The following is a 56,582-nucleotide window of genomic DNA, read 5'->3' as shown; positions in this document are numbered from 1 at the left end:
GGTGCTCGCCGTCTCGGCCGTCGCCGTCGCGCCGCTTCGCCTCCGGCGGGCACAAGCCTCGGCGTCGGCGGTCTAGCGATCGGACGGCGGCGTCCACCCGCTCCTCGCGCCCGGAAATGCTCCTTGGCCGGTGCGCCTCCCTCCTCGTACTCGTAAAGGACTCCCATGCGCCAGAGCAGCCCTGAAACCGCTGAAACGCCCGGTATCCGGATCATCGAGCGGGTCGTGTTCGCATCGGAGGAGGTGTCCGTGGGCCAGGCCCGGCAGTGGGCGCGGAAGCTGCTGGATCGGCACCCGCGCCGGGACGACGCCGTGCTGCTGTTGTCGGAGATTTTCACGAACTCCGTCGTGCATACCAGGTCGGCGGCGATCGGAGTCGTCGTCCTCGTCGACGACGCGGACGGGGTGCAGATCGAGGTCGTGGACGAGGGGGCGGAGACGTCCCCGTGCGTCTGCGCGCACCGTACCGGCGACCTGGCGGAGTCGGGGAGAGGGATCCGGCTGCTGCGGGCGCTCTCCGACCAGTGGGGGTTCATCGAGGAGCCCCCACGCTGCGTGGTCTGGTTCACCCTGCGCGCGACGCCACCGACGACGGAGCCTCGCGGGTGAGGTCCAGAGAGGAAGTGGATACCTCTTACAGGTAATCCTTCTGAGGGAGGTCCTCATGAAGATCACATCGAAGGGACGGGTTCGCCCGCCGGGACAAAGCACGCCTGCGCGCCCAGCGCCTCAACGCCCACCTCGCCAGCCTCGATCTCGAGCCGACCCCCGAGACCCAGGCCGCCTCAGGCAACTTCGCCACCGAGGGTGAGGGCGTTCTTTGCAGAACATGACGAACAGGTTGACCGGCTCGGTCCAGGAGCCGCGGACGTTGACCACGGCGCGTCCCCCGGCGGCCGTGGACACAGTGAGGCCAGGCCGACGCAGCCGCCGCCGTACCACTAACCGGATCCTTCGCTCGCGGCATGCGACCTCGTGTCGCACCTTGTCATAGCGGGCGGCGCAGCCCGTCCAGCACGAGGGTGATGACATCGTCGGCCTCGGCCCGCCAATCGGGGCGGTCATGGGCCGCACTGATGCCGTGCAGCGCCATCATCACGGCACCGGCATCCACGTCGTCGCGAACGGCGCCGTCCCGCACGGCGGTGGCCACCAGGTCGGTGACCGCCTGCTCCAGCGCCCGGCTGCCCTCGGCGAGGGCACCCGAGCGGTCGGCCATGAGCGTGGCCAGCGTCCGGGCGAGGCCCTGATGGGCGTGAATGTGGTCGACCATGCCGCGTAGGAAGGCCGCCAACGCCTCCGCCGCGGGCAGCGTGGCCTGTAGCCGGCGGGCGCGGTCGCACAGCGTGGCGACCTCGCCGTGGTAGACCGCCTCGGCCAGTGCCTCCCGGGTGGGGAAGTGGCGGTACAGCGTGCCGGTGCCCACCCCGGCCAGGCGTGCGAAGTCATCGAAGCGTAGGTCGAAGAAGTCGCCGGCGTCGAAGACCTCTCGTGCCTTGGCGAGCAGGGCCTCGCGGTTGCGTTGGGCGTCGGCCCGCAGCGGCTTGTCGGCGGTCATGCGCTACCTCGCGTTTGACAAATGGAGATGACCTCCATATTTTGAAAAGTGGAGATGGCCTCCAAATCGATCGTACCCCACGAGGTGCAGCGTGAAGATCCTGATGTTCGGCCGAGGTGTGATCGCCACCGTCTACGGCTGGGCCCTGCAACAGGCGGGACATGACGTCGAGTTCTACGTCCGGCCGGGCCGCGCGGCGACGTACGGAGACGCAGTGGACCTCGACCTGATCGATACGCGGCGCCGGGTGTGGGGGCAGCGCGTCGTCGAAAGGTGGCCGGTGCGCTACCGCGAGGCGCTGGAGCCGGACCACGACTTCGACCTGATCGTGCTCAGCGTGCCGCACCACCGCCTCGCGGAGGCGGCGGCCTTCCTGGCCCCGCGTGTCGGCCAGGCCACGGTGCTGGTCTTCGGCAACATCTGGACCGAGCCGCCGGCCGCGATCGGCGCACTCCCTGTCGACCAGATCGCCTGGGGCTTTCCCCAGGCCGGTGGCGGTTTCGGCGCGGACGGCGTGCTCCGTGGGGCGCTGCTGCCGTCGGTCGTCTTCGGCACCCTCGGCCAGCCCCCGACCGACCGGGAGCGGGCCGTGCGCCAGGCGTTTCGCCAGGCCGGGCTCCGGCTCAAGGAGCAGCCTGACTTCCGCGGCTGGCTGTGGGTCCATTTCGTGTCGGATGCCGGCCTGTTCTCGCAGGGCCTGCGGCTGGGTTCCCTGTCCAAGCTGGCCGGGGCGACGGGCGACCTGCGCGAGGGGCTGCTGGCCGGCCGCGAGCTTCTGCCGCTCCTCGAGGCGCGCGGCGTTGACTTGCGACGTCACCGGGGCGGTGTGCAGCTGTTCCGTGCGCCCACCTGGCTGACCGCCCCCGCGCTCGCCTGGCTGACTGCTCATTTCGCGCCCGTGCGCGTGAATTTTGCGGCGCACTCCGACCCCGACGCCGAGGAGCCGCGTGAGGTCTGCCGGGACGCTCTGGCGGAAGCACGACGGTTGGGCATCTCGGTACCGCGACTGGAAGCGGCGGAACCGAACTTCGCCCGTGAGGGGACGAGTCGAGTCTGAATCCACCGATGTTGTCGGTCCCGGTGGTCCATTGCGGCTCCTTGGTCCGCCGCATCCCAGAGCCGAACCCGGTCGCACCGGTCGACCAACTGCCGTTCACACACGGCTTTTCGCTGTCCAGCCTCTATCGCCTGTTCGTGACGTCGTGGAAGGAAAAGTCATGACTACCGCCGAGAAGCACGAGTTCCCCATGGCCCGTACGTGCCCGTTCGCGCCGCCGCCGGCGTACGAAGAGATCCGCGAAGAAGAGCCGGTCTCGCGGGTTCGTCTGCCCGACGGCGGGTGGGCCTGGGTGGTCAGCCGCCACGAAGACGTGCGAACCGTGTTGAACGACCGGCGGTTCAGCGCCGACCGGCAGCATCCGGACTTCCCGCAGCTGGTCAAGGGCGAGGCGGCGTCCCGGCGGCCGGACGAGGAGCGCCTCCTGATCGCGATGGACGCGCCCGAGCACGGGCCGGCGCGCAAGGCCGTACTCGGCGAGTTCACGGTGCGCCGGTTGGAGGCGCTGCGGCCGCGGATCCAGGAGATCGTCGACGGGCAGATCGACGCGCTGCTGGCCGGGCCGCAGCCCGGTGACCTGGTGGACTCGCTGTCGCTGCCGGTCCCGTCACTGGTGATCTGCGAGATGCTGGGTGTGCCCTACGCCGACCATGAGTTCTTCCAGGAGCACACGGTGAAGGTGATCAAGCAGTCGACGCCGCCCGAGGAGCGGTGGGCGGCCACGGGGGCCATCCAGGGCTACATGACCGACCTCATCGCGGAGAAGGAAGAGAACCCGCCGGACGACCTGCTCGGGCGGCAGATCGTCAAGCTGCGCGCGAACGGCACCTATCGGCGGACGGCACTGGCCGGCATGGGCTTCCTGCTGCTCGTGGCCGGCCACGAGACGACGGCGAACATGATCTCGCTGTCGACCGTGGCGTTCCTGCGCAACCCGGAGCAGCTCGCGATGATCAAGGCCGACCCGGGCAAAACGCTCAACGCGGTCGAGGAGATGCTGCGGTACTTCACGATCATCGACGTGGCGACGGCCCGGCTGTGCGTCAAGGACATCGAGGTCGGCGGGCAGCTGATCCGCGCCGGCGAAGGAGTGCTGGCGCTCGGTTATTCGGCCAACCGGGACCCGCGGGCGTTCGAGAACCCGGACGAGCTCGACATCGAGCGCGGCGCGCGCCACCACGTTGCGTTCGGGTTCGGGCCGCACCAGTGTCTGGGCCAGAACTTGGCTCGGATGGAACTACAGATCGTGTTCGACACGCTGTTCCGCCGCGTCCCCACGCTGGAGCTGGCGATGGATATCGACGAGCTGCCGTTCAAGGACGACGCGAACATCTATGGCCTGTACCAGCTCCCGGTGACCTGGTAGCGGACGAACTGCCATCCCCGCCTCAGGAGGAGAGGACCATGAAAATCATCGCGGACACCGACAGGTGCGTCGGTGCCGGACAGTGCGTGCTCACTGAGCCCGAGCTGTTCGACCAGAGCGAGAACGACGCCACAGTCATCGTGCTGAACGAGACACCGGAGGGCGAGCTGGTCGAGAAGGCCCGCGAAGCGATGCACGTGTGCCCTAGCCAGGCCCTCTCCCTGGAGGAGTGAGTCAATTCGTGGATGGCCTTACAGCCTGAAAGGATCACGCTGATCGGTGTGGGACGCTGAACGGCGCGTCTTCGCTCAAACAGGGCGAACTCGCACGATGCCGTGGCCGCCTGCTCGGCAAGAAGATCACGCCTGATGCCGCGGAGGCGGCCATGGCGGACCTGCTGACCGTGGTGGTCGACAGCGTCGACGAAGACTGCTTGCTTCCTCGAATGTGGGAGCTGCGCGGCAACCTCACGTCGTACGACGCCGCCTACGTAGCGGCGGCTGAGGTGCTCGGCTGCTCGCTCGTCACCATGGACGTCAAGCTGAGCCGGGCGATCGGCCCTCGCTGTCAGATCAGAGTCGTGAACCCGTAGTTCGTCCGCTTTCTGGTGACCGGCCGAGCGGGCCATCCTCTTTCGCTCGGCTCGTGATCCATGGCGGATACCTCGTGAGTCAACCCATTGCCCGCATTCTGCTGGATATCGCATGGTGCTGGCGATTCGCCTTGCTCGGGGGACGTGGTTCTGGTGCTCTGGCCAGTGGGGGGATCGCGATGGTGCGTGTGATCGGGGCGGGGCTTGGGCGTACGGGGACGATGGCGCTCAAGCTGGCGCTGTGCCGGCTCGGGTTCGGGCCGTGTTACCACTTCACGGAGGTGTTCGCTCACCCTGAGCATCTGTACGCGTGGGCGGCCGCGGCGAACGGCGAGCCGGAGGCCTGGCGGGATCCGCTCAAAGAGTATGCGGCCACCACGGACTGGCCCGGGGTGGCGTTCTGGCGGGAACTGGTCGAGGCGTTTCCCGGCGCCAAGGTCATCTTGACCACGCGGGACGCCGGGCTGTGGTTCGAGTCGATGAACGAGACCGTGTTCGCGGCGATGGCCGGTCGTTTTCCCGACGCCGCCAAGCGGTATCGCACGTTCGAGGCGGCGGAGCAGCTGACGGAGTTCGGGCGGGCCGGGGTGGTGGGACGGACGTTCGGCGGGCGCATCGACGACCGCGACCACGTCATCGCGTGTTACGAGCGGCACAACGACGAGGTCCGCCGCACCGTCGCCCCGGGCCGCCTGCTGGACTTCCGGGTCAGCCAGGGCTGGGAACCGCTCTGCGCGTTCCTCGGTGTGCCGATCCCCGGCGAGCCGTTCCCCCGCGCGAACGAACGTGCGGGCTTCGCCGAGACGGTGCTCCGGGACCCGGGAGCCGGAGAACCATACCCGGCCGGCTCCTGATCGGGCCTCCGTGACGAGGACCGCGAGAGTATCCACCGGTAAGTGATCCCTGGTGTCGGAGGGGAATGCCGGACCTCCGCCGCCAAGGCCGTGAATGCGCCCGGCGGTCGGAGATCCGTGGGTCAGAGGATGTCGACGTCCGGGTGGGAATGGCCGCCGGAAAGGGTTTTGTAGCCGGGGCCTCGGTCGAACAAGCGAGAGGGGTTGGCGGCGCGGAGGGCGGCGCGGGTTTTCTCGGTGGCGGCCGCGTCGACTTCGGGCGCCTCCTGGGGGCCGCGCAGGATGACGCCGTAGTCGTCGCGGGCGGCTTCCCAGGACACCTTGCCGTCGCGGACGTCCGCCGCCACCAGGGACGGGTCGCGGTCGTACGGCGATCCCCAGCCACCGCCGCCCGTGGTACGGACGCGGATGATCTGGTCCTCCTTCACGGGGAAGTCGTCGACCAGGCCCTCCATCTCCTGACCGTCCACCGTGACGAGGAAGGGACGCCCGGCCCGCCCGCCGTTCACGCCCCAGCAGGACAGGATCGACCGGTCGGCGATGGACATGAACGAGGCGTCGCGCAGCATGCGGATGTGCTTGTCGTAGCCGAGGCCGCCCCGGTAGAGGCCGGGGCCGCCGGAGTCGCGGGCCAGGCCGAGCCGTTCGACGCGGAACGGCCAGCGCGACTCGGCGAACTCGACGGGAATGTTGCGGGAGTCGGGCACGACGTGGATGGTGTCCTCACCGTCGGCGTACCGGCGCCCGCCGGAGCCGCCGCCGAGCACCTCGCGCATGAGGTACGGACGCCCGTCGTGGTCCTCGCCATAGACGCCGGTGTACCGGATGGTCTCCTGGTCGGCGGGCATGCGCCCCCCGGTGGCCTTGGCGAGCACGCCGGCGAGCACGCCGAGCAGGCGCAGGATGACGAAGGTGCGCGCGTTGGTGGGCGCCGGGAAGATCGGGGAGAGCAGGGTGCCCTTCTCGGGGAAGCGCATCTCGATGAGCGGGACGACGCCCTCGTTGACGTCGAGCTCGGCCATGCGCTCGGGGGTGTCGGCGAGGTTGCGCAGGATGGGGGCGAGCCACTTCTTGAGGAAGACGCCGCCCGCGTAGTCGCCGGCGTGGTTGATCGGCCCCTTGGCCTGCGGGGACGTTCCCGTGAAGTCGATGATCAGCGGGGTGTCGGCGGAGTGGTCGACCGTGAGGGTGATGCGCTGGGCGTGCAGGCGGGGCTCGTCGACGCCGTCGTGCTCGGCGTAGTCCTCCCAGACGTGCACCCCTTCGGGGATCTTGGCGAGCAACTCGCGCCGGAAGGTCTCGGTGGTGCCCGCGATGATGGCGTCGAAGCACGCCTCGACCGCCGCCCTGCCGTACCGGGCGAACAGCTCACCGAGGCGCCGGGCGCCCATCAGGCAGGCGGAGCACTCGGCGTCCAGGTCTCCGGCGAGGGAGTCGGGCATACGGGAGTTTCGGGTCATGATGGTGAGGGCGGCCCGGTTGGGGACGCCGCGGTCCCAGAGCTTGATCGGCGGGACCATCAGCCCTTCCTCGAAGGCGCTGCGCGCGTGGGAGGGCATCGACCCGGGGACGGCGCCGCCGATGTCGTCGTGGTGGCCGAACGCCTGGACGAACGCGACGACCTCGCCGTCGTGGAAGACGGGGACGGTGACGCACAGGTCGGGCAGGTGGCCGATGCCGCCCTCGGACAGATAGACGTCGTTGTGGAAGAAGACGTCGCCCGGGTTCATCTCGGCGATGGGGAAGTCGCGCACGATGGGCTGCACGAGCGCGGAGTAGGAGCGGCCGGTGAGCTTGCGCATCCGGACGTCGTGGATTCCCGCCCGGAAGTCGTGGGCGTCGCGGATCATCGGCGAGCGGGCCGTACGGGCGATGGCGGTCTCGACCTCCATCTCCACGGAGGCGAGCGTGCCCTCGACGATCTCGACCAGTACCGGGTCGACCGTTGTCATTCGCCCGCTCCGTTCGTCAGATGTGCGGAAATGTCGGCGCGCCGGATGACGAGGTTGCCGTACGCGTCGGCCTCGGCGGTGAAGCCCGGGTGCAGGGGCAGCGTGGAGCCGTACTCCTCGATCACCGCGGGCCCGGTGAGGACGTCGCCGCGCCGCAGGTCGCCACGGCGGTACACGGGCGCCGTCCACCACCCGTCCTCCGAGCCCCCGACAGCGCCCGCGTCCCCCGAGTCCCGGACAGGCCCCGCGTCCCCCGGCTCCCGGGTCGTGTCACCACCGGCGCCTCCGGGCGCGAGCGCCTCCTCGAAGTACACCTGCCGTTCCCCCGCCGGGGCCGCCGGGCCGCCGTCGCGGGCGGGTAGTTCGGGGATGGCCGGGCGGGTGATGGGGCCGATGCCGGAGACGCGCAGGTTGACCCATTCGACGGCGTGCCGCGGGTCGTCGCGGTACCCGTACCCGTACAGCTTGTGGTGGGCCTCGTGAAACCGGTAGAGCACCTCGGCGCGCCACGCCTCGTCGATCGGCCCGGCGGGCGCGGGCACCCGCACCTCGTACGCCTGCCCGTAGTAGCGCAGGTCGGCGCTGCGCGCGTACACGTGCCGGTCAGGCGGGAACCCCTCGCGGTCGAGGGCGTCGGCCGCCTGGTCCGTCAGCTCGCCGAAGACGCGGGCCGCCGTGTCGAGGCTCAGGTCGCGGGTGACGTGGGTGCGGACGTAGTCGTTCTTGACGTCCACGGTGAGCAGCCCGAACGCGGACACGTTGCCCGGGTTGGGCGGCACGACGACCGCGGGGAGGCCGAGGATGTCGATCAGCCGGCAGACGAGCAGCGGCCCGGAGCCGCCGAAGGCGACCATTGGAAAGTCGCGGACGTCCAGGCCGCGCTTCACGGTGATCTGCCGGATCGCGTTCGACTGGTTGAAGGCGCTGATCTCCAGGATGCCGGCGGCGGTGCGCTCGGGCGTGAGGCCGAGTTTGCCGGCGAGCGCCTCGACGGCCGCGCGCGCCGCCCCGGCGTCCAGAGGGATCTCGCCGCCGAGCAGGTGGGGCGGGACGCGGCCGAGGAAGACGTGCGCGTCGGTGACCGTCACCTCGGTGCCGCCCTTGCCGTAGCACACGGGCCCGGGGTCGGCTCCGGCGGAGCGCGGCCCGACCTTGAGCGTGCCCTCGGGCGAGGTCCAGGCGATCGAGCCGCCGCCCGCGCCGACGGTCACGATGTCGATCATCGGGATCTTGCACGGGTACCGGCCGATGGAGCCCTCGGTGGTGAGGGACGGCTCGCCGTCGACCACGACCGCGACGTCGGTGGAGGTGCCGCCGCCGTCCAGCGTGATCACGGACGGGTGCCCGGCGGTGCCGGCGATCAGGGCGGCGCCGAGCGCCCCGGCGGCCGGGCCGGACAGCACGGTCGTGATCGGCTGGTGGACGACCTCGGCCGCCGACAGCACGCCGCCGTTGCTCTTCATGACCGAGAACGGCATGCCGAGGCGGGTGGCGAGGTTGTCGATGTAGCGGCGCATCGTGGGCTTGACGGCGGCGTCGACCAGCGTGGTGACCGAGCGCTCGTACTCGCGGTACTCGCGCAGTACGTCGCTGGACAGGGAAACGACGGCGCCGGGGTGCTCGCGTTCGAGGACGGCCCGCATGCGGTGCTCGTGCGCGGGGTCGACGTAGGAGTGCAGGAAGCAGACGCCGATGGCGGTGACGCCCTGGTCGCGGAACCAGCGGGCCACCCGCGCGGCGTCCTCCTCGTCGAAGGGCCGCACCTCCTCGCCGAGGTGGTCGAGGCGCCCGCCGACCGTCTTCACCCGGTGGACGGGGACGATGCGCGGCGGTTTGACCCAGAAGTAGGAGTTCCCGTAGCCGTCGGGGACGCTCTGCCGGGCGATCTCGAGGATGAACTCGAAGCCCTCGGTGGTGACGAACCCCAGGTCGAGGGGGCGGTCCTCCAGGAGCTGGTTGGTGGCCACGGTCGTGCCGTGCACGATGCCGCCGACGTCTTCGAGGCTCAGGCCGGACAGGACCTTGTGCACGCCGTTCATGAACCCGACGGCGGGGTCGGCGGGCGTGGAAGGGGTCTTGGTCGTGGTGATCTGACCGGTCTGCTCGTCCACCGCGACCACGTCGGTGAACGTGCCCCCGGTGTCGACGCCGATACGGACGCTGCGCATGCTCTCAGTGTTTACCGAAACGCTCCAGCCACGCGAATCAGCGACCTTCGCCAAGGAATCGTCCGGTCGTCGGCAGGTGTCCCCTGGCCTCCGAAGATCTCAGAATCGTTCCCCCGCGTCGGGAACCTCCCGGCTGCGGGGACGGTATGCAGAGGATGGAGCGACGCGACTTCCTCAGGTTCACGGGCGGTCCGGCGGGCACGGCACTGCTCACCGCCCGCACCCGGTCCCCCCCTCGTCCCGCGTGTCCCCGGGGTCCCCGAGGTCTCCGCGGCGAGCCCCACAGGGGCGGGCACGCCGCGGCCCATCGGGGACATCCTGTACGTCGGCGCGTCCACCCCACCCCGGTCACCCCCCTTGGATCAAGGACCTGCCCCCCGAACCGATGGCCGGGGTCCGGTGGTCAATCTGTATGCTGGCGGGCCGTGAATGAAACGCCCGCCCTCTCCAGCGCCCCCGCACACGCCCGCCGCGACGGCGTTCTGCGGTTCTTCCACGGTCCGATGGACTGCGGCAAGTCGACGCTGGCCCTGCAGATGAACTACAACCACAGCCGCCAGGGCAGGCGCGGGCTCGTGCTCACCAAACACGACCGGTCGGGCGGGGCCCAGGTCACCAGCCGCATAGGGCTCGGCCTGGACGCCATCGAGGTCGGCGAGGATCTCGACCTGGTGCGCCTGGTGGCCGCCGGTGACGGCATCGACTACCTGATCTGCGACGAGGCGTGCTTCTACACCGTCGAGCAGATCGAGCAGCTCGCCGACCTCGTCGACGACCACGGCGTCGACGTGTACGCCTTCGGCCTGGCCTCGGACTTCCGGTCCGAGATGTTCCCGGCGGCGCGGCGGCTGTTCGAGCTGGCCGACGAGGTGGCCCGGCTGCAGGTGGAGGTGCTGTGCTGGTGCGGCCGCCAGGGCAGGCTGAACGCCCGCGTCGTGGACGGGGTCATGGTGCGCACCGGCGAGCAGGTCGTGATCGCCGACACCGACGGCTCGCAGGTGCACTACCGCGTGCTGTGCCGCCGCCACTACCGCAACGGCGACCTCGGCACCTCCGAAGCCCAGCCCCGCCTGGCCGCCCCGGCCTGACCGAACCCGCCGGTCACGCGATCCCCGCGCCGACCGGCGAGGACCGGGCGGGGCGCCAGGTGCTCGGCGCGCGGAGGGTCAGGGGGCCGAGGCGATGTCGTCCATGCGCGCGGCGATCTGCACGGGGTCGCCGCCGACCAGGGCCGAGGCCGCGCGCCACCAGGCGAACCACTCGCCGCTGCGCCACATCCAGTCGGCGCGCTCGACGGCGGCGATCACGTCCCCCTTGGCCTGCCACCACGGGCCGATCTGCTCGAGCGTGGCGCCGTGGCGTAACGCCCATCGGCGCAGCGTCTCGGCCACGCGCTGGTCGACCGTGACCGCGTACGGGTCGGGGTCCTCGCCGGGGAGGGGGTGGGGGCCGAGCCCCGCGGCCACACCCCAGCTCCACTGGGCCTCCGCGGGCCCGGCGTACCTGAGGGAGGAGAAGTCGAGGTTGGAGCCGAGCGAGCCGTCCGGGCGCTCGACCACGACGGCGTCCACGCGGCCACCCGCGTCGAAGGCGGCGACGATGCGCGTGCCGGCGGTGGCGTCGAGGGGCGGTTCCACGCGGTCCTCTGCCTGCCACGAGTTGAGGTCGACCGAGCCGACCGGCGGGCCCCAGGCGGCGTCGGCGGCGTCGTCGGCGATCCACGCGGCGAGCATCTCCAGGACGGTGAGGTCGGTCCACGGCTCGATGGCGGTGCCGGATGCGAGCACCTCGTCCGGTGCGGGGATCTTCCCGCCGCGCCCGGACGACCACCAGCCCGCGCCGAGCACGCCGGTGCCGACGAGCAGGCCCGCGATGGCCGCGAGCTCGGAGGACCTGCGGGTGAGCGGGGCACCCTGGGCGAGCCCGGCGCAGCGTGCCGCCCGGTCGTCGCCGAGCGCGTCCCTGGCCGCGGCCAGCAGCGACGCGGCGGCCGGGTGGTCTTCGCCGAGCAGGTCGTGGATGAGCCGCCGGGCCTGCGTCCGGGCGTCCTCCGCACGGAACTCTCGCATGCCCACCACGTTACGCCGGGAGATCCTTCTCCGCGAGGCTCCATAAAAAGATCGGGATCTACCCCCGTACGTGTGACGGTCACGCTCGGGCCGACGCGTCCGGGCGCTCGTCCGCAGGCCGGTAAAGCGTCTCTGATCGGCTTAGCGATCCTGTGCGTTACACAGAATCAAGGCACAACGAGCTGCCCGGTATTCACCGATCGTCTTCGTGCCCTGGTGCCGGCAACTGGAACCGCCGGCCCGTCGAGCACGTCCCTCCGGACGCCGACCGGCCAGGCGTGCACAGCCCGACCGGGGAGAGTGCCCGACGTCGCCTGGGCGCCGGGCGTGCCGGTAACAACATGCCACGACATGACTACGATTCGCTAATCGAATCAGAAAGCCTCCGGCCAGGCCGACGTTCCCCCCACGCGAGAACGTCGCCGGCAGAGTTGGAAAGATCTAACGAACCGGCTCCGACGCCCGCCCGCGGCCCCGATCCCTACGGATCAGACCGAGCGAACCCACCGGCCAGGCGGGTGGAGGGTTGGGTCAGCGGCGGGTGGGGCGGCCGAGGAGCCAGCCGATCACGGCGCTGCCGAGTGCGATGCCCGCGCCCATGCCGAACGCCGTCAGCACCGGCCACACGGGGGTGCCGGACGTCCCGCGCCGGGCGGGTGGCCGTTCGAAGACCTGCCCCACGGTGGCGGGGGCGGCGGTCGTGACGGGGACCGCTGGGCTCGCGGCAGGCGCCACGGGGCCGGTGGCGGTGGCGCTGGTACCGGGGACCGCCGGGGTCGTGGCAGGCGCGACCGCGACGGCAGCGGGGCCCTGCGACAGGGCGGCGGAGGGCTGCGACGGGGCGGCGGCGGTCTGCGACGGGGCGGCGGCGGTCTGCGACAGAGCGGCAGGGGTCTGTGGCGGGGTGGCTGCGACGGGGAAGGGTTCGGCTGCGGGGATGGGTTCGCGGAGGTGGTGTTCCACGGCGGTGAAGAACTCACCGGCGGTCTTCTTGGCCACCGAGCCGAGCATGCGCTGGCCCACGCCGCCGATCATGCCTCCGACGACGGCCTCGGCGTCGTAATCGACCCGGGTGGAGCCGCCGTCGACCTCGCTGAGGCGGATGCGCACCGTGGCGTCGACCGTGCCGGGGGCTCCGGCGCCCCGGGCGCGGAGGGTGAACCCCTCGGGCTCCTCGGGGTCGGACAGCACGACCTCGCCCTCGTAGACGCCCTTGATCGAGGCGACGCCCGCGGTGACCGTCATGCGGTAGGTGTCCGCGCCGGTCGCCTCCAGCCGCTTGCAGCCGGGGATGGTGCGCACCAGCACCGCCGGGTCCTGCAGGGCGGCCCAGACCCGGCCTCGATCGACCCCGACCACGGCACTGCCGACGACCTTCATGGACACCTCCGATGCCGAGAGACTAGAGACTCGCCCGCGACGGCCGTAAGGGCAACGACTGCCCGCCGGTGTCGCCGGGGCTCGTCAGGTCTCGCCGGGCCCCAGGACGCCCTTCCCACCGGACGCCACGGTAACACCACGCCGCGACCCTGCGTGCGCGTCCCACCGCTCCCGCAGGTCACCGGCGGAGACGCGCCAGCAGCGCCGTCCAGCGGCGAGCCAGGAGGGACGCGAGGTCGCCGAGCCCGTGGCGGCCGCCGCGCAGGATCCGGCGGATCGCGTTGATGCCGGCCGTGCGCCGGCGGGCGACGCGTCTGTAACGTTCCACGGCCCGGACGAGATCGTCGAGCCCCTCCTGGACCTCACCGGGCTCGTGCCCCCGTGGGCCGGGGCTTGGGGGGCGGTGAGGTTTCTCCGGTCTTCGGTCGTCGTGCGGTATTCCGTTCATGCCGGGGCCGTCTCAGTTCCGTTCATGCCGGGACCGTCTCAGTACTCGTCGATGCTGACGACCGGGCCGAGGCGGGCGGGCCGGCGGTTCGGGGTGCCGAGGACGCGGCCGTGCCGGAAGCTTCGCCGGTTCCCGTCGTCGACGTCCGGGACGCTGATCCACGCCTCGGAGAGCGGGCCCGGAGCGTCGGCGGGGAGCCGCCGGAAGGCCCGCCTCCTGAGGTCGCGGTGCTCGTGCTCGATCACGTCCTCGAACAGCTGTGCCGAGATGGCGACCGCCAGGGCGGCGTCGGGGTTGCGGCGCAGGGCGTCCTTGAGCGCCTCGCTGTCCCGCAGCAGGCAGACGGCGTCCACCGCCTTGCCGGCGAACCCGCCGTCCACGACCCGGGTGGGGCCTTGGTGGAAGGCCACGCGCAGCCGGATCCTTTCACCCTCACCCACGTAGCGATCGTCACAGCAGTCACGGCACTCACGCCGGGCACGGTCACCCCGGTCCCGCTTGTCACCCCGCTGGTCACCCCGGTCCCGCTGGTCACGTTGGTCACGGTAAGGCGCGCCTGGACGGGCGAGCGCGAGGCGCAGTTCGCTGAGGAGCCCGGCGACGACGCGGGACTCGTCCACGCCGGGCGGCAGCACGAACAGCAGCCCGCCGGAGGGCCGGAGACGGGCGGCGAGGGAACCCCCGGCACGCTGAACGAGGGAACCTCCGGCGCGTTGGGTGAGGGGACCGCCGGTCCTCTGGGCGAGGTAGAGGCGGTTCACGCCCGCCCGCCGGCTCGCGTCCGCGACGAGGTCGTACAGGTGCTCGGGCCCGGCGAGGTCGGCGGGCCCGTCGGCGTCCACGGCGACGCACAGCCGACGGACGGATCCGGACGATTCGGCCGCGTCGTCCGTGGGCGGCGTCCCGGAGGCGCAGCCGCGCCGGAACGGGGCCCGCGTCACGCCGGGACCTCGTACTCCCACAGGTGGCCGCCGAGCCCGGCGAGGCCGCGCAGCCTGCGCACGTCGTGGACGACGATCCGGCCGGCGTCGGTGCCGAGGATCCCGCCGCGGCGCAGCACGTCGAGGTCGCGGTAGATCGTCGGCTCGCGGGCCCCCACGAGCGCCGCGAGCTCGGCCCGGGTGAGGTCCACGTCGAGCAGCAGCCCCTCGGGCACGTCCCTGCCGTGGCAGGCGAGCTCGACCAGGACGCGGGCGAGGCGCCGGAGCGCGGGGAGGGTGCCGAACTCGACGTGGCGGCCGTCGGCGGGGCGCAGGCCGGCCCGGCCCATGCGCTGGACGGCGGAGGCGGCCTCCGGGCAGCGCCGCAGGAAGCCGAGGAAGTCGTCCTGGGGCATGACGCGCACGAGGCAGTGCCCGGCGGCGGTGGCCGTGACGGCGCGGGGCCGTCCGTCGAGCGCGGCGAACTCGCCCGCCAGGTCGCCGCACACGCGCAGGCCCAGCAGCGCGGTCCTGCCCCCCTCGGTCCTCGTGGTGATCTTCACGCACGCGTCGAGGAGCAGGAAGACGTCGGTCGAGCGGTCCCCCTCGGCGAAGAGCGTCTCGCCGGCCGCCAGCTGTCGCGGCCTGCCCAGCGCGAGAAACCCGTCCCTGGCCGCCTCGCCGAGGCCGCCGAGAAGGCTGCCCGGGGGCCAGTCCCCCACTTTGCGTATGTCGCGGAGCCGCCCGATATCGGCGCCGGTCATGGTCTGTCCTCCAGTGCGATGGGGCCGGCCCCAGGCCGGCGATCGGAGCCCGGGCCCCCACCCGTGCTTGTGCGGCGGTGAGAAGGTCTCCGCGGCCGGTGCGGTGAGCCGGATGACCTTCAATCAAGTGGACGTACTTGTGGCGGGCTTCGAGTACTGCGTCAGGGGTTGTTATTCGTTTGTTTTTCAACTATGCGGTCGAGTCCTTGCGACGTCCTTGCGGACAGGTGACGGCGGGCGCCGGGTGCGGCGGAGAGGTGGCCGCACGTGGTCCCCGCGCCGTGAATCCCCCTCGGGGACGCCGCCCGGGGGTGCCCGCCTACATCCGGGGCGCCCCTGGCGCGGGGCCGCGGTCCCTCGGACGGCGTACCCGCGGATCACCCCCTGGGCGGACGCCGGCGCCACCGTCGAGCCGAGATCATTGGACACGCCGCCAGGACGTGACGTCCCCCTGGGAGGGGGCAAGGGGCCCTTCCGGGGGAACGGCCTGGCTGGCGTTTCGATTGGCACGGGGGGCGCCGCGAGCAGCGGTGATCGGCCGCGCGCGTGTCTTGAGGGAGCTCGCGCGCGGCGGGGTGTGACGAAGATCGCAGCACTCGGGGCGCCTCCCCCGGCCTGTTGCTCTACAAGCTGTAGTACTACTTGAGATAGAACTACGGCTTGTAGAGCTCCAGACCCGTGAGGGGAGCATGGACGCACTGGATCTGGCACGGTGGCAGTTCGGGGTCACCACCGTGTACCACTTTCTCTTCGTACCCCTGACGATCGGCCTGGGGATCTTCGTCGCCGGGCTCCAGACCGCCTGGCACCGCACGGGCAAGGAGCACTACCTCCGTCTCACCAAGTTCTTCGGGAAGCTGTTCCTGATCAACTTCGCGATGGGCGTGGTGACGGGCCTGGTGCAGGAGTTCCAGTTCGGCATGAACTGGAGCCGGTACTCGACGTTCGTGGGCGACGTGTTCGGCGCCCCGCTGGCGTTGGAGGCCCTGCTCGCGTTCTTCCTTGAGTCCACGTTCCTCGGCCTGTGGATCTTCGGCTGGGACCGGCTGCCCCGGCGGATCCACCTCGCGTGCATCTGGGCCGCCGCCATCGGCTCCAACCTGTCGGCGTACTTCATCCTCGCCGCCAACGCCTGGATGAAGCACCCCGTGGGGTACGAGGTCGTGAACGGGCGCGCCCGGATGACCGACCTGTGGGCCGTGCTGACCAACTCCACCGCCATCGCCCAGGTGCCCCATGTCGTCGCGGCGGCGTTCATCGTCGCCGGCGGGTTCGTGATCGCGGTGAGCGGCTACCGCATCCTGCGCGAGCGGCGCCAGGTGGCCGACGGCGACGCGACCGTCCCCATGGCCAGGACCACGCGCGGGCGCGTCCCCGGCGACCCGGTGATGTGGCGGACGAGCCTGCGCGCCGCGCTCGTCATGACGGCCATCGCGGGCGCGGTCGTCGCCGGCACGGGCGACATGTCGGGACAGCTCCTGCACGAACAGCAGCCCATGAAGCTGGCCGCCGCCGAGGGCCTGCGGCACGACGAGACGGGCGCGCCGTTCTCGCCCGTTCCCGGCATCGAGGTGCCGAAGCTGCTCAGCCTGCTGGCGGCGCACGACCCGTCGGCCGAGATCCAGGGCATCGACGACATCCAGGCCCGCTACGAGCGTCAGTACGGGGCCGCCGACTACCGGCCGAACGTGCCGGTCGTGTACTGGTCGTTCCGCGTCATGATCGGGCTCGGCCTGTCCACGGTGGGCCTGTCGCTGCTCGGCCTCTGGATGACCCGGCGCCGCCGCCCCACCCCCGAGTGGTTCGCCCGCGTCAGCCTGCTCGCGCTGCCGCTGCCCACGCTCGCGATCGTCGCCGGGTGGCTGCTCAGCGAGATCGGCCGCCAGCCGTGGACCGTCCAGGGCGAACTCCTCACGGCGGCCGGCGTGTCCCCCGGCGTGAGCCTGAGCGAGGTCGCGATCTCGCTCTCGATCTTCACGGTCCTGTACGGCGTGCTGGCGCTGGCCGAGGCCCGGCTGCTGGCCCGTCACGTCAAGGCCGGGCCCGAGCCGGTCGCCGTCGTGCCGCCGCAGGCGCGGCCGGACGACGACGCCGCCCGCCTCGCCCCGACCCTCATGTACTAGGAGACCTCCCATGGCCGACATGGAGCCGACATGGAACTGACCACCTTCTGGTTCCTGGTCATCGCGTTCCTCTGGACCGGCTACTTCGTTCTCGAAGGCTTCGACTTCGGCGTCGGCGCGCTGCTGCCGGTGCTGTCGCGGGGCGAGGCCGAGCGCGGGCAGATGCTGACCACCATCGGCCCGGTGTGGGACGGCAACGAGGTGTGGCTGATCACGGCGGTCGGCGCGATGTTCGCCGCCTTCCCCGCGTGGTACTCGGGGCTGTTCAGCGCGTTCTACCTGCCGCTGGTCATGGTGCTGGCCGGGCTGATCGTGCGCGGCGTGGCGCTGGAGTGGCGCGGCAAGGTGGAGGGACGCGAACGGGCGCTGTGCGACGCGGGCATCGTCACCGGCAGCGTGCTGACCGCGTTCACGTGGGGCGGCGTCTTCGGCCACATGCTGTTCGGCACCGCCCTCGGCACGATGCTCGGCGGGCTGCTGTCGCTGTCGCTGGCCGTGCTGCACGGCGCGGTGTTCCTCACGCTCAAGACGGCCGGGCCGCTGCGGGCGCGGGCCCGCCGCGCGGCGCTCACGGCGGCGGCGGTCGCCGTCCCGGTGGCCGTGCTCGCGCTGCCGGGGCTGCCGTCCGCCAACGCGCCGCAGGAGCCGGGCGGGTGGACGGCGCATCCGCTGCCGTGGGTGGCGGCGGTGGCCGCGATGGTCACGCTGGCCGCGGGCGTGGCGCTGGTCTGGCGGCGACGCGAGGGGTGGGCGTTCGCCGCGACGGCCGGGACGATCGTGCTGGTCACCGGCACGGTGTTCGCCGCGCTGTGGCGGGCGCCGCTTCCGGGGCTGACCGTGGCGGAGGCGGCCTCGGGCCCGTACACGCTGGGTCTGCTCACCTGGATCGGCCTGATCGCCCTGCCGTTCGTGCTGGCCTACCAGGGGTGGACGTACTGGGTGTTCCGCAAGCGCGTCACCGTGTGAAATGTCGTGAATTATCGCGACGGGGAACGCCCGCGGGCGCGGACCATGAGGCCCGCGCCCGCGTCCCCTCCCCAGGATCCCCGGGTCCCCGGGCTCAGCAGCGAGGAGCGACGGCGTCGATCTTTCCGCCGAAGTCGTCCTTGTAGACCTTGCGGTAGTCGCCGTTGCGCACCACGCGCACTTCCTTCTTGTCGGGCACGTGGATCCAGTTGATGAAGCAGCCGTCGGCCTGGGCCCGGAAGGAGCCGACGTTGTCGTGCAGGGCCGGCGGCACGTCCACGTAGCCGTTGCCCGGGTTCCAGCACCACGACGCGCCCGTGTAGTCCTTGCCCGACCACAGGCAGATGTCCCCGGCCCGGCCCGCGGGGGCTCCGGCCGCCGCGGGGGCCGGGGCGGCGAAGGCCACCAGGACGATTCCCGCGGCGCCCGCCGCCGCCGCGATCCGCGCACTCCACTTCGTTGGCTTCATGACGGTTCTCCCTCGTATCGATCGCGTACCCGTCGTCCCGAAGACCGGCCTGGTCGGCGGCGATCTCCGACTTCCGTCACGGAATGTAGCAGCGATCACACGGAGAGCGACGCGATCGGACGGCCAGAGGAACCGGGCCGGCGCGACCGAAAACACTGACCGTGACGCCATAGACACGCAATGCTCACGCAGTACGACCGGCGGTCACGACCCGGCGCGAGACCTCAGGTCGTGCAGCTCGGAGGGCGAGATGGGCATCCGGTCGACGGCGATGCCCTCGGCGTCCTCGATGGCCGAGGCGATCACCGCCGACACCGGGATGACCCCCGCCTCGCCCGCACCCTTGATGCCGAGCGGGTTCAGCGGCGAGGGCGTCTCCAGGTGCGCGGTCTCGATCAGCGGCACCTCGGTGGCGTACGGCATCAGGAAGTCCATGAAGGACGCGTTGAGGAGCTGACCGTGCCCGTCGTACGCCATGCGCTCGTACAGCGCCCCGCCGACGCCCTGCGCGACGCCGCCGTGGATCTGCCCCTCGACGATCATGGGGTTGATGAGCCGGCCGCAGTCGTGCACGACGGCGTACCGCAGGATGCGGATCTCGGCGGTGTCCGGGTCGGTCTCCACGATGGCGGCGTGCATGCCGGAGGCGAACGTCGAGCGGACCGGCGAGTAGTAGTCGCGGCCCTCAAGCCCGGGTTCCTCGCCCTCGGCCACGGGCGGGCGGTCCATCGGCGCGGCGCCGCTGAACTGGGTGGCCCGCTTGGCCTCCTCGTCGAACGCGTACCGCAGCGGGTTGGACAGCACGGCGACGGTCGCCAGCGGGATCGACGCCGACGGGTTCCCGGCGACGCGGACCTCGCCGTCCTCGATCGTGAGGTCGCGCGGGTCGGCCTCCAGCGCGTCCGCGGCGATGCGCAGCGCCTTCTCGCGCACCTTGCGGCAGGCCAGGGCGATGGCGTTGCCGCTCATCACCGCCGCCCGCGAGGCGAACGTGCCGACCGCGTAGCCGAAGCGCCGCGTGTCGCCGGTCACCACCGAGACGCGGTCCAGCGGGACGCCGAGCTCGGTCGCGGCGATCTGCGCGAACACCGTCTCGTGCCCCTGCCCCTGGGAGGTCAGGCCGGTCGAGACGTGCACGCGCCCGTCGGAGGTCACCTGCACGTGCCCGCCCTCGTACGGGCCTACGCCGGTGCCCTCGACGTAGCAGCCGAGGCCGATGCCGATGCGGCGCCCCTCGGCTGCGGCCCGCTCCTTCTCCTCCGCGAAGCCGTCCCAGCCGATCAGGCCCTTCAGAACGCGCAGCGACTCGGGGTAGTCGCCGCTGTCGTAGATCAGCGGCCGTCCGTCCTGGAAGATGAGCCCCTGATCGTAGGGGAACTCGTCGGGACGGATGAAGTTGGCCTCCCGCACCTCCGCGCGGTCCTTCCCGAGGTGCGCGGCGATCTTGTCCATCGTGCGCTCCATGCAGAACGCCGCCTGCGGACGCCCCGCGCCCCGATACGGGGTGACCTGCACGGTATTGGTGTAGATCGAGGAGAACTCCACCCGGTACGCGCCGATCCGGTACGGGCCCAGGAGCTGGGTGCTGGTGATGATCGGCACGATGATGCCGTACGGCGTGTACGCGCCGTGGTCGTGCAGGATCGTCACGTCCAGGCCGAGGACGCGGCCCTCGTCGTCGAAGCCGACGCGCACGTGCTGCACCTGGCCGCGCTCGTGCGCCGAGGAGATGAAATGCTCGCGGCGGTCCTCGGCCCACTTGACCTCACGGCCGAGCAGCATCGCCGCCCACGGCACCAGCACCTCCTCCGGCCACGGGTGCACGATCTTCACGCCGAACCCGCCGCCGACGTCCGGGGCGATCACCTCGACCGACGGCAGCGGCAGGCCCAGCTTGGCCGCGACCGCCATGCGCACGCTCGTGGAGGTCTGCGTCGAGGTGTAGACGCGCAGCGACCGGTCGTCCAGATCCCACCGGGCGTACACGCCGCGGCCCTCCAGCGGCATGGACGCGCTGCGCTCGATGTCCAGCCGGAACGCCAGCGTGTGCGGGGCGGCGTCGATCGCCTCGCGGGCGCCGAGCCCCGCCGCGGACGGCACCTCCTGGATCATGTGGGCGCCGACGTTGCCCGGGACGTCCTCGTGGACGAGGTGGACGCCCTGCGCGGCCTCCTCGATGCCGACGACCGGCTTGAGGAACTCGTAATCCACCGTGATGAGCGACGCGGCGTCCTCGGCGAGGTAGCGGTCCCGCGCCACGACCATGACGACCGGCTCGCCGACGTGCCGCACGATGTCCCTGGCCAGCGGGTACGCCGTACGGCCGTGCGTCAGCGCCGGGTGCGGGATCAGCAGCGGCAGCGGGTCGCGGACGCGCTCGGGCAGGTCCTCCCAGGTGTAGATGGCGACCAGGCCCTCGACGTCCACGGCGGCCGAGACGTCGATGTCGCGGATGCGGGCGTGCGCGTGCGGCGAGCGGACGAACGCGGCGGCGAGCGCGTCCTGCCCGAGGTCGTCCAGGTAGCGGCCCTGACCGGTGATCAGCCGCGGGTCCTCGCGGCGCTGCACCGGCTCGCCGAACAGCTTCGTCGTCACGCCACACCGCCTTCCGCCTCAGCAGTCGGCCTGGTCGTGGGCCTGGTCGTCGGCCTGGCCGTCAGCCTGATGGTCACGCCGCACCGCCTTCCGCCTCGGCCGTCAGCTCGGCCGCGCGGTGGACCGCCTTGACGATGTTCTGGTAGCCGGTGCACCGGCACAGGTTGCCCGAAATGCCGTCGAGCACCTCGTCCTCGGTCGGCGCGGGGTTGTCGCGCAGCAGCGCGGTCACCGTGCACAGGAATCCGGGGGTGCAGAAGCCGCACTGCAGCGCGTGGCATTCGGAGAACGCCCGTTGCACCGGCGACAGCTCCCCGCCAGGCCCGGCGAGCCCCTCGACCGTGGTGATCTCGCGGCCGTCGACGGTCACCGCGAACGTCAGGCAGGAGCGGACCGGCTCCCCGTCCAGCAGCACCGTGCAGCATCCGCACACGCCGTGCTCGCAGCCCACGTGCGTGCCGGTCAGGCCCAGCTCGTGGCGCAGGCAGTCCGACAACAGCCGCCGCGCCGGAACGTTCGCCTCGCGCACGGTGCCGTTGACGGTCAGCGAGATCGCGTACCGTCTCTCCGCCGCCGTCCCGCTCGTCGTCTCGCTCACTCCGAGCCCTCCCCCGCGCCGTTCACTCCGTGGTCCCCTCCACCGTCCACGCCACCGGCCACCGCGCCCGCCGCCGCCCGCTGCGCCTCCGCCGCGGCCACGCGCAGCGCCCGCTCGGCCAGCACCCCGGCCAGGTGCCTGCGGTAGTGCGCGGTCGCGTGGATGTCCTCGTCCGGGTCGACGGCGTCGCGGACGGCGGCGGCCACGGCCTCCCAGTCGGCGGACGCGGCCGGGCGGCGCGCGCACACCTCCGACAGGTCGATCACCACCGGTACCGGGCCCGCGCTCACGCAGGCGACCTTCGCCGAAGCGATGCGCAGGTCCTCGTCCAACGTGACCACGGCGGCGGCTCCGGCCATCGCGTAGTCGCCGTGACGGCGGGCGACCTCCCGGAAGGCGGTGCCCGCGCGGGGCGGCAGCGCCGGGAAGAACGCCGACACCGCGAGCTCGTCCGGCTCGATCGCCGACTCCAGCGGGCCGGTGAAGAACGCCTCCGCGGCGACCTCCCGTACCGGGGCGCCGTGCCGGGCCAGCCGCACCGACCCGCCGAGAACGGCCAGCACGGCGGGCAGCTCGGCCGAAGGGTCGGCGTGCACGAGGCTGCCGACGACGGTGCCCCGGTTGCGGATCACCGGATGCGCCACCAGCCGGAGCGCGGCGGGCAGCAGCGGCTGCACGGCCGCCACGGCGGGCGAGCGCTCGACGACGGCGTGCCGGGCCAGCGCGCCGACCCGGACGCCGCCGGGCTCCACCGACAGGGTGTCCAGCTCGGCGACACGGTTGATGTCGACCAGGTGGGACGGCGCGGCCAGGCGCATGTTGAGCATCGGGATCAGGCTCTGCCCCCCGGCCAGGATCTTGCCGTACGGCGCCGTCCCGAACAGGACCTCCAGGGCCTCGCCCAGCTCCCGGGGAGCGTGGTAGTCGAACGGGGAGGGCTTCACGTGCCTTGTTCGCTCCCCTCCGCGAGCGCGGGCGACCCGTCGGCGCGTCCGGCGGGGGTGCCGGCGATGGCGCGCAGCAGGTGGTAGCCGCCCAGCACGACGATCGTGCCGAGGGCGATGCCCGCCAGCGAGAAGTTCTCGCTGATCCGGTGGGACACCGGGCCGATCGCGAGGATGATCCCCGCGCCGGTCGGCACCATGTTGACGGGGTCGGAGAAGTCGACGCGGCTCTCGATCCAGATCTTCGCGCCCAGCAGGCCGATCATGCCGTACAGGATGACGGTGATACCACCCAGAACGCCACCCGGAGTGGCGGCGACGAGCGCGCCGAACTTCGGGCACAGGCCGAACAGGATCGCCACGACGGCGGCGATGTAGTACGCGGCGGTGGAGTAGACGCGGGTCGCGGCCATGACACCGATGTTCTCGGCGTACGTCGTGGTGGGCGAGCCGCCGACCGCGGTGGCCACGGCCGTCCCCACGCCGTCGGCGAGGACGGCCCTGCCCATGTACGGGTCGACGTCGGTGCCGGTCATCTCGCCGACCGCCTTGACGTGCCCGATGTTCTCGGCGATCAGCGCGATGACGGCCGGGAGCACCAGCACGATCGCCGACCCGGTGAAGCTCGGCGCGTGGAAGTCGGGCAGGCCGAACCACGCCGCGTCCGACACCCCGTCGAAGCTCACGCGCGGGTGGGTGTCGACCTTGCCGGTGCCGGCGTTGAAGGCCGTGATGTTCCCGAACACCTTGTCGGCGCCGATGGACAGCAGGTAGCCGGCGATCAGGCCGACCAGGATGCCGACGCGGCCGATGAAGCCTTTGAATGCCACGATCACGACGAAGGTGACGACCATGGTGATCAGGGCGATCCACTGGTCCTGCGGCCAGTAGATGTCGGCCACGACGTACGCCAGGCCGAAGCCGATGAGCATCACGACCGCGCCGGTCACCACGGGCGGGAAGACACGGTTGATGGACTGCACGCCGAGGAAGTGGATGGCCACACCGCACAGGGCCAGCACGACGCCGGCGACCAGGATCGCGCCCGTGACCGTCGCGTCGTCGCCCCCGGTGGCGCGGATCGCGACCACGCCACCGACGAACGACGCCGAGGTGCCGAGGTAGCTCGGGATCCTCCCCTGGACGATCAGCAGGAAGATGATCGTGGCGATGCCCGACATCATGATGGCGACGTTGGCGTTCAGGCCCATGACCAGGGGGAACACGAAGGTCGCGCCGAACATGGCGATGACGTGCTGCGCGCCGAAGCCGACCATCTTCGGCCAGCTCAGCCGCTCGTCGGGCTTCACCACCTCCCCCGGGGCGAGCCCACGCCCCTCCCCGTGCAACTTCCATCCGAAGACCATGACAGCCCCTTCACTCACCGGGCCGGGGATCGGTGGCCACCCCGCAGGCGGGACCTCCGCGGCGTTCGCTTGTCCGTACTCGGGCCGTACCCCATTGTTCACTCGTGATCGTTCAGTAGTGAAGCCCTCACGCGTGGACGCTCACCCGTGAAGTGCCTCCCGGCGAAGCGCCTGCCCGAAAGGCGTCCGTTTGTGAGTGCCTTCACTCGCGACGTGCTCACTCATCACGTACTCACTTCGTGCTCACTCGTGGAGCCGTGCCACCACGCGGACGAGTCGCCCCGCCCGCTCACACCGAGCGCCGAGGTTCCTCTCCCGTTGCGGGCACATTAGACCTGTTCACCCCGCCCCACATGGTAAGGATTTGCCAAACGTGACCCACGCCCCCGCACTCCTCTTGCGCACCACCCCCGCCACACACACGTGAACACCAGGAAACAAACCCCGAAACGCGGCCGCATGGCCGCCGAAACACTGATCGCCTCCGTGCGCCGGCAACCACACCCGGATCGTGCTTGCCGATAGTTCGGCGGGCCCTGGCCATGACCGGGTCGACGACCAAGGCGCTGTCGCGACCGACCAGAAAGTGGGCCTCGCTCCGCTCGGGCTGTGTTTCCAGGGCCTTCGGCCGACTCTCAGGGGCCTCCACGTCGGTCATCAATGACGGGCCCTCATGCACCTCCGGTCCATGAACTGTCAGGAAACCGAAGAGCCCGGCTTGATCGCCGCCCGAGTACCGAAGAGCAGCCCCTTGATCACCGTCCGAGGGACGTTGTGAGCGATCGACTCGATGACCTCATCTGATGGGGGCGCCGCTCCGCTCGAAGGTCGGGCAGGCCGAACGGTCGTCCGCGGTTCCCTCTGTCAGATAGGCCCACACCCGGTGGCCTGTCGCGGGAGTGCCCTGGTAGCCGACGCGGTCGGCGACGGCGGTGACGATCGCCAGGCCGCGCCCGTTCTCATCGATCGACAGATCCTCCTCCGCGCCGTATGGAACCCGCCGCGGGTCGTCGTCCCGGATCCGTGGGACATTCCCGCCCCCGAGGTCGTACACCGTGAACAGCACACTCGCGGCTCTCACCAGACCGCTCGCCGGCCTCGGGCGTGAGGACCTGAACGCGATCTCCACGGTGAAATGACCGCCGGGTTTTCCGCTGGCCGTGTGGCGGATCGCGTTGCCCCCCAGCTCGCCGACGATCAGTTCCGCGTCGCCGGCGAAGGCCGTCCCACCGAGCAGGACTCGTACGAATTTCCTGGCCTCCGACGCCTGGTCGGGGGTGCCCGGGAAGGCACGGCGCCAGATGAGGATTTCGGGGCTCAACCGCACGGACTCGCCGAGCGGCGCGGGCAAAGACGGAGGAACCGCCCCGGGCATACCGGAGGGCGCAGCCAGGTCGGCCGCCACGCACTCCTGCCCTTCTTGAGGTTCGAAAGACTTTGACACAGCCCAGAACGATGGCCGAGCAGGGCGACGCCCCCGATCCCGCCATCGTCCCGGGCGACCCCAGGACAGGCCAGCCCGTTGACCTGCTCGAACACGTCAGCCGACGAGATCGACTACCTGACGGCCACCTGGGTGAGTATCACAATGACCGTCATTCTCCGTAGCCGAAACGGTACTCTGCGTAGAGGCTTTGCGATCCGCATACGTACTGGGGAGGCGTGGACCATGTCGGGCGAGGGGAACCACATCCTGCTGGAATGCCGTCGGCGCAGCGAGGCGCTCCGCGCCAAGGGGTACGGCTTCGATCAGATCGCCGATATGTTCTCGGTGTACCACGACGTGAGTCCCCTGCGGCTGTACCGGTACGCGTACGGCCTGACCGCCGCCGAGGCCGCCGCGCGGTACAACGACGCGGATCCGGCCGGTACGGCGGCGCTGCGCGAATCGCGGCTGTACGAGTTCGAGCACTGGCCGCAGCGCGGAATACGTCCCACCGCCCGCACCATCGCCCTGTTCGCCCAGGTGTACCGGACGTCCGCGCGGCGCCTGGTCAACGACCAGGTCTACGCGTCCTACACCCCGCGCGACCGTGAACTCATCGACCGCACGGACCATCGACGATCCCTTCCTTCCCAGCGGCCTTCGCGCGCCCCGGCCCCGCTCCCCGGGCATGTCACCATGAGTCAGGAAGCGGCACGTCCGGCCGTTCCAGTCCTTCTGCCCAAGGACTGCGCCGCGCTGCTTCGTGCCCTCGGAGCCGAGGAGGCCGATGTGAAACGTCGCGATCTGCTCTTCGAACTGGCCCTGGCACTCGGCGGCGCGCCCGCGTTGATCCTGCTACGGCATCTGTCGCCGCCCGAGAAGGACCGACTGGTGACGGCGGTCCGCTCCTCCAGCCGGGTGGACGCCGGGACGGTCGAGGTGATCGAAAAGCTGACCGCCCGATGCCGCCGCCTGGACGACGACTTCGGCCCCGAAACCGTCCTGCCCATCGTGGACGGCCAGCGCACCCTCGTCGCCGACCTTTTGCGCCGCGAAGTCCTCCTCCCCGCCCTACGCGACCGCCTCACTTACACCTACGCCGAACTGAGTCAACTAGCGGGTTGGCTGCACCACGACCTGCTGGACTACGACGGGGCCTACGAGCGGTACAAGGAGGCGCTGACGGCCGCCCACGAGATCCGCGACCCGACGCTGATCTGCTACCTGCACACCTGCCTGAGCGGCATGGCCCTTCACCAGGGCCGCACAGGTCAAGCACTGGACCATATCTTCGCGGCCCAAGGCTGGGCCCAGCAGAGCGCGAGCACGGTGCTGAAGTCGGTGCATGCGATGGATCTCGCACGCGTGCTCGCCACGAATGGCAGTGTGCGTGCCAGCGAGCACGCCCTCGCTCAGTCGCGCCACTACATCGAACGCCCCCGCACCGAAGCCGACCCTTCGTACCTCTACTGGTGGACGCCTAACGGAGTACAGAAGAACGCCGCCTTCTGCATGCTCGCGTCGGGCCGTCCGGATGACGCGATCGAAGCGGTCGAGAGGACCCTGGCGGCCCCCATTACGCGAAAGCTGCAACGCGGTGAAGCCCTCCTGTACTACTCCAAGGCGCTGACTCAGAAGCGCGAGGTTCAGGCGGCGACCGGCAAGATCCGCGAGGCGGCTCAGATCACCGTGGGCCACAGTTCGGGCCGCCTGGTGAACTCCATACGCGAGGCCCGCGCCCGCCTCCGGCCCTGGGCAGGCAACAAGCACGTCCGCACCCTCGACGAAGAACTCCGCTCCCTGGGCATCACCAATTGACCTGCTGGGACTCACCGGCTACGACGCTCCACTCCGGTACCATTGGGTACTAGTACCGGGAGGTTTGTTATGGCTGGCTCGAACGTGGCTCCCTTGAAGGTGGATGCCGAAACCGATCGTCTGATCTCTCATGGCGCGCACTTCCTGCACGTAACGAAAAAGGAGTTCGTGGCACAGGCCGTACGCGTGTACCTGCAGGTCCGTCAGGCGGAGCTGCATGCGGCGATGCAGGAGGCGATGGCACAACTAGACGGCACGCATGCCGCAAGGGTGGCGCTCGTGTCCGGACTGTCCAAGGAGCAGATCGAGGAGCTCGGCGGCGTGGAGGAAGCATGATACCTAGTCGTCCCACTGTCCGCTGTCTCCGTGAGGACCTGGGCATCGCCAAACTGCCGCCCGCTCGCGTACCGCTGAACGAGATCGACCATCCGTTGATCCGCAAAGCGTCTGCTCAGTTCGCTGGGGACAGTGCAAGGGAGCGCATTGCACCGCTCGGCGAGCGGCGACCCGCTCTTGGTGGCCGAACCAGATCGTCATCACGGCCATCGCCACAAGAAGCACCGGGAGCAGCTGGAATGCCTTGGCGACCGAATCTCGGCCCACGAATGCGATGATGATCGGCGCGAGCACAAAGGTCACGTATCCGGCCGCTGTCAGGTACGCCGTCGCGCGGCCCGGATCGGCCGCGGTATAGCTGCGCCCGATCACGGAGTAGGCGATGGGGGCGATCGGGGACATACCGATGCCGATGAGCAGCATCCCGACCGCGCTGGCACCAGCAACCGGGCTCGACACCAACATGATCACACCCAACGTGGCCACCGCTTGTCCGACGAGCACGGTCCGCCACTCCCCAAACCTTCTGATGACCAGGGAGGCGCAGGCCCGCCCAGTCGCACCGGCGAGATAGAGGGCCGCGAGACCGATCGCGCTCTGAGCCGCCCCCTGGAAGGGGAGCTGCCTGATGAAGAGTGCCGAGAACCCCTCAAGAGTCGCGTCGAGGGTGAACGCGCAACAGACGAGCACGAAGGCGAAGGCAATTGCCGTTTTACGCATGAAGCGCAGGTCGTCCGCCCAAGACGAGCCGTTCTCCACGTCGTCCGCCGCCGCAGCGGGATCGGAAGCGGCCAAGTCGCCTTTCCGCACGATCACGAGGACACCTGTGACAATGCAGCTGACCCCGGCAACCAGGAAAGCGACGATGAGGCTTTGATCGCCGGTCATCACGAACGCTGTGAGCGCACCTACCGCCGCGGCCAGACTGAACAGCGCGTGCAGCCTTGGCAGCAAGGTCCTGGCCTGCTCCGCCTCCACTGCCGCACCTCGGACGTTCGCCGCCACATCGAGAAGACCAAGACCGAAACCAGTCAATCCAGCGAGCACGCTGAACGTGACGAATGACCCGAGGTACGACATCAGCGCGTACCCAAGGCCGCTCCAGACGAGCGACCAAGCCATAAGTTCCGAGGGGCCTCGAGTGGCCGCGAGCCTCCCCGCCACGAGGGACCCGGCGATGGACGTGATCGCCATCAGAGCCAGCGCGAATCCGAGCTGCTGCACGCTCATCTGAAGCCGGTCCACCACCACCGGCAGCGAGAACGCCCAGACACCGACTTGGTAGCCCATGGACAGGAACGCCAGGTGCAACGTCAAGGTGGAGTTCGCCGTGCGCTCGGCCGACCGTGCGCCTGGACTCTTCATCGATAGCAGCCGCCTTGCTCGATCACGCCCGTACGTGGTGGGCCGACTTCGTCCCGTAGCAGAGGGATCAAGCCGTACAGGTCGGGTAGACATAGGTCCGATTCAGGGCTCGGACCGCGCTGTCGCCCGGTCGCAACGTGAATCGTCTTGCCGCACCCTGCTGCCTGCCCGGCCTGGATATCGGCGTCATGATCACCATGGGCGTGGAGACCTCCGGAATTCGCCGCGATGCACCCATTTCCCATGTGGGCATCCGAGCGACCGTGAACATCCTGTATGGCGAGAAAGACGCATCACCACAGCCCCAGGTCGCGGGCGAGCAGTTCCGCTTCGCGGGCCCAGCGGGCGCAGAGGGACAGGCCGGCGGCTCGTGCGGCGTAGCCGGCGTTCGCGTCGACGGTGGCCTCGCCGCCGTAGTCAGGGTGCCGATCGGCCGAAGCCATCTCGAGACATCTGACCGTGAGCCAGTCGTACTTCACCGCGGACGCGCAGATGCCGAGCCGCACCAGGCGCGCGTCACCGGTCCAGCCGGCGTCGGCGAGACCGTCGAGGTAGGCCTGGGTGGCTCGGGCGTCGAGGTGATCGAGCTCTTGGTGGGGCAGGAGCAGGTCGAAGACGGAGTCGGGGACGAGGTTGCCGACGTCTTCTCCCAGCGCGCCGTCGCCCACGAAGGCCCAGTCCAGCAGGGCCACCTCACCGTCCGGGCGCCGGAGACGTTGTTGGGCCAGACGTCCAGGTGGCACACCGTCCGGGGCAGCGCCCGCATGAGCGACAGGAGCCGCCGCCGGTCGCGATGCAGTCGCAGAAGTCCATCCCGGAGATCCGGGGAGAAATGGTCCTTGATCAGCGGCTGGGACCACGCCCGGTCCTCGTCGAGGAGGCTCCAGTCCGCGGGCCGTGAGGTGCTGTAGTCCGCCAGGAAGCCTCGGCTCAGCCACGGGTGATCGGGAAGATCCCCACGTCCCTGGCTTCGTCCCAGAGCGCGGGCGGTCTCGGTGATGTCGTCGACGGACAGCTGCGACGAGTGCCGTCCCTTCACGTCCTCCAGCAGCAGTTCGATGTCCCCATCTCCGGTCTCCCGGATATCCACGACCGCGGGAGCGCCGAGGCCGAGGCGGCGGGGAAGGCCGGTCTCGTAGACGAGCGCCTCGCGGCGCCAGAAGTTCCAGTGCCGCGGGTCGGCCGAGGACGCCCAGTGCGCCGGCACCTGCCCACGGCGGTGCGTAAGGATCTTGTGGACGACGCCGTGCTCCCGCCAGATACCCCCGGTCACACCGTTCTGCCGGTTGTGGACCAACTGCTCGATGGACACCCGGCAACCCTAGGCCGACAGCGCCCCGACGCCAATGCCGTAGGCACCGGCAGGGCGTCCGCGAGGGCGTTCCGGATCAGGAGGCCACACGATGAGCGCGCGACCCGGCCCGGCAAAGCAGATCTTCACGTGACGTGACCACTTTTCGCATTTGCATGACAACAGAGAGTGATTGTTTATAGCATCAACGCTATGAGCTGGGGTACGGTAGAGCTGGAACCAGAGGTTCGGGAGTGGCTCGAACATCTGCCCATGGCGTTGTTCGCGAGAGCGGCTTTCTATGTTGACTTGTTGGCGGCGGAAGGGCCCTTGCTAGGAGAGCCGTACACACGGCAACTCGACGGCAAGCTACGTGAACTTCGCTTCTATTTGGATGACGCTGCTTTCCGGGTGACCTACTGGATCGCCCCTGACCGGCGCATCGTGCTCCTGACGGTGTTCAGGAAGGCGCGGCGGCACGAGGAACGGGAAGTCGAGCGGGCTAGACGGGCTTTGCGCCGTTGCATCGAACAGGCGCACACGCCCGATGAGGAGGAGGCGGTATGAGCGGGCAGTCGGGCTGGCGTGAGCTTCGAGATCGCCGGATGGCGGAGCCGGGGGCGGTGGAAGAGTACGTGGCGGCGCGGATCGCCTACGAACTCGGCAAATCCGTGCGGCAGATGCGTGAGGCGCGCGCTTGGAGCCAGAGCGACCTCGCACGTGAGGCCGGTATGACGCAATCCGCGGTGGCTCGATTCGAGGCCGGCGGGACGATCCCCACGCTGCCCGTGGTCGAGCGTCTGGCGCACGCCTTGGGCGCCGACGTCGACGTCCGTCTGATTCCCCGAGCGCCGGCGGCGTGAAATCCCTTCGCTCGCCGCCGGGACAGGAGCGACACGCTTCGGATGACGGCGGCGCGGGCCCTCAGATGCCTCGCATGCGGAGGACGTGGAGGGCCAGGGTCAGGTTGAGGCGGAGGTGGGCGTCTTCGGTGAAGTTGCCGAGCATGCGTTCCAGCTTGCCGATGCGGTAGCGCAGGGTGTTGTAGTGGAAGTGCAGGCGGCGGGCGGTCTCGGCGACGTTGAGGTTGGTATCCAGCAGCACTTGCAGCGTGCGGCGCAGGTCGATGTTCTCGGCGTCCTCGTCCAGGGCGAGCGGGCCGAGCGTCTCCTTGACGAACGCGTGCAGCTCGGCGGTGTCGTTGACCAGCGACAGCAGCCGGTAGACGCCGAGCTGGTCGAAGTGGGCGACCGCGCCGGAGCCGTGGAGCTGGCGGCCGACCCTGGCCGCCTTGAGCGCCTGGCCGTAGGCGTCGGGCAGCGATTCGGCGCCCTGCGCGATCCTGCTCATGCCGGTGGAGAAGGTGGCGGGACGGGAGTCGGCGAAGGCGGCGACGGCGTCCTTGGCGAGGCGCGTCATGTCGACGTCCGCGCCGGCGACGGCCACCACCTCGTGGGAGAAGCCCGCGACGGCGCCGCCCGGGTCGTGGCGGCGTAGGGCGGTCGTCCACGCGGTGAGCAGCCGGTCCGGGGGGATGTCGCATTCGGGGTCGATCTCGGCGACGAGCACGCTGACGGGACGTTCGAGGTCCCAGCCGAAGGCGCGGGCGCGGGCGGCGATGCGGGACCCGCCCCTGCCGGTGAGCACGTCGCGGAGGAAGTCGGCGCGGTACTTGCTCTCGACGGCCGTGACGGCCTCCTGCCGGGTGACGACGAGGGCGACGACGGTGGCGGCACGCTCCAGGATGCCGATGTCACCGTCCCTGATCGCGCCGGCTGGGTGGTGGGCGACGATACGGCCGTGGTGGTGCCCGCCCGCGACGACGGGGACGACGGTGTAGTCGCCGGAGGAGACGGGCGGCGCGGCGCGCGGCACGGAGGGGTCGCCGGAGGCCTCCAGCACCTGCCCGGTGGGGTCGACGACGGCCACGGCCAGGTCCAGCAGTCCGGCGACCTCGGCGACGACCTCGCGCAGCCCGCCCCCGGCGAGGACGATCTGGACGAGCGCGCGGTGCGCCTCCTCGGTGCGGGCGAGCAGCGCGGCCTGCCGGTTGAGGATGTCGGTGAGCACCTGGTTGAGGATGTCGTCGAAGCCGACGTCGTTGGGCAGCAGGATGAGCGGGAACCCCAGCCGGTCGGCCTGCTCGACCATCTCGGCGGGCAGTTCGTCCACGTATCTGCCGAGCTTGATGCCGAGGGCGGCGAGGCCGCGTTCGTCGAGGTCGGCGACGAGCCGTCCGAGGGACTGGGGGGTGTTGCGCAGCGGGTACCCGGTGGTCAGCAGCAGTTCGTGAGGTTTGACCCATGCGAGGATGTCGGGCACCTCCATGACGTTGAGTCGCTGGACGATGCGGTCGAGGCCGGTCCTGCCGCCGATCAGGCGGGCTCCGGCGAGGGTCGAGACGCCGAGCACCTCCCCCACGGACACGCCGTGAATGATGGTGCCCGTGGAGGCCAAACGCATCGCCGGGGGTGAGGGGTCCGCAGTCATGGTCATGCTCCAGGGTGAAGCGCCGTTTTCGTGATTCTGACGGAACATCATGTCTGTCAACAAGAGCCAACTCTCCGGGGAAGTGTTGGCAGCTTTCTCCGTACGAGGGTCTAACGGGACCGTTCTACGGTCTCCCCAGACTGGCGGGGAGGCCGAGTGACACTGGGGACGCGCACAAGAGCGCACGCGCCCGCGCACACCGAGGCGTTCGGCGCGGCGAGTTCCGCCCTGCGGCCCGCGCTGGACGCGCCGCGGCGCCCCGCCCGGGTGCTGGCGGTGTTCCCGCTCGGCGTCTACCTGGAGATACGCACCGACATCGAGCCGTCGGTGGTGGCCGTCATCACGGGCGAGGCGACGCGCCTGCCCAACTCGGTCGTGCTCGGCGATCCGCTGCCGCGGGTGTCGCCGGGCGACGATGCCACCGTCGGCGACGGGGGCATCGAGATCGGCCGCACGACCGTGCGAGTCCGCCGCTGGTGGGATCCGTCGCCCCCGCTCGGTGCCGTGGAGCTCGACCGGCTGCGGGCCGCGCTGCCGAGGCTGGCGGAGGTGTGCGAGACGTCCCCGCGCCGGCCCGGCCTGGATCCGGACGGCGGCGCGGCGCTGCTCGCGCGGGGCTGCGCGGACGGCTCGCTGATGTCGGCCATCACCGCGGCCGAGCAGCTCATGGGCCTCGGCCCTGGGCTGACGCCGAGCGGCGACGACATGCTGTCGGGTGTGCTGGTCGCGCTGCGCAGGCTGGGCGACGCGGCGGGCGTGGGCCGGGCGGTGTGGCTGGCGGACTGGCTGGCCGCCACCGTGGCCTTCGACGCCGGCACCCGCACCACGCCGATCTCGGCCACGCTGCTGCACTGCGCGGCCCGGGGCGAGGCGTGCGCGGAGGCCGTCGCGGTGCTGCGCGGCCTGGCGGGGCATCATCCCCTTGAGCCCGCCGTACTGCGGTTACTCAGGCTCGGCCACACCTCGGGCGCCGATCTGGCCTGGGGGCTGCGCATGGGCGCGGCCGCGGTGGTGACGCTGGGCGAGAAGGCGCGAGCGGGCGCGTGAACGGCGGGCGTTCGCGCGGGGAATGCGGCGAACGACGATTGATCACCGATTGTGGGAGGGACGGTGGGGGACCGTTGACCACGGGCACGGATCTTGTGGAGGTACGCGCCGGGCTCTACCACGACTCGGTGAGCCTGATGCGGGTCAGCCAGGCCCTGATCTCCCGTCCGGGGGTGGACGTGGCGGTGGTGGCCATGGCGACCGAGCTGAACGTCGGCCTGGCCCGTGAGGCCGGGTTCGAGGTGCCGCCCGCCGGGCCGTCCGACCTGCTCGTCGCGATCCGCGCGGAGTCGGGCCAGGCGCTGGGCGAGGCGGCCGAGGAACTGAGACGGCAGTTCGCCGAGCTGGCCGGGGGCGCGCGCGGCGGCGGGGGCGTCGCCGTCGAGAGCCCGCCGCGCACCACGCGCGCCGCCGCCCGGGCGTGGGACGCGACGCTGGCGCTGGTGTCGGTGCCGGGCGACCACGCCTTCGCCGAGGCCATGGACGCCGTCGAGGCCGGGCTCTCGGTCATGATCTTCAGCGACAACGTGCCCGTCGAGCAGGAGGTCCTGCTCAAGGAGCGCGCCCAGGAACGCGGCGTTCTGGTGATGGGCCCGGACTGCGGCACGGCGGTCGTCGGCGGCGCCGGGCTCGGCTTCGCCAACGTGCTGCGGCCCGGCCGGGTGGGCGTGGTGGCGGCCTCGGGCACCGGCGCCCAGCACGTGACCTGCCTGCTGGACCACGCGGGCGCCGGGGTGAGCCACGTCCTCGGCGTCGGCGGCAGAGACCTGTCGGCGGCGGTGGGCGGCCGTTCCACGCTGGCGGCCCTGGCCGCGCTGGACGCCGACCCGTCCACCGGCCTGATCGTCCTGATCTCCAAACCGCCCGCCCCCGAGGTCGCCGAGACGGTGCGCCGGGCGATCGAGGGCCTGTCCACGCCCATGGTCACCGCCCTGCTCGGCCCCGGCCAGGACGACCTGACCGCGGCAACCGAGAAGGCCCTCAAGGCGCTCGGCCTTCCCGTCCCCGCCTGGCCGTCCTGGACGGTCCCGCAGGAGGCCGGGCCGGGCGGGCTGTCGGGCCTGTACTCGGGCGGCACGCTGTGCGCGGAGGCGCGGATCGTCGCGGGGACGGGCACGTTCACCGACTTCGGCGACGACGAGTACACGCGGGGCCGCGCGCACCCGATGATCGACCCGGCGCTGCGCCTGGAGGCGCTCGCCCGTACGGGCGGGGTCGCGCTGCTGGACGTGGTGCTCGGCCACGCAGCCGACCCCGATCCCTCCGCCCGGCTGGCCCCGGCGATCCGCGAGGCGCGTGAGCGCGGGACGGCCGTGGTGGTGACCCTCGTCGGCACCGATTCCGACCCGCAGGGCCTGCGCCGGCAGGCGGACGCGCTGGTCGCGGCCGGCGCGTCGGTGTTCACCTCCAACGCGGCCGCCGCCAGGCACGCCGCGGGCCTGATCGGGAGTGCGCTGTGAGCTCGTCACCCACGCCGTCCGTGCTCGCGGGAGAGCCACGCGTGATCACGGTGGGCGCCGCCCTGCTCGCCGAGGCCCTGGACGAGCAGGCGGTGCCGCGCCTCGGCGTCGACTGGCGCCCGCCACTGCCGGGCACCGCCGAGGCCCTGGCCAAGGTGCTCGCCGACCCGCGGCGCGCGCGGGCCAACGAGATCGCCGTCGGCAGGCTCACCTCCGCCCGTCCCCACCTGGTGGGGGTGCGGCCCGCGCGCGAGGTGCTCGACCTGCCGCGCGGAACGTTCTTCCACGCCGGCCCGCCGATCGAGTGGGAGCGCGCCTCGGGCCCGATGCGGGGGGCGCTGATCGGGGCCGCCCTGTTCGAGGGCCTCGCCGCCGACGCCGGGGAGGCCGAGAAGCTGCTGGCCTCCGGCGGCGTGACCCTGGACCCGTGCCACCACCACCGCGCGGTCGGCCCGATGGCCGGGGTGGTGACGCCGTCCATGTGGATGTTCGAGATCGCCGACGCCGAGCACGGCGGCTCCGCGTACTGCTCGCTCAACGAGGGCCTCGGCAAGGTGCTGCGGTACGGCGCCTACGGGCCGGAGGTGATCGCGCGGCTGCGCTGGATGGGCGATGTGCTCGGGCCGGTCCTCGCCGCCGCCCTCGCCCTGAGCGGGCCGATCGACCTGCGCTCGCTGATCGCCCAGGCGCTCCAGATGGGCGACGAGCTGCACAACCGCAACCGCGCGGCCACCTCGCTGCTCGTCCGTGAGCTCGCCCCCGCGATCGTCGACGCCGCGCCCGAGCGCGCCGCCGAGGTGCTGCGGTTCATCAACGGCAACGACCACTTCTTCCTGAACGCGGCCATGGCGGCGGGCAAGGTGGGCGCGGACGCGGCACGCGGCGTGCCGGGCTCGTCGCTGGTCGTGGCCATGGCGCGCAACGGCACCGACTTCGGCGTCCAGGTCTCCGGGCTCGGCGACCGCTGGTTCACCGGCCCCGCCGGGGTCCCCAACGGCCTCTACCTGGGCGCCTACGGCCCGGACGACGCCAACCCCGACATCGGCGACTCGACCATCACCGAGACCTCAGGCCTCGGCGGGTTCGCCATGGCGGCCTCCCCCGCGATCGTCCGGTTCGTGGGCGGGGACGTCGCGGACGCCGTCGCCGCCACGCGGAGGATGTACGAGATCACGCTGGCCGAGCACCCGGCGTATCAGATCCCCGGCCTCGGGTTCCGGGGGACGCCGGTCGGCATCGACGTGGCGCTGGTCGCGCGGACGGGGCTGCTGCCGATCGTCAACACCGGCATCGCCGGCAGGGTCGCCGGAACCGGGCAGGTCGGGGCCGGGCTGGTCAGCCCGCCCACCGAGGCGTTCACCTCGGCGCTGGTCGCACTGGCGGAGACCTAAAGGCGGACTGAATTCCCTTTGGCCCTGGATTGACTCTAGTATGAGCCAGCGTCATCTTGACGAGAAGCTCGATACATGATCCATACAGGGGATATGACGCGGACGAGCCTGAATTGGGGACCGCGGTATGACGACGGATCGCGCGCTTGGGGGGCTGCCCTCCATGCCTGAGGGACGGAGCCCGCTGGGCGGCGCGGGGGTCGCGCCGGAGGGTCAGGGCCGGCTGGTGGGAAGGCGGTATCGCCTGCTCTCGCCGGTCGGGCGTGGCGGCATGGGCATGGTCTGGCACGCGCACGACGTGCTGCTCGACCGCGATGTCGCCGTCAAGGAGCTGATCCTTCCTTTCGGCCTCGACCACGCGGGCAAGCAGGTCGCCCACCGGCGCATGCTGCGCGAGGCCAGGTCGGCGGCCCGGCTCAGCCACCCCGGCATCGTCACCGTCCACGACGTCGTCGAGGAGGATGGCCGTCCCTGGATCGTCATGGAGCTGGTCCGCGCCTGGTCGCTGGAGCAGGCCGTACGCCAGAGCGGGCCGCTGCCCGTCGTGCAGGCCGCCGAGATCGGCGTCCGCGTGCTGGACGCGCTGCGCCACGCGCACGCCGCGGGCATTCTGCACCGGGACGTCAAACCCGGGAACGTACTGCTCACCGCGGACCGCGTGGTGCTCACCGACTTCGGCATCGCCGCCATCGAGGGCGACGTCACGATCACCCAGACCGGCCTGCTGATGGGCTCGCCCGCCTACATCCCGCCGGAGCGGCTGCAGGGGCGTCCGATCACGCACGCCGCCGACCTGTGGTCCTTCGGCGCCACGCTCTACGCCGCCGTCGAGGGCCGCCCACCCTACGAGGGGCCGGACGCGGTGGCCGTCCTCGGCGCGGTGCTGACCCAGGAGCCCAACCGGCCGCAGCGGGCCGGGGCGCTGCTGCCCGTCGTCGAGGGCCTGCTGCGCAAGAACCCCGCCGACCGCATGCCCGCCGCCCAGGCCGCCGACCTGCTGGAACGGGTCCTGCGCAGCCACGGGTCGGGCTTGCCGCCCATCCGCCACGGCGAGCGTCCGCTGGCGGCGCCGCTGCCCACACGCGGCGACTCCACGCCCGCGCACCTGCTGCCGCCGCTGGACCCGCCGTCGGGGCCGCTGCCCTCGCGCATCATCGAGACCCCGTCGGGGCCGGTGCGCGTGCCGTCCCACCCGGAGCCCGGGCACGACGCGCTGGACGGCGGCACGGACGCGCAGCGCGGCCCGTATGACGCACTGAAGAGCCCTTCGGGCGGGATTCCGGCGGGCTCCTTCGACTCGCCGCGCGGTGCCTCCGGGTCTCAGCCCGGCCTGTACGACGCACTGAAGAGCACGTCCGGCCCCTTCGACATGCCCGGCGGCGCCTCGGGGCCCCAGTCGAACCCGTACGACGCGCTCCGAAGCACCTCCGGCCCGCATCCGGCCGACCCGTACGACGCGCTGCGCAGTCCCTCCGGGCCGCAGCCGGCGGATCCGGACGCGCTCCGCAGCTCCTCTGGGCCCCAGCGCGGCGCGTTCGACCCGTTCAGGAGCCCGTCGGGACCGCAGTCGGCCGACCCGTACGACGCCCTGCGCAGCACTTCAGGACCTCAGAGCAGCCCGTACGACCCACTGCGCAGCCCCTCGGGCCCGCAGTCGGCCGACCCCTACGACGCGCTGCGTAGCACTTCAGGACCTCAGGGCACCCCGTACGACGCCCTGCGCAGCGGCTCGGGACCTCAGGCGGACCGCTATGACGCGCTGCGCAGCAACTCAGGCCCGCAGGCGGACCGGTACGACGCGCTCAGGAGGCCCGCGGAGTCCCATCCGGGCGCGCAGTTCGACACGGCCCCGCGCTCGCCCCGCGACGCGCTGGTGGCGGGGACGCCGGACTCGCGTGTCTGGCCCGAGTCCACCTCCCCCGACCTGGCCGACCGCCTGGCCAAGGACATCGCGAGCGACAACCCCTTCGGGCCGCGGCGCAAGCCCTCCGGCGCGCGCCGCTCCGACGAGCCGGACGGGCCGCGCCGCCGCGCCGCCGATGACGACACCCGCGAGGGCCGCTCCCCCGTGCTGCTCGTGCTGGCCGGGGTCGGCATCGTCGGCGTCGTCGCCGCCCTGCTGTTCGTGCTGTGGCCGACCTCCTCCGCGCCCCGCGACGACACCGCCGCCCCTCCGGACGCCGGCGCCCCCGTCGCCTCCGGCCCGGCGGACCCCTCCACCTCCACCGAGCCCGACGCCTCGCCCGCCACCACCGAGATCCCCTCCGGCTTCAAGGCCCGGACGGGCGCCGGGGCGTCGGTCGCCGTCCCGCAGGACTGGACGGTCTCGGCCTCCAACCAGGCGGTGACCTACCTCGGACCGAAGAGCTCGGGCCGCCGCGTCCAGGTGAAGAAGGTCCCTGCCACCAAGGACGACGGCCTCGGCGCGCTCACCACGGCCAAGGACGAGGCCACGCTCACCGACTACGCGCAGATCCGGCTGGAGTCCTCCTCGTTCGGGGACGACACGTGGGAGTCGAGCGTCTGGGAGTACACCTACACCGCGCTGAACAACGTGACCACGCACGCCGTCACCCGGCACGTCTCGGTGGACGGCGACACGGCGTACGAGGTCACGTTCACCGCCCCCGACGCCGAATGGGACCAGCCGGACACCCGCCAGACGATGTCCGTCCTGTGGAACACCTTCAAGGTCCTGTAGTCCGGGTGTGAGGGCCGCCTCCTGCGGGCCTCTTGTGGCCTCACACGGCGGCGCGCGGGGTCAGCGGGATGATGATCTCGTCCTCCAGGGGCGGGTCGACCTCCTGGGGGAGGCAGCCGGTGGCGGCGAAGCAGCGGACGCGCAGGTCGCCCGCCTCCACGGAGACGTGCAGGAAGCTCTTGAAGAACGGCGGGGTGTCCCAGTCGGACAGCTCCGAGAAGTAGCGGTGGAAGGTGCGCCCCACGGGCAGGCGTAACGGCATGGGCCAGCCGCCGAGCACCCGCGCCGCCCACTTCATGCGCGCGGTGATCTTCACGGGCTTCGCGGCGGCCGGCGGGGAGCCGTCCGGGCCGCCCTCTCCTGTGCCGGGCTTCCGGGGCGGGGTGTTGCCGATCTGGCGGGACATCAGCACCAGGCCCTCGTCGGGCGTGAGGTAGAGCCAGGGCATGCGCAGCCGCTCGCGGTAGAGCTTGCTGTAGAACGACAGCGAGTCGCCGCGCAGCGGGTAGCACCGGAAGTCGTCCTCGCGCACCCCGCCGACGTCCACATGCGGGATCGTGTGGGTCGCGTGCATGAACGCCCCGCCGCCGCCGGAGACGATGTACTGGATGACGCGCCCGTTCGCCGTGACCGGGTAGCGCTGGTAGTTGTGGGTGTCGCCGCCGATCGCCGCCACGTAGTTGGAGGCCGGGTCGCGGACGATCTCGTCGACGGTGCCGCCGCCGTCGATCGGGCACGGGTGGTAGGCGTTGCGGTCGTAGATCGGCTTGCCGGTGATCAGGACCTTGGGCCGCGGGTCGGCCGAGACCCGGCGCAGCCATGCGCCCTGCTCGCGGTCGAGCGTGCCCCGGATGCCGGTGTCGATGCCGACGAGCAGCAGGCCGGGCAGGTCGATCACCCAGTACGGCGCGGGCTGCGTCGCCCGCTGCTCCGGGCGCGAGCGGCGGGTGCGGGCCTCGGCCAGCTTGGCCTCGTCGATGGTCTCGGGCTTCTTCCACAGCAGCCCGCGCAGGCCCGCGGGCGACAGCGAGAAGCCCATGCGCGTGGCCTTGAGCGCGGGGGCGTCGCAGAAGACGCGCATGAAGCCGCCGAGCCCGTCGTACCAGTCGTGGTTGCCGGGGATCGCGTAGATCGGCGCGGGATAGTCCTGGTACGGACGGAAGAACTTGTCGCCGTACTCGTTGCCGGAGCCGGTCGGGTAGATGACGTCGCTGGCGATGACCGCGAAGGCCGTCCCCTGGCCGATCTTGAGCAGGCCCGGCACGACGGCGTACTGCGAGGCGTCGCCCTCGCCGGTGTCACCGATGATCAGGAAGCTGTACTCGTCCCCGACCTGCGGCTTGATGCGGAAATCGGGGTCGGCGCCCTGCTCCTTGCGCGCGGCGATCCAGCGCCCGCGCACGCCGTTGGACGGGTCGCCGAAGAGCAGCGCCAGGATCTCGTTGCGCGAGCGCCACAGCGTGGCGGGCTTCAGCCAGGAGAAGCTCTTGCCGCTCGGGCGCAGCGCCTGGAACGTCCCGATCTGCCGGCACGACCAGCCCGCGCCCTCTTCGGAGACCCGTGAGCTGACGCGCTTGCCGACCTCGGCGGCCCGATCCACATCGACCATGCCCCTATCTTCGCCGTGATCTTCCCCGGCCGCACACCGGATTCACCAACGAACACGGACCGGTCCGGCGAAGATCAGGGGATCAGGACGCCCGGGTTGAGGATGCCCTCGGGGTCGAGGCGGTCCTTGACCGCGCGCAGGATCTCCACGCCCAGCTCGCCGATCTCGGTGGCGTACGCGGCCCGGTGGTCCCTGCCGACGCCGTGGTGGTGCGAGATCGTGCCGCCCGCCAGCCCGACCGCCTCGTTGACCGCGCGTTTGGCGGTGGCCCACTGCGCCAGCGGGTCCGCGGTCTGCGCGGTCACGACGGTGAAGTACAGCGAGGCGCCGGTGGGGTACACGTGGGAGATGTGGCACATGACCAGCGGGGCCGTGGGCTGCGCCGAGGAGCCGGACGAGGTGACGAGGGCCGCGCCCAGCACCATGCGCACGGCGTCGTAGAGCTTGGGGATGCCCGACCAGAAGCAGGCCGTCTCCAGCGTCTCGACGGTCGCGCCCGCCGCCAGCAGCGCGTCGCGCAGGTACGGGGCGCTGAACCGGCCGCGGGCCCACGTCTCGCCCGGCTCCGGCCCCAGGTAGACGCCACCGAGGTTCGACAGCGTGGCGGCGGTCAGCTCGCGGCGGTGGGCGACCTCGCCGGTCTCGCCCTCGTACCCGAGGACGGCCAGGCAGCCGGCGTCGGTCTGGAAGCCGCCGATCTCGCCCGGCTTGGCCAGGCCGACCATCGTCTCGGCCTCGTCCGACAGACGCAGAACCGTGGGCATCGGCCCGTCCTGCGCGAGGCGGCGCAGCGCGGCCGTCCCCTCCTGGAACGACGCGAACCGCCAGCCTTCGTACACCTTCTCGGCGGGGACGCGCCGCACCCGCAGGCGCAACGAGGTGATCACGCCGAACGCGCCCTCGGAGCCGAGGACGAGCTGGCGCAGGTCCGGGCCCGCCGCCGACTTGGGCGCCCGGCCGAGGTCCAGCGTGCCGTGGGCGGTGGCGAGGGTGAGACCCACCACCATGTCGTCGAAACGGCCGTACCCCGCCGACGCCTGGCCGCTGGAGCGCGCCGCCGCGAACCCGCCCAGCGTGGCGTACTCGTAGGACTGCGGGAAATGGCCGAGGGTCAGCCCGTGCCCGGCGAGCAGATGCTCGGCCTGCGGGCCGCGCAGCCCCGGCTGGACGTCGGCGACCATGGACTCGGGGTCCACCGACAGCAGCCCGTTGAGGCGGGCCAGGTCCAGGGCGATCACGCCCGCGTACCCCTGGCGGGTGGCCACGAGCCCGCCCACCACCGAGGTCCCACCGCCGAACGGCACGACCGCGACGCGGTGGCGGGCGCACACCCGCAGGACCTCCACGACCTCCTCGTGCGAGCCGGGCAGCACCACGGCGTCGGGCGAGTCGGAGCCATCGCCCGCGCGCATCAGCAGCAGGTCGGGGGTGGACTTGCCCCGGGTGTGGCGGATCCGCGTGTCGTCGTCGGTCCGGACGTGCTCGGCGCCGACCGCCGCGCACAGGGCGTCGGACACCTGCGCGGACAGCGCCCCGGGGTGCAGCCTGACCTCGCCGAACGTGGCGGGGGGCGCGGCGGGCTCGCGCACGCCGAGCAGGTCGCGCAGCAGCTTGCGCACGGGGTCGGGCAGGGCGGCGGCCTTCGCGGGGTCGCCCCAGCCGGACCAGAGCATGGGTTCGGCCGCGGTGTCGGGGGTTTCCACGCCCTACACTGTGACACGCGCGATCCGTCCCGCTACGTCCGGGCACCCCGTCGGAAAGTACAACTCCGTGACCTCCCATCCGACCCCCTCGGACCCTCCATGGCCCTCCCCCTCGGCTTTGGCGCCGGCCTCCTCGAAGCCCTCCCGCCCTGTCTCCCGTGAGCCCTCCCGCCCGGTCGCTTCGTCCGACCCTCGCCGCTCACCGGACCACGGCGTGGTCACCGGCGGGGTACCGTCTCGGCGACCTGCTGCGGGCGTCGGCGGGGACGCCGCGCGCGACGCTGCCCGGCCCCTCCCGCGTGACGGCCGCACGCGCCCGCGCCCTGGCGCCCGCCCTGCGCGCCGGCGGCCTGCGCGGCGGGCTCGTCTCGTTCGACGGCCGGGTGACCGACGACGCGCGGCTGGTGGTCGCGATCGCCCGGACGGCCGACGCACACGGCGCGCGCGTCCTGACGCGGTGCCGGGCGCTGGCCCTGGCCGGCGACGGCGCCGAGGTCCGTGACGAACTGACCGGCGAGACGTTCGCGATCCGCGCCCGCGCGGTGGTCAACGCGGCGGGCGTGTGGGCGGGCGGGCTGACGGCCTCGGTGTCCCTGCGCCCCTCACGGGGCACCCACCTCGTGCTGCGGCCGGGAGCGCTCGGCGACCAGCGCGCCGGGCTGCACGTGCCGATCCCCGGCGAGACGGCACGCTTCGCGCTGGTCCTCCCCCAGCCGGACGGCCGCGTCCACGTCGGGCTGACCGACGAGCCGGTGGACGGCCCCGTCCCGGACGTCCCCGAGGCGCCGGAGGCGGACGTCGCCTTCCTGCTCGGCGTCCTGAACTCGGTTCTGGAGACGCCGATCGCCCGCGCGGACGTGGCAGGGGCCTACGCGGGCCTGAGGCCGCTGCTGACGGGCGAAGGGCGCACGGCCGATCTCTCGCGAAGGCACGCGGTCCTGAGGGCTCCTGACGGCGTCGTGACGATCGTCGGCGGAAAACTGACCACCTACCGCGCCATGGCCCGCGACGCGGTCGACGCGGCAATCCCCTCGGCCCCGCCGAGCCGCACGGCGCACCTGCCCCTGGTGGGCGCCGCCGGCCATCACGCGGACCCGCCCAGGGCGGACGCCGAAGATCACGCGCGCCGGCCACGGCGGGACGGCGTCATGTACGAGACGCGGCCGGACGGGGATGGCGTGCCCGCCCGGCTGGCCGAGCGGTACGGCTCGGAGGCGCGCGCCGTCCATGAGCTGGCGCTGCGCGATCCGTCGGCCGCGCGGGTGCTGCCGACGGGCGTCACGATGGCAGAACTGATCTGGGCGGTGCGCCACGAAGGCGCCCTGGACGCCGGCGACCTCCTGGACCGCCGCACCCGCATCGGCCTGATCCCCGAAGACCGCGCGGCGGCCCTCCCCGTGGCCGAACAACTCCTCCGCGACCACACCACCTGATGCGGGTCCGCGGCGGTGCGGGATCGCTTTCCTCCGCTGAAGGGAGGCCCCGGCGGTCGGGGCGGGGGCCCGGACAGGGAAACTTGTGGCCCACAGTCGGGCGGGGGTGGCCCCTTGTCCGGGGTGGGTGGGTGGAGAGGTGGTGGCCGGGGGCGGGGCGGTGTGAGCTGGGGGAAGGGGCGTGGGCGGGGCTCTAGTCACAGGTGGGCGGGCACGGCAACCCGACCTCGGGAATTGGGAACGTGATTAATCTCACACCCACGAGCCCGCCGGAGGGCCGCGCAGGTGATCGCCCGTTGCACCCCAGGGCCGCCAAGGGGACCCCAGCCCGGTCCAGCCCCCCGGAATACCGGCGCGACCGTTTAGGTTAGTCTTACCTAAGTGTCAAAGGGGGCGATGTGACGGAGGACCGGGCCCGGGGCTGTGACCACCCGGACGGATGCCACGCGGGAATGGTGCCGACGCTCGCCAGCGCGACCGTGGGCGCGCGGTTCTGGCTGCTCATCGAGCACACCGGCCCATGGGCGTCCCATCTGCCCGAGTGCGACCTACCTGAGGACGTCCACGCGCTGATCGCGCGGGCGACCGAAATGGGCATCCGTCCGCAGCTCATCCGGCGTCCCGGCCGCCGCAACGCCACCGCGAGCCCCCGCCATGTGATGGTGGCCGATACCACATCCCAGACGCCGTGGCTCGCCGAGGGCCGGTTCGAGGACGTCAGAGATCTTGACCTGGGATCTCTCGTGCGCGGAGTGGTGCCCGAGTCCTGCATACTGGTGAAGGAGCCGGTGTTCCTGGTCTGCACGCATGCCAAGCGCAATGCGTGTTGTGCCCGCATCGGTCTCCCCCTCGCGCGGGTTTTGGGTGAGAGCCAGCCGGGAAGAGTGTGGGAAACCACTCATGTGGGCGGCGATCGATACGCCGCTAACCTTGTGTGCTTGCCACACGGGCTTTACTACGGCAGCATGTCTCAGGCTGCTGCGATCGCGGCGGCAAACGCGTACCGGTGCGGTGAGGTAGTCCTTGACCGTTTCCGGGGACGCGCAGGCATCCCTGAGCCATCGCAGGCCGCCGAACATTTCGTCCGGGCTCATACGGGCGAGTTGTCGGTAGGCGGAGTGGCCGTGGAATCCACCAGGTCGGACGGTGACGTCACCGAGGCGATTGTGCGCCACGGGGACGTCCGGTTCCGGGTTGTGGTCGAACGTACGGTGTTCGCGCCGTGCGGCATGGCATGCGCCGACACGATCATGACCTACAGGCCGGTCGCGCTGGAGCGTCTCCAGTGCGGCGCGCCCGTTCTGACCTGAGGTCCCTACCGGGCCGGGAACACCACGGGTCTATTCGGCGTTGGAACGGAGGACGCCATACGCGTCCAAAGCGGCACAAACCCGAAATACATCTCACCTAAGGTGGTTTCTCATGTCTCAGGTACGTCGGCAGATCGCCCGCCCGCGCCCCAGCTGGGGTTGGCAGGATGATGCCGCGTGCCGGGGAGAGGACCTTGTGCTGTTCTTCGGTCCTGACGGCGAGCGTCAGCCGGAGCGCGACATTCGCGAGCGCAAGGCCAAGGCCATCTGCGCCCAGTGCCCTGTCCGCGCGGAGTGCCTCGACTACGCCCTCTCACGTCCCGAGAAGTACGGCACGTGGGGCGGGCTCAACGAGGACGAGCGCGCGTCCGAGCGTCGTCGGCGCATGCGGCGTGCCGCCAGCGCCGGCATCAGTGCTGCCTGAACCTCCACCGGCACTTTTCCGCCACGTCGTGATCATGCGGCTTTTCCGCTCCTGTACGCCTCCAGGGCCGAAATTGCCGCATGATCATGCGGGTCCCTCCCGGCGACGGGGGGCGCCCGGCGTTTCCCCCCGATTCCCGATGAAGGCGAAGAATCCCATTCACCGTCCCTGCCGTAGCAGGCGGAGGACGTCCGCGTCGGTCAACTGCTCGAACCGCAGGTACCACTGACCGACCGCGTGGAAGCCCGGCGGCGTGGAGAGCACCACCACCTCGTCCGCCTCGTCCCGAAGCGCCGTGACCGTCTTCGATGACCCGACCGGCACGGCGAGCACCACCCTCCTGGGTCCGGACCGCCGGACGGCGCGCAGTGCCGCGCGTGCCGTCCCGCCCGTCGCGAGCCCGTCGTCCACCACGACGACGTCCCGTCCCGCCAGAGCGGGCATCGGACGCTCGCCCCGGTAGGTCGTGACCCGCCGGGCCAGTTCCCGCCGCTCCCGCTCGACGATCGGGGCGAGATCGTCCTCGTCGATCTCCAGGCGCCGCAGCATCTCCTGGTCGAACACCGGATCCCCGCCCTCGGCGATCGCGCCGAGGCCCAGTTCCGGCTGCACGGGGTGGCCGATCTTCCGGGTCACCAGGACCTCCAGCGGCGTCTGCAGCCGTTCGGCGATCGGCCCGGCCACGGCCACACCCCCGCGCGGCAGGGCGAGGAGCACCGGGTCGGCGAGCCCCGCGTCCGCGAGGATCTCGGCGAGCAGCGTCCCCGCCTGCTCCCGGTCGGCGAACGGAAGGGACACGCGCCGGGAAGCGCTCATGCCCCTTTCGTACCCTTTGACCTGAAATGCAAGCGGGGACGCCCGCCCCTGTCAGGGCCGTGACCGCCCACGCATCGACTTGTGGATGATCTTCCACTGGCGCGTCTGCTCGGCCCGGAGCCGGGCGTCGGTGCGGCTCGCCATCCAGTTCGCCTCCCGCTGGAGCTTGCGCCAGCTCTCCAGGCGCCGCTCCGGCAGCTCACCGGACTCCAGCGCCGCGAGGACGGCGCAGCCAGGCTCGCTCTCGTGGGAGCAGTCGCCGAACCGGCAGTCCTCGGCGAGCTCCTCGATGTCGGAGAACACCATGTCGACGCCCTGGCTCATCTCGTACAGGCCGACGCGGCGGATCCCCGGCGTATCGATGACCAGCCCGCCCCCGGCCAGCGGGATCAGCTCGCGGTGGACGGTGGTGTGCCGTCCCCGGCCGTCGCCGGCGCGGACCCGCTGCGTCTCCATGACCTCCTCGCCGGCGAGCGCGTTGACGAGCGTGGACTTGCCCGCTCCGGACGCCCCGAGGATCACGGCCGTGCGCGCCCCGTCGAGATGGCCGCGCACGACCTCCACCCCCTCCCCCGTGAGCGAGGAGACGGCGTGCAGCGCCACCCCCGGTGCCGCGGCGGCGACGTCGCCGAGCAGGTCCGCGAGGTGCTCGCCGACCAGGTCGGCCTTGGTGATCAGCACGACCGGCTCGGCTCCGCTCTCCCAGGCCAGGGCGAGCAGGCGCTCGACGCGGCCGAGGTCGGCGAAGTCGGAGGCGTGCATGGACGGCTCGGCGACGAACACCACGTCCACGTTGGCCGCCAGCACCTGTCCCTTGGAGTCGCCGGACAGGCCGCCGCGCGAGTCACGGGCGACGCCGCCGCGGACGAAGGCCGTCCTCCTCGGGAGGATCGAGTCCAGCTCGTAGCGGCCCTCGGACAGCAGCGTGAGCGCCGCCCAGTCGCCCACGCAGGGCAGGTTCACCGGGTCCTCCGCCGTCGCGCGCCTCAGTCGGGCGCCGTAGGCGGCGTGGTGGTGACCGTCGGCGGTGATGACGTCGGCGGCGCCGCGATCGACGCGCGCGACGCGGGCGGGGACGGCACCGCCCGGGAGCTCGGCCGCGAGGGACTCGTTCCAGCCGAGAGAAGAAAGATCGAGACCAGGAGTGGTCAACTCAGGGCACCCTTCGGGAACGGGTGCCGCGGCTTCAGCGCGCGGACGGCACCCAGGAGAAAACGGACTCGGGCATGCTTAGAAAGACCCGCATAGTCCTCACCTCCCGGGTGTCGTGGCCGCCTCCTGACGAAGCGGCGAAGCCGGGCCCACTGTATCGCGGGCCCGGCCTCGCGGGGCAACTCATTTACGGCGCGTCACACGACGGCGGGGTCACCCCTGCCGCCGCCGGGCGGTCAGGCCAGGCCGGGCGCCGGGAACTTGGAGGTCAGGTCGCTGACCTCGCCGTGAACGCGCGCGATGACCTTGTCGGCGGCGTCCGCGTCGCCCTTGGCCAGGGCGGTGACGACCTCGTCCATCCAGGCGCCGATCTGGCGCATCTCGGCCTCGCCCATGCCGCGGCTGGTGATCGACGGCGTGCCGATGCGCAGGCCGGAGGGGTCGAACGGCTTGCGCGGGTCGAACGGGACGGTGTTGTAGTTCGTCTCCAGGCCGGCGCGGTCCAAGGCCTGCGCGGCGGGCTTGCCCGCGACGCCCTTGGACGTCAGGTCGATCAGGATGAGGTGGTTGTCCGTGCCGCCGGACACCAGCTCGAACCCGCGCGAGGAGAGCTCCTCGGCCAGGGCCTTGGCGTTGGCGACGACCTGCCGGGCGTAGACCTTGAAGTCGTCCCCGGCCGCCTCGCGCAGCGCCACGGCGATGGCGGCGGTGGTGTGGTTGTGCGGGCCGCCCTGCAGACCCGGGAACACCGCCTTGTTCAGCGCCTTGGCGTGGTCGTCGTCGTTCGCCATCAGCATGGCGCCGCGCGGGCCGCGCAGCGTCTTGTGCGTGGTGGTCGAGATGACGTCGGCGTGGCCCACCGGCGAGGGGTGGGCGCCGCCGGCGACGAGGCCGGCGATGTGCGCGATGTCCGCGGCGAGCACGGCCCCGACCTCACGGGCGACCTCGGCGAAGGCCGGGAAGTCGATCGTGCGCGGGATCGCGGTGCCGCCGCAGAAGATCAGCTTGGGACGGTGCTCCAGCGCGAGGGCCCGCACCTCGTCCATGTCGATGCGGCCGGTGTCCTGGCGCACGCCGTAGCGGACCGGGTTGAACCACTTGCCGGTCGCCGACACCGACCAGCCGTGGGTCAGGTGACCGCCGAACGGCAGTCCCATGCCCATGACGGTGTCGCCCGGGTTCAGGAACGCCAGGTAGATCGCCAGGTTGGCCGGCGACCCGGAGTACGGCTGGACGTTGGCGTGGTTCACACCGAACAGGGCCTTGGCGCGCTCGATGGCCACGGTCTCGATCTGGTCGATGACCTGCTGGCCCTCGTAGTAACGCTTGCCCGCGTAGCCCTCGGAGTATTTGTTGGTGAGGACTGTGCCGGTCGCCTCGAGGACGGCCCTGGAGACGTAGTTCTCCGAGGGGATCAGCTTGACGGTGTCGGCCTGGCGCCGCTCCTCCGCCCTGATCAACTCGGCGATCTCCGGGTCGACGTCGGCAAGAGAACTCATGGCCCTACCCTTCGTTGGATTGGATCCGGCGGAGACCCAGGCGCCCGGCCCCCGCCCTGTTCGCTCCCTGGTGGTGGTCCACCCAGACGCGCCGGTCACGTCGCGTCAGACGATAGCGGACTCGGCGTTTCTGGCGTTGGCGCCGCCCGGCCACAGGCGGTCGACCTCGGCGTTGAGCGTCGCGCCGATGAGGACCGCGAGCGCCGTGATGTACAGCCACAGCAGCACCGCGATGGGCGCCGCCAGCGAGCCGTAGATCGACAGCGGGCTGAACCACGCGGCCAGCACCTCGCGCAGCACGGCCGCGCAGGCGATCCAGATGAGCAACGCCAGCAGGGCCCCGGGAACCTCCCGCCACCAGCGCGTGCGCACCGGAACGCTCACGTGGTAGAGCAGCGTGAGCACCAGAACCGAGCTCACGATCACGACCGGCCAGTACAGGACCCCTACGATGCCGCTGTACTGCGGTAAGGCCTCCGAGAGCAGGGTGGGGCCCACGACCAGTACGGGGATGACGATCAGCGCGATCACCAGCGCCGCCAGGTAGAGGCCGAACGACAGGATGCGCGTGCGGATGATGCTGCGCGCCTCCCCCAGCCCGTAGGCGATGGAGATCAGGTCGACGTAGACGAACAGCGCCCGGGAGCCGGACCACAGCGCGAGCAGGAAGCCCACCGAGATCAGCGAGACCTGCCCGCCTCTGAGGACGTCGTCGAGCAGCGGGCGCACCACGCGGTCGATCGTGTTGCCGGTGAACAGCAACTGCGCCTGCTCCAGGACCCACCCGCGCGTCTCGGCGACCGTCCCCGGCCCGAGGATCCCGCTCAGGTGGCCGAGCAGGCCGATCAGCCCGAGGACGAACGGCGGCAGCGACAGCAGCGCGAAGAACGCGGCCTCGCCCGCCAGGCCCGTCACGCGGTAGTTGAAGCCGGCGACCGTGGTGGCGCGCGCCAGCACCCAGAGCCGGGACTCGAAGGCCCGCGCGCCGCGCAGCGACGCGAGGCCGGCCATCGCGTTGCGCCTGGCCCTGGCCCTGACCAGCCTCCATCGGGCCGCCCGCCGCGAAGGATCGGACGACCGGGCGGGCGCGCCTGTGGACGTCATGGCACCCAAAAGTAGTCGCTGCGCGCTTCCACCACGACACCACCTTGTGAACGATCTCGATCGTGGCGTCTACCCGGTGAGACGCCTTCCTATCCGGTGCGCATATCGCAACCTCCCATGCTAGCCGTTACGGAGGGCCGAAAACGGCGATGACCTGGGGTGAAGTGTCCCAGGGCGAAGAACGAGGGGAGAAGGAGATCGTGATCTGCAAGGAGTGCAAGGAGGGCCGGCACGAGGGGTGCCGGGGCGGTTCGTGGTGCGACTGCCAGCACCAGACCACGCCTCCTCCGCCGATGACGCCGCTGGCCTGGCCGCGCAGCGGCTGAGGGATCCGGACATCGGACCGGAATATCCAAAGTGTGGACCAGATATTGGACATCCGGCACATGGAGGGTATGGTTTGGTACATGCCAGCGGACCCGCTCCTCGTCGTGCGACGCCACGTCGACTTGCTGCGTGTCCGCAGTGCCATCTGTAGTGACGCCCGTTGACCGTCGCCCGCTGTTGACTTCTGCCAGCCAGGGCGCGTGACAGGCGTCTTTTTCTTGCCCTCAGGACTCCGCCCCGAGCCTGGCGGCGGCCTGCGCGCGCGTCCTCGCGCCCCCGATGACCATCCTCGGTAAAGGACGCCTCATGACCAGCCCGCCCAGGCCCGCGAACCGCCACCACAAGCGCCCGCGAGGCGAAGGCCAGTGGGCCCTCGGATACCGTGAGCCGCTGAACAAGAACGAGGAGAACAAGAGGAACGACGACGGGCTCAACGTCCGTCAGCGGATCATCGACGTTTACTCCAAGCGCGGCTTCGACTCCATCGACCCCGCCGACCTGCGGGGCCGTTTCCGCTGGTACGGCCTCTACACCCAGCGCAAGCCGGGCATCGACGGCGGTAAGACCGCGATCCTCGAGCCCGAGGAGCTGGACGACCGCTACTTCATGCTGCGCGTCCGCATCGACGGCGGGCAGCTCGACCTGCGGCAGCTCCGCACGATCGCCGACATCGCCAACACCTACGCCCGGGGGACGGCGGACGTCACCGACCGGCAGAACATCCAGCTCCACTGGATCGAGATCGAGTCGGTCCCCGCGATCTGGGAGGCCCTGGAGTCCGTGGGGCTGTCGACCACCGAGGCCTGCGGCGACACCCCGCGCGTCATGCTCGGATGCCCGCTCGCCGGCATCGACGCCGACGAGGTGATCGACGCGACCGACCAGATCGACGACACGGTCGCCCGGTACATCGGCGACCAGGCGTACTCCAACCTGCCCCGCAAGTTCAAGTCGGCGATGAGCGGCTGCCCCGCGCACTGCACGGTGCACGAGATCAACGACATCGCCTTCGTCGGCGTGGTGAACGAGCAGGGCGAGAAGGGCTTCGACCTGTGGGTCGGTGGCGGCCTGTCCACCAACCCCATGCTGGCCAAGCGCCTCGGCACGTTCGTCCGGCCCGAGCAGGTGCACGAGGTGTGGGCCGGGGTCATCGGCATCTTCCGCGACTACGGCTACCGCAGGCTGCGCCACCGGGCCCGCATCAAGTTCCTGGTCAACGACTGGGGACCCGAGCGGTTCCGCGAGGTGCTGGAGAAGGAGTACCTCGGCTACACCCTGCCCGACGGGCCGGCGCCCGAGCCTCCGCGCGGCGGCCGGCGCGACCACGTCGGGGTGCACCCGCAGAAGGACGGCAACTACTACGTCGGGTTCGCCCCGAAGGTCGGGCGGCTGGACGGCGACAAGCTGCACCTGATCGCCGACATCGCCGAGCGGCACGGCTCAGGCCGCGTCCGCACCACCGTCGAGCAGAAGATGGTGATCCTGGACGTCGCGCCGGGCGAGGTGGACGGCCTCGTCGCCGACCTGGAGGCCGCCGACCTGCGGGTCAACCCCGGCACGTTCCGCCGCCAGACGATGGCCTGCACGGGCATCGAGTTCTGCAAGCTGGCGATCGTCGAGACCAAGGCGCTCGCCTCCGACCTCATCGACGAGCTGGAGCACCGCCTGCCGGACTTCTCCGACCCGCTGACCATCAACGTCAACGGCTGCCCGAACTCCTGCGCGCGCATCCAGGTCGCCGACATCGGCCTGAAGGGCCAGCTCGTCACCGACGGGTCCGGCCAGCAGGTCGAGGGCTTCCAGATCCACCTTGGCGGCTCGCTCGGCGTGACCCCCGGCTTCGGCCGCAAGGTCCGCGGGCTCAAGGCCACCGCCGCCGAGCTTCCCGACTACATCGAACGAGTCCTGAAGAACTTCCAGAGCCAGAAGACCGACGGTGAGACCTTCGCCGAGTGGGTCCAGCGCGCCGAGGAGGCCGACCTCTCGTGAGCCTCCGTACGGCGCCGGGGCGGGACGGGAGGCGGGCGTGACCGAGCGCGCCGTCCCGTTCCACTGCCCGTACTGCGGCGACGAGGACCTCGAACCCTATGAGGGCGACGGCGGCTGGTACTGCCGGTCGTGCGCCCGCGCCTTCAAGCTGAAATTTCTCGGCATCGGCGTGCGCTCATGATCGGCGCACCTTCTCGACGGGGGCCGCGGGCCTCCCTGAGCCCGGCGACGCCCCCGCGAACTTTGACGAACGAGGAGCAGCGAGTCATGACACTGGTGGAGATAGAGACCGGCCTGGAACGCCAGCGCGGCGTGCTGGACCTGCGGGGCATCGTCGAGTCCGCCGCCGCGTTCCTGGAGGACGCGCCCGCGCGCGAGATCATCCGCTGGGCGGCGGCCACGTTCGGCGACCGGCTGTGTCTGACGTCCTCGATGAGCGACGCCCTGCTCATCGACCTGGTGAGCCGGGTGAAGCCCGGCGTGGACGTGCTGTTCATCGACACCGGCTACCACTTCGCCGAGACCATCGGCACGCGTGACGCCGTGCGGCAGGTGTACGACGTCAACGTCATCGACATCAAGCCGTCCAGGACGGTCGAGGAGCAGAACCGCGAACTCGGCCCGCGCCTGCACGGCCGCAACCCCGACCTGTGCTGCTTCCTGCGCAAGGTGGAGCCGCTGAACCGCGCGCTGGAGCCGTACCTCGCGTGGATCTCCGGCATCCGCCGCGACGAGTCGCCCACCCGGGCGAACACCAAGGTCGTCGAGTGGGACGCCAAGCGCCAGATGGTCAAGGTCAACCCGATCGCCCGCTGGACGCAGGACGACGTCGACAACTACATGGCCGACAACGGGGTGATCATCAACCCGCTGCACTACGACGGCTACCCCTCGATCGGCTGCGCGCCCTGCACCCGCCGCGTCGCCCCCGGCGAGGACCCACGCAGCGGCCGCTGGGCCGGCCTGGGCAAGACCGAATGCGGAATCCACCTCTGACCGGTCCCGGGGTCCCGTCCCCGGCCGGTGCCGGTGACGCGGCGACGCGTGCCCCCGGGGCTGCGCCGATCCTCGTGACCGGCGCGCCGCCGGCCGTCCAGGGGATGACCCCGCTCCCGAGGGGGCCGCTGCCTCCTCTGGTGGCGGTGGCGCACGGATCCCGCGACCCGCGCGCCTCCGCGACGGTGGAGGCGCTGCTGGCCGACGCCCGGCGCGCGCGGCCGGGCCTGCGGATCCGGGGGGCCTACCTGGACCACGCGCGGCCGGCGCTGGGCGAGGCGCTCGCCGGGCTCGGCGAGGCCGTGGTGCTGCCGCTGCTGCTCACCGAGGCGTACCACAGCCGCGTCGACATCCCGTCCGCGCTGCACGAGGCGCGCGCGGCGAGTCCCGGCCTGCGCGTCCACCAGGGCCCGACCCTGGGCCCGCATCCGCTGCTGATCGCCGCCCTGGAGCGGCGCCTGGCGGAGGCGGACGTGACGATCGGCGACCCGGACACCGCCGTCGTCCTGGTCTCCGCGGGTTCGAGCGACCCCCGCGCCAACGCGGTGATCGCCGACATGGCCCGGACGTGGGCCCGCTCCCGCCCCTGGCACTCGGTCACCCCCGCCTACGCCTCGGCCGCCTCCCCCACGCCCGACCAGGCCGTGCACGCCCTCCTGAACGACGTTCGGCCGTCCGTCCCGGACGGCATCGCGGAGACGCTCGCGTACGCGGGCCCGGCCTCGTACGGCGGCTCGCGGGCGGGCGACGGGCGCGCGGGGAGGCCACGCCACGTCGTCGTCGCCCTCTACCTCCTCGCCTCCGGGTACTTCGCCGACAAGGTCACGCGCGACACCCTGCGCGCCGGGGCCCGCGCGGTCGCCGACCCGCTCGGCCCCGCCCCCGAGCTGACCACCGTCCTGCTCGACCGCTACGCCCGGGCCGCCCGCACGTTCGCCGCGGGGGCGGGGCCGGGCCCAGGGCGTGCCCGATAGTCGGCGGGTCCAGGCGATGACGGCATTGAAGGGGTGCCACCGGTCGGCACCACCGTCTGCGCGATCCGGTCGGCCACGGTGGGCGCGCCGAGCAATCTTGTCCCGGCGCCGTGTGCTTTGGGGACCCGCCTCCTCCCCTCGGCAGGGCCGGACGATCCGCCGTTGCTCAAAGCACCGGCGGGTTTCGCGGAGCGGGGCGCTCAGATGCGGACCACGACTTTTCCTCTCACGTGCCCGCGCTCGGAGTAAGCATGGGCTTCCGCGATCTGTTCGAGCGGGTAGGAGCGCTCGACACGAGGTGTGTAGCGGCCTTGTCGGCCCAGCTCCCCGGCTGCTGCCAGAAGCCCGGAGTCGTTGCGCGCGTTGGCCAGATGCGTACCCAGGCGAGGTGCGTTGGCATGGTCGGCGACGGTCGACACGCGGGTGGGATCGCCCACGATCGCGACGAGGTCGGCCAGGGACCCGGAGGCCGCGCCGTCCAGCGCGAAGTCGATACCGTCCGGGGCGAGGGCAGAGACGCGTTCTGCGAGCCCGGTGCCGTAGGTGGTGGCCATTGCTCCGAGAGCGCTGAGGAACTCGTGGTTGTGCTCGCCGGCCGTTCCGATGACCGTGGCGCCTTGCGCGACAGCGATCTCCACCGCGGCACTGCCCACGCCTCCGGCGGCGCCCTCGATGAGAAGGGTGCGTCCCTTGAGGGAACCGAATACCTCCAGGCCGGCCAGCGCGGTCACGGAAGCCAGGCCGGCACCGGCGGCCTGCTCGTCGTTCCATGCGGCGGGTGCGGGGGCCCAGGCCGAGAGCACCGCCAGCTCCGCTGTCGCGCCGGTGACACCGCCCAGCCCGAAAACACGGTCTCCGATACTCACCTCCCGCACCTTGTCACCGATCTCGTCCACCACGCCGACGGCATCGCGTCCAGGGATCGCGGGCAGCTCCACGGGGAGCACCTCACGTACCGCGCCACTGCGTACCTTCCAGTCGACGGGATTGACGCCGGCCGCCGTGACGCGGACGCGGATCTCACCGGGCCCGGGATGTGGGTCCGGCACTTCCTCGATCACAAGGGTCTCTACACCGCCGTACTCGTGATAACGGGCTGCGCGCATGGTGTCCTGCCTTACCAGATCGGTGGGCTCGGTGAGCCCGACGTCAGCTAGGCTAAAACCTCACGTCAACGTCAGATGCAAGTCGGGCAGGCGACCCGGAGAACGGAGGACCGGTGCGTATCGGTGAGGTGGCGGAGAAGGCGGGCGTGAGCGTCCGGGCCCTGCGGTACTACGAGGAGCAAGACCTTCTGCAGCCTGACCGCGGCGCCGGAGGCCAGCGTCAGTATCCCGATACCGCCGTCGCTCGGGTCAGGCTGATCCAGCAGCTCTTTGCCGCCGGCCTGCCGAGCAGGTCCGTCCGTGAGGTGCTGCCGTGCGTGGATTCCGGCAAAGCGGCCCCGGGGCTCCTGGACCACCTGGAGACCGAGCGCGCCCGTATCAGCCGGCGGATCATCGACCTGCTCGCGGCGCGTGACCGGCTCGACGTTGTGATCGCCAACACGCGGAACCCTCCCCCTCACTGCGATCACACACAGTGACGAGTGCTGCTCTCGCGAGCGTACGCGCGTCAGACCAACTCGACGAACCCCCGGACCTCCCGCAAGTGCTGCACGACCTGCGTGCGGATCCTGAGACTCAGCGTGCCGTCCTGCGGTATGCCCAGGCCATCCAGGGCTGGGCCGCC

At 71.4% G+C, this 56,582-nt stretch carries 53 protein-coding genes (1 of these 53 running past the window's edge); 29 read left to right on the top strand and 24 right to left on the bottom strand.

The window, feature by feature from the left end:
- Together AB0M95_RS04345 and AB0M95_RS04340 are read left to right on the top strand one after the other, a co-directional pair.
- Window positions 1-76 carry the 3' end of a hypothetical protein gene (locus AB0M95_RS04345; RefSeq protein WP_363759293.1) on the top strand. The gene continues 761 nt to the left of window position 1, outside the view, so only the last 76 of its 837 coding nucleotides appear in the window; its start codon lies off the left edge, out of view; the stop codon is at window positions 74-76.
- Window positions 77-165: 89 nt separating this feature from the next.
- Window positions 166-609 carry an ATP-binding protein gene (locus tag AB0M95_RS04340; RefSeq protein WP_363759290.1) on the top strand — a complete coding sequence of 148 codons (444 nt, stop codon included), beginning with the start codon at window positions 166-168 and terminating at the stop codon, window positions 607-609.
- A gap of 379 nt (window positions 610-988) precedes the next feature.
- Here AB0M95_RS04340 and AB0M95_RS04335 read toward each other — a convergent pair whose 3' ends face one another.
- Complete coding sequence (locus tag AB0M95_RS04335) at window positions 989-1,558, bottom strand: TetR/AcrR family transcriptional regulator (RefSeq protein WP_363759287.1); 570 nt, start codon at window positions 1,556-1,558, stop codon at window positions 989-991.
- A 91-nt stretch (window positions 1,559-1,649) separates the two neighbouring features.
- Between AB0M95_RS04335 and AB0M95_RS04330 the strand changes: the two genes are divergently transcribed.
- The 5 genes from AB0M95_RS04330 to AB0M95_RS04310 all read left to right on the top strand — a co-directional run bounded on the left by AB0M95_RS04330 (window position 1,650) and on the right by AB0M95_RS04310 (window position 5,427).
- On the top strand, window positions 1,650-2,615 hold the full coding sequence (locus AB0M95_RS04330) for a 2-dehydropantoate 2-reductase N-terminal domain-containing protein (protein ID WP_363759284.1): 966 nt from the start codon (window positions 1,650-1,652) through the stop codon (window positions 2,613-2,615).
- A gap of 160 nt (window positions 2,616-2,775) precedes the next feature.
- Complete coding sequence (locus AB0M95_RS04325; RefSeq protein ID WP_363759281.1) at window positions 2,776-3,981, top strand: cytochrome P450; 1,206 nt, start codon at window positions 2,776-2,778, stop codon at window positions 3,979-3,981.
- 38 nt (window positions 3,982-4,019) lie between these two features.
- Complete coding sequence (locus AB0M95_RS04320) at window positions 4,020-4,214, top strand: ferredoxin (protein ID WP_363759278.1); 195 nt, start codon at window positions 4,020-4,022, stop codon at window positions 4,212-4,214.
- Window positions 4,215-4,366: 152 nt separating this feature from the next.
- The gene (locus AB0M95_RS04315; protein ID WP_363759275.1) at window positions 4,367-4,573 is read left to right on the top strand and encodes a type II toxin-antitoxin system VapC family toxin; all 207 of its coding nucleotides are present in this window, start codon (window positions 4,367-4,369) and stop codon (window positions 4,571-4,573) included.
- Between the two features lie 179 nt (window positions 4,574-4,752).
- Window positions 4,753-5,427, top strand: a complete 675-nt coding sequence (locus AB0M95_RS04310; protein WP_363759272.1) for a sulfotransferase family protein — start codon at window positions 4,753-4,755, stop codon at window positions 5,425-5,427.
- A 122-nt stretch (window positions 5,428-5,549) separates the two neighbouring features.
- Here AB0M95_RS04310 and AB0M95_RS04305 read toward each other — a convergent pair whose 3' ends face one another.
- A complete protein-coding gene (locus tag AB0M95_RS04305) occupies window positions 5,550-7,379 on the bottom strand; it encodes a hydantoinase B/oxoprolinase family protein (protein ID WP_363759269.1) in 1,830 nt (609 codons plus the stop codon).
- A complete protein-coding gene (locus AB0M95_RS04300) occupies window positions 7,376-9,547 on the bottom strand; it encodes a hydantoinase/oxoprolinase family protein (protein ID WP_363759266.1) in 2,172 nt (723 codons plus the stop codon). The genes AB0M95_RS04305 and AB0M95_RS04300 overlap by 4 nt, the downstream gene beginning before the upstream one ends.
- A 425-nt stretch (window positions 9,548-9,972) precedes the next feature.
- Here AB0M95_RS04300 and AB0M95_RS04295 point away from each other — a divergent pair, with 425 nt between their 5' ends.
- On the top strand, window positions 9,973-10,635 hold the full coding sequence (locus AB0M95_RS04295) for a thymidine kinase (protein WP_363759263.1): 663 nt from the start codon (window positions 9,973-9,975) through the stop codon (window positions 10,633-10,635).
- A gap of 78 nt (window positions 10,636-10,713) precedes the next feature.
- Here AB0M95_RS04295 and AB0M95_RS04290 read toward each other — a convergent pair whose 3' ends face one another.
- The 5 genes from AB0M95_RS04290 to AB0M95_RS04270 all read right to left on the bottom strand — a co-directional run bounded on the left by AB0M95_RS04290 (window position 10,714) and on the right by AB0M95_RS04270 (window position 15,128).
- A complete protein-coding gene (locus AB0M95_RS04290; RefSeq protein ID WP_358509836.1) occupies window positions 10,714-11,616 on the bottom strand; it encodes a hypothetical protein in 903 nt (300 codons plus the stop codon).
- A 531-nt stretch (window positions 11,617-12,147) separates the two neighbouring features.
- On the bottom strand, window positions 12,148-12,996 hold the full coding sequence (locus AB0M95_RS04285) for an SRPBCC domain-containing protein (protein WP_363759260.1): 849 nt from the start codon (window positions 12,994-12,996) through the stop codon (window positions 12,148-12,150).
- Between the two features lie 178 nt (window positions 12,997-13,174).
- Window positions 13,175-13,324 carry a hypothetical protein gene (locus tag AB0M95_RS04280; protein WP_363759257.1) on the bottom strand — a complete coding sequence of 50 codons (150 nt, stop codon included), beginning with the start codon at window positions 13,322-13,324 and terminating at the stop codon, window positions 13,175-13,177.
- A 158-nt stretch (window positions 13,325-13,482) separates the two neighbouring features.
- Complete coding sequence (locus AB0M95_RS04275) at window positions 13,483-14,385, bottom strand: hypothetical protein (RefSeq protein ID WP_363759254.1); 903 nt, start codon at window positions 14,383-14,385, stop codon at window positions 13,483-13,485.
- A complete protein-coding gene (locus AB0M95_RS04270) occupies window positions 14,382-15,128 on the bottom strand; it encodes a Crp/Fnr family transcriptional regulator (protein WP_363759251.1) in 747 nt (248 codons plus the stop codon). Before AB0M95_RS04270 ends, AB0M95_RS04275 begins: the two co-directional genes overlap by 4 nt.
- A 689-nt stretch (window positions 15,129-15,817) precedes the next feature.
- Here AB0M95_RS04270 and AB0M95_RS04265 point away from each other — a divergent pair.
- A complete protein-coding gene (locus AB0M95_RS04265) occupies window positions 15,818-17,251 on the top strand; it encodes a cytochrome ubiquinol oxidase subunit I (protein ID WP_363759248.1) in 1,434 nt (477 codons plus the stop codon).
- Between the two features lie 30 nt (window positions 17,252-17,281).
- Entirely contained in the window at window positions 17,282-18,217 is a 936-nt protein-coding gene (gene cydB / locus AB0M95_RS04260; RefSeq protein ID WP_363759245.1) for a cytochrome d ubiquinol oxidase subunit II, read from the top strand.
- 94 nt (window positions 18,218-18,311) lie between these two features.
- On the opposite strand, the gene AB0M95_RS04255 is transcribed toward cydB, so the two are convergent.
- The 6 genes from AB0M95_RS04255 to AB0M95_RS04230 all read right to left on the bottom strand — a co-directional run bounded on the left by AB0M95_RS04255 (window position 18,312) and on the right by AB0M95_RS04230 (window position 25,634).
- Entirely contained in the window at window positions 18,312-18,686 is a 375-nt protein-coding gene (locus AB0M95_RS04255; protein ID WP_363759242.1) for a peptidase inhibitor family I36 protein, read from the bottom strand.
- Window positions 18,687-18,890: 204 nt separating this feature from the next.
- On the bottom strand, window positions 18,891-21,281 hold the full coding sequence (gene cutA, locus AB0M95_RS04250) for an aerobic carbon-monoxide dehydrogenase large subunit (protein WP_363759239.1): 2,391 nt from the start codon (window positions 21,279-21,281) through the stop codon (window positions 18,891-18,893).
- Window positions 21,282-21,354: 73 nt separating this feature from the next.
- Entirely contained in the window at window positions 21,355-21,879 is a 525-nt protein-coding gene (locus AB0M95_RS04245) for a (2Fe-2S)-binding protein (protein ID WP_358509863.1), read from the bottom strand.
- Window positions 21,876-22,823 (bottom strand): FAD binding domain-containing protein, encoded by a 948-nt coding sequence (locus tag AB0M95_RS04240; protein ID WP_363759236.1) that lies wholly within the window; start codon window positions 22,821-22,823, stop codon window positions 21,876-21,878. Before AB0M95_RS04240 ends, AB0M95_RS04245 begins: the two co-directional genes overlap by 4 nt.
- Entirely contained in the window at window positions 22,820-24,190 is a 1,371-nt protein-coding gene (locus tag AB0M95_RS04235; protein ID WP_363759233.1) for a solute carrier family 23 protein, read from the bottom strand. Before AB0M95_RS04235 ends, AB0M95_RS04240 begins: the two co-directional genes overlap by 4 nt.
- A 796-nt stretch (window positions 24,191-24,986) precedes the next feature.
- On the bottom strand, window positions 24,987-25,634 hold the full coding sequence (locus AB0M95_RS04230; protein WP_363759230.1) for an ATP-binding protein: 648 nt from the start codon (window positions 25,632-25,634) through the stop codon (window positions 24,987-24,989).
- Between the two features lie 225 nt (window positions 25,635-25,859).
- Here AB0M95_RS04230 and AB0M95_RS04225 point away from each other — a divergent pair, with 225 nt between their 5' ends.
- Together AB0M95_RS04225 and AB0M95_RS04220 are read left to right on the top strand one after the other, a co-directional pair.
- The gene (locus AB0M95_RS04225; protein WP_363759227.1) at window positions 25,860-27,434 is read left to right on the top strand and encodes a hypothetical protein; all 1,575 of its coding nucleotides are present in this window, start codon (window positions 25,860-25,862) and stop codon (window positions 27,432-27,434) included.
- A 69-nt stretch (window positions 27,435-27,503) separates the two neighbouring features.
- Window positions 27,504-27,770 (top strand): hypothetical protein, encoded by a 267-nt coding sequence (locus tag AB0M95_RS04220; protein WP_358509877.1) that lies wholly within the window; start codon window positions 27,504-27,506, stop codon window positions 27,768-27,770.
- A gap of 3 nt (window positions 27,771-27,773) precedes the next feature.
- On the opposite strand, the gene AB0M95_RS04215 is transcribed toward AB0M95_RS04220, so the two are convergent.
- The gene (locus AB0M95_RS04215) at window positions 27,774-29,135 is read right to left on the bottom strand and encodes an MFS transporter (RefSeq protein ID WP_363759224.1); all 1,362 of its coding nucleotides are present in this window, start codon (window positions 29,133-29,135) and stop codon (window positions 27,774-27,776) included.
- 293 nt (window positions 29,136-29,428) lie between these two features.
- Window positions 29,429-29,827 (bottom strand): hypothetical protein, encoded by a 399-nt coding sequence (locus AB0M95_RS04210; protein WP_363759221.1) that lies wholly within the window; start codon window positions 29,825-29,827, stop codon window positions 29,429-29,431.
- Window positions 29,828-30,075: 248 nt separating this feature from the next.
- Here AB0M95_RS04210 and AB0M95_RS04205 point away from each other — a divergent pair, with 248 nt between their 5' ends.
- Genes AB0M95_RS04205 through AB0M95_RS04195 form a run of 3 tightly spaced genes read left to right on the top strand, consistent with a single transcriptional unit; the run spans window position 30,076 to window position 31,289 of the window.
- Entirely contained in the window at window positions 30,076-30,585 is a 510-nt protein-coding gene (locus AB0M95_RS04205; RefSeq protein WP_363759218.1) for a hypothetical protein, read from the top strand.
- A 54-nt stretch (window positions 30,586-30,639) separates the two neighbouring features.
- Window positions 30,640-30,993 (top strand): type II toxin-antitoxin system RelE/ParE family toxin, encoded by a 354-nt coding sequence (locus AB0M95_RS04200; RefSeq protein ID WP_363759215.1) that lies wholly within the window; start codon window positions 30,640-30,642, stop codon window positions 30,991-30,993.
- Window positions 30,990-31,289 (top strand): helix-turn-helix transcriptional regulator, encoded by a 300-nt coding sequence (locus tag AB0M95_RS04195; protein ID WP_363759212.1) that lies wholly within the window; start codon window positions 30,990-30,992, stop codon window positions 31,287-31,289. The genes AB0M95_RS04200 and AB0M95_RS04195 overlap by 4 nt, the downstream gene beginning before the upstream one ends.
- Window positions 31,290-31,350: 61 nt before the next feature.
- Here AB0M95_RS04195 and AB0M95_RS04190 read toward each other — a convergent pair whose 3' ends face one another.
- The gene (locus tag AB0M95_RS04190; protein ID WP_363759209.1) at window positions 31,351-32,916 is read right to left on the bottom strand and encodes a PucR family transcriptional regulator ligand-binding domain-containing protein; all 1,566 of its coding nucleotides are present in this window, start codon (window positions 32,914-32,916) and stop codon (window positions 31,351-31,353) included.
- Window positions 32,917-33,072: 156 nt separating this feature from the next.
- On the opposite strand from AB0M95_RS04190, the gene AB0M95_RS04185 reads away from it, so the two are divergent.
- From AB0M95_RS04185 to AB0M95_RS04170, 4 genes are all read left to right on the top strand, one after another.
- Window positions 33,073-33,963: a DUF2877 domain-containing protein gene (locus tag AB0M95_RS04185; RefSeq protein ID WP_363759206.1), complete on the top strand. Its 891-nt coding sequence runs from the start codon at window positions 33,073-33,075 to the stop codon at window positions 33,961-33,963.
- Window positions 33,964-34,037: 74 nt separating this feature from the next.
- Window positions 34,038-35,423 (top strand): FdrA family protein, encoded by a 1,386-nt coding sequence (locus AB0M95_RS04180; RefSeq protein WP_363759203.1) that lies wholly within the window; start codon window positions 34,038-34,040, stop codon window positions 35,421-35,423.
- Complete coding sequence (locus AB0M95_RS04175; RefSeq protein ID WP_363759200.1) at window positions 35,420-36,814, top strand: DUF1116 domain-containing protein; 1,395 nt, start codon at window positions 35,420-35,422, stop codon at window positions 36,812-36,814. The genes AB0M95_RS04180 and AB0M95_RS04175 overlap by 4 nt, the downstream gene beginning before the upstream one ends.
- 163 nt (window positions 36,815-36,977) lie before the next feature.
- Entirely contained in the window at window positions 36,978-39,515 is a 2,538-nt protein-coding gene (locus tag AB0M95_RS04170; protein ID WP_363759197.1) for a protein kinase, read from the top strand.
- A 40-nt stretch (window positions 39,516-39,555) separates the two neighbouring features.
- Here AB0M95_RS04170 and AB0M95_RS04165 read toward each other — a convergent pair whose 3' ends face one another.
- Together AB0M95_RS04165 and AB0M95_RS04160 are read right to left on the bottom strand one after the other, a co-directional pair.
- A complete protein-coding gene (locus AB0M95_RS04165; RefSeq protein ID WP_363759194.1) occupies window positions 39,556-41,124 on the bottom strand; it encodes a metallophosphoesterase in 1,569 nt (522 codons plus the stop codon).
- A gap of 74 nt (window positions 41,125-41,198) precedes the next feature.
- A complete protein-coding gene (locus AB0M95_RS04160; RefSeq protein ID WP_363759787.1) occupies window positions 41,199-42,797 on the bottom strand; it encodes an FAD-binding oxidoreductase in 1,599 nt (532 codons plus the stop codon).
- A 188-nt stretch (window positions 42,798-42,985) separates the two neighbouring features.
- On the opposite strand from AB0M95_RS04160, the gene AB0M95_RS04155 reads away from it, so the two are divergent.
- From AB0M95_RS04155 to AB0M95_RS04145, 3 genes are all read left to right on the top strand, one after another.
- Window positions 42,986-44,260, top strand: a complete 1,275-nt coding sequence (locus AB0M95_RS04155) for an FAD-dependent oxidoreductase (protein ID WP_363759190.1) — start codon at window positions 42,986-42,988, stop codon at window positions 44,258-44,260.
- Window positions 44,261-44,712: 452 nt separating this feature from the next.
- On the top strand, window positions 44,713-45,570 hold the full coding sequence (locus AB0M95_RS04150; protein ID WP_363759187.1) for a sucrase ferredoxin: 858 nt from the start codon (window positions 44,713-44,715) through the stop codon (window positions 45,568-45,570).
- 112 nt (window positions 45,571-45,682) lie between these two features.
- Window positions 45,683-45,994: a WhiB family transcriptional regulator gene (locus tag AB0M95_RS04145; RefSeq protein WP_093171423.1), complete on the top strand. Its 312-nt coding sequence runs from the start codon at window positions 45,683-45,685 to the stop codon at window positions 45,992-45,994.
- A 159-nt stretch (window positions 45,995-46,153) separates the two neighbouring features.
- On the opposite strand, the gene AB0M95_RS04140 is transcribed toward AB0M95_RS04145, so the two are convergent.
- From AB0M95_RS04140 to AB0M95_RS04125, 4 genes are all read right to left on the bottom strand, one after another.
- The gene (locus AB0M95_RS04140) at window positions 46,154-46,810 is read right to left on the bottom strand and encodes a phosphoribosyltransferase family protein (protein WP_363759183.1); all 657 of its coding nucleotides are present in this window, start codon (window positions 46,808-46,810) and stop codon (window positions 46,154-46,156) included.
- 51 nt (window positions 46,811-46,861) lie between these two features.
- Window positions 46,862-47,962 carry a ribosome small subunit-dependent GTPase A gene (gene rsgA, locus AB0M95_RS04135; RefSeq protein ID WP_363759180.1) on the bottom strand — a complete coding sequence of 367 codons (1,101 nt, stop codon included), beginning with the start codon at window positions 47,960-47,962 and terminating at the stop codon, window positions 46,862-46,864.
- A 236-nt stretch (window positions 47,963-48,198) separates the two neighbouring features.
- Window positions 48,199-49,461, bottom strand: a complete 1,263-nt coding sequence (gene glyA / locus AB0M95_RS04130) for a serine hydroxymethyltransferase (protein WP_363759177.1) — start codon at window positions 49,459-49,461, stop codon at window positions 48,199-48,201.
- A gap of 105 nt (window positions 49,462-49,566) precedes the next feature.
- Complete coding sequence (locus AB0M95_RS04125) at window positions 49,567-50,565, bottom strand: YihY/virulence factor BrkB family protein (RefSeq protein WP_363759174.1); 999 nt, start codon at window positions 50,563-50,565, stop codon at window positions 49,567-49,569.
- A 149-nt stretch (window positions 50,566-50,714) separates the two neighbouring features.
- Between AB0M95_RS04125 and AB0M95_RS04120 the strand changes: the two genes are divergently transcribed.
- From AB0M95_RS04120 to AB0M95_RS04095, 6 genes are all read left to right on the top strand, one after another.
- Window positions 50,715-50,891: a hypothetical protein gene (locus AB0M95_RS04120; protein ID WP_363759171.1), complete on the top strand. Its 177-nt coding sequence runs from the start codon at window positions 50,715-50,717 to the stop codon at window positions 50,889-50,891.
- Window positions 50,892-50,951: 60 nt separating this feature from the next.
- Complete coding sequence (locus AB0M95_RS04115) at window positions 50,952-51,056, top strand: putative leader peptide (RefSeq protein WP_363759784.1); 105 nt, start codon at window positions 50,952-50,954, stop codon at window positions 51,054-51,056.
- Window positions 51,057-51,198: 142 nt separating this feature from the next.
- Window positions 51,199-52,881 (top strand): nitrite/sulfite reductase, encoded by a 1,683-nt coding sequence (locus AB0M95_RS04110; protein ID WP_363759168.1) that lies wholly within the window; start codon window positions 51,199-51,201, stop codon window positions 52,879-52,881.
- 37 nt (window positions 52,882-52,918) lie between these two features.
- Window positions 52,919-53,062 carry an Insertion element protein gene (locus AB0M95_RS04105; RefSeq protein ID WP_358509928.1) on the top strand — a complete coding sequence of 48 codons (144 nt, stop codon included), beginning with the start codon at window positions 52,919-52,921 and terminating at the stop codon, window positions 53,060-53,062.
- 86 nt (window positions 53,063-53,148) lie between these two features.
- A complete protein-coding gene (locus tag AB0M95_RS04100) occupies window positions 53,149-53,877 on the top strand; it encodes a phosphoadenylyl-sulfate reductase (protein ID WP_363759165.1) in 729 nt (242 codons plus the stop codon).
- A gap of 104 nt (window positions 53,878-53,981) precedes the next feature.
- The gene (locus AB0M95_RS04095; RefSeq protein ID WP_363759162.1) at window positions 53,982-54,851 is read left to right on the top strand and encodes a sirohydrochlorin chelatase; all 870 of its coding nucleotides are present in this window, start codon (window positions 53,982-53,984) and stop codon (window positions 54,849-54,851) included.
- 200 nt (window positions 54,852-55,051) lie between these two features.
- Here AB0M95_RS04095 and AB0M95_RS04090 read toward each other — a convergent pair whose 3' ends face one another.
- A complete protein-coding gene (locus tag AB0M95_RS04090) occupies window positions 55,052-55,957 on the bottom strand; it encodes an NADP-dependent oxidoreductase (protein WP_363759159.1) in 906 nt (301 codons plus the stop codon).
- A 113-nt stretch (window positions 55,958-56,070) separates the two neighbouring features.
- Between AB0M95_RS04090 and AB0M95_RS04085 the strand changes: the two genes are divergently transcribed.
- Window positions 56,071-56,436 carry a MerR family transcriptional regulator gene (locus AB0M95_RS04085; RefSeq protein ID WP_363759156.1) on the top strand — a complete coding sequence of 122 codons (366 nt, stop codon included), beginning with the start codon at window positions 56,071-56,073 and terminating at the stop codon, window positions 56,434-56,436.
- Window positions 56,437-56,582 lie beyond the last annotated feature (146 nt).

This window comes from Sphaerisporangium sp. NPDC051017, assembly GCF_040683095.1.
Lineage (GTDB): Bacteria > Actinomycetota > Actinomycetes > Streptosporangiales > Streptosporangiaceae > Sphaerisporangium.
The sequence above is the reverse complement of the archived record's forward strand: the minus strand, read 5'-3'. Positions and strand labels throughout refer to the sequence as shown.

Bases quoted from the DNA above. Each gene is read 5' to 3' on its own strand.
- AB0M95_RS04340 (WP_363759290.1), top strand. From the start codon at position 166: ATGCGCCAGAGCAGCCCTGAAACCGCTGAAACGCCCGGTATCCGGATC.
- AB0M95_RS04335 (WP_363759287.1), bottom strand. From the start codon at position 1,558: ATGACCGCCGACAAGCCGCTGCGGGCCGACGCCCAACGCAACCGCGAG.
- AB0M95_RS04325 (WP_363759281.1), top strand. From the start codon at position 2,776: ATGACTACCGCCGAGAAGCACGAGTTCCCCATGGCCCGTACGTGCCCG.
- AB0M95_RS04320 (WP_363759278.1), top strand. From the start codon at position 4,020: ATGAAAATCATCGCGGACACCGACAGGTGCGTCGGTGCCGGACAGTGC.
- AB0M95_RS04315 (WP_363759275.1), top strand. From the start codon at position 4,367: ATGGCGGACCTGCTGACCGTGGTGGTCGACAGCGTCGACGAAGACTGC.
- AB0M95_RS04310 (WP_363759272.1), top strand. From the start codon at position 4,753: ATGGTGCGTGTGATCGGGGCGGGGCTTGGGCGTACGGGGACGATGGCG.
- AB0M95_RS04305 (WP_363759269.1), bottom strand. From the start codon at position 7,379: ATGACAACGGTCGACCCGGTACTGGTCGAGATCGTCGAGGGCACGCTC.
- AB0M95_RS04300 (WP_363759266.1), bottom strand. From the start codon at position 9,547: ATGCGCAGCGTCCGTATCGGCGTCGACACCGGGGGCACGTTCACCGAC.
- AB0M95_RS04290 (WP_358509836.1), bottom strand. From the start codon at position 11,616: ATGCGAGAGTTCCGTGCGGAGGACGCCCGGACGCAGGCCCGGCGGCTC.
- AB0M95_RS04285 (WP_363759260.1), bottom strand. From the start codon at position 12,996: ATGAAGGTCGTCGGCAGTGCCGTGGTCGGGGTCGATCGAGGCCGGGTC.
- AB0M95_RS04270 (WP_363759251.1), bottom strand. From the start codon at position 15,128: ATGACCGGCGCCGATATCGGGCGGCTCCGCGACATACGCAAAGTGGGG.
- AB0M95_RS04265 (WP_363759248.1), top strand. From the start codon at position 15,818: ATGGACGCACTGGATCTGGCACGGTGGCAGTTCGGGGTCACCACCGTG.
- cydB (WP_363759245.1), top strand. From the start codon at position 17,282: ATGGAACTGACCACCTTCTGGTTCCTGGTCATCGCGTTCCTCTGGACC.
- AB0M95_RS04255 (WP_363759242.1), bottom strand. From the start codon at position 18,686: ATGAAGCCAACGAAGTGGAGTGCGCGGATCGCGGCGGCGGCGGGCGCC.
- AB0M95_RS04235 (WP_363759233.1), bottom strand. From the start codon at position 24,190: ATGGTCTTCGGATGGAAGTTGCACGGGGAGGGGCGTGGGCTCGCCCCG.
- AB0M95_RS04225 (WP_363759227.1), top strand. From the start codon at position 25,860: ATGTCGGGCGAGGGGAACCACATCCTGCTGGAATGCCGTCGGCGCAGC.
- AB0M95_RS04220 (WP_358509877.1), top strand. From the start codon at position 27,504: ATGGCTGGCTCGAACGTGGCTCCCTTGAAGGTGGATGCCGAAACCGAT.
- AB0M95_RS04215 (WP_363759224.1), bottom strand. From the start codon at position 29,135: ATGAAGAGTCCAGGCGCACGGTCGGCCGAGCGCACGGCGAACTCCACC.
- AB0M95_RS04200 (WP_363759215.1), top strand. From the start codon at position 30,640: ATGAGCTGGGGTACGGTAGAGCTGGAACCAGAGGTTCGGGAGTGGCTC.
- AB0M95_RS04195 (WP_363759212.1), top strand. From the start codon at position 30,990: ATGAGCGGGCAGTCGGGCTGGCGTGAGCTTCGAGATCGCCGGATGGCG.
- AB0M95_RS04190 (WP_363759209.1), bottom strand. From the start codon at position 32,916: ATGACTGCGGACCCCTCACCCCCGGCGATGCGTTTGGCCTCCACGGGC.
- AB0M95_RS04170 (WP_363759197.1), top strand. From the start codon at position 36,978: ATGCCTGAGGGACGGAGCCCGCTGGGCGGCGCGGGGGTCGCGCCGGAG.
- AB0M95_RS04165 (WP_363759194.1), bottom strand. From the start codon at position 41,124: ATGGTCGATGTGGATCGGGCCGCCGAGGTCGGCAAGCGCGTCAGCTCA.
- AB0M95_RS04160 (WP_363759787.1), bottom strand. From the start codon at position 42,797: ATGCTCTGGTCCGGCTGGGGCGACCCCGCGAAGGCCGCCGCCCTGCCC.
- AB0M95_RS04150 (WP_363759187.1), top strand. From the start codon at position 44,713: ATGGTGCCGACGCTCGCCAGCGCGACCGTGGGCGCGCGGTTCTGGCTG.
- AB0M95_RS04145 (WP_093171423.1), top strand. From the start codon at position 45,683: ATGTCTCAGGTACGTCGGCAGATCGCCCGCCCGCGCCCCAGCTGGGGT.
- AB0M95_RS04140 (WP_363759183.1), bottom strand. From the start codon at position 46,810: ATGAGCGCTTCCCGGCGCGTGTCCCTTCCGTTCGCCGACCGGGAGCAG.
- glyA (WP_363759177.1), bottom strand. From the start codon at position 49,461: ATGAGTTCTCTTGCCGACGTCGACCCGGAGATCGCCGAGTTGATCAGG.
- AB0M95_RS04125 (WP_363759174.1), bottom strand. From the start codon at position 50,565: ATGACGTCCACAGGCGCGCCCGCCCGGTCGTCCGATCCTTCGCGGCGG.
- AB0M95_RS04120 (WP_363759171.1), top strand. From the start codon at position 50,715: ATGACCTGGGGTGAAGTGTCCCAGGGCGAAGAACGAGGGGAGAAGGAG.
- AB0M95_RS04115 (WP_363759784.1), top strand. From the start codon at position 50,952: ATGGAGGGTATGGTTTGGTACATGCCAGCGGACCCGCTCCTCGTCGTG.
- AB0M95_RS04110 (WP_363759168.1), top strand. From the start codon at position 51,199: ATGACCAGCCCGCCCAGGCCCGCGAACCGCCACCACAAGCGCCCGCGA.
- AB0M95_RS04100 (WP_363759165.1), top strand. From the start codon at position 53,149: ATGACACTGGTGGAGATAGAGACCGGCCTGGAACGCCAGCGCGGCGTG.
- AB0M95_RS04095 (WP_363759162.1), top strand. From the start codon at position 53,982: ATGACCCCGCTCCCGAGGGGGCCGCTGCCTCCTCTGGTGGCGGTGGCG.
- AB0M95_RS04090 (WP_363759159.1), bottom strand. From the start codon at position 55,957: ATGCGCGCAGCCCGTTATCACGAGTACGGCGGTGTAGAGACCCTTGTG.